45 protein-coding genes and 1 tRNA gene are annotated in these 47,576 nt (G+C 72.9%); 22 read left to right on the forward strand and 24 right to left on the reverse strand.

Going from position 1 to position 47,576, the window contains the following annotated elements:
• Positions 1–974 (forward strand): DUF8094 domain-containing protein (locus C1I92_RS33940; RefSeq protein ID WP_158564210.1); only part of this gene is annotated, 974 nt, incomplete at its 5' end.
• A 12-nt stretch (positions 975–986) separates the two neighbouring features.
• Positions 987–1,068, forward strand: a tRNA-Leu gene (locus C1I92_RS19785).
• 6 nt (positions 1,069–1,074) lie between these two features.
• On the opposite strand, the gene C1I92_RS19790 is transcribed toward C1I92_RS19785, so the two are convergent.
• Complete coding sequence (locus C1I92_RS19790; protein ID WP_111256373.1) at positions 1,075–1,995, reverse strand: S66 peptidase family protein; 921 nt, start codon at positions 1,993–1,995, stop codon at positions 1,075–1,077.
• A 47-nt stretch (positions 1,996–2,042) separates the two neighbouring features.
• Positions 2,043–2,702, reverse strand: coding sequence for a DUF6308 family protein (locus C1I92_RS19795; protein WP_146605208.1), 660 nt, complete (start codon positions 2,700–2,702; stop codon positions 2,043–2,045).
• Between the two features lie 110 nt (positions 2,703–2,812).
• Between C1I92_RS19795 and C1I92_RS19800 the strand changes: the two genes are divergently transcribed.
• The 6 genes from C1I92_RS19800 (at position 2,813) to hrpA (ending at position 12,333) form a co-directional block, all read left to right on the forward strand.
• Positions 2,813–3,877 (forward strand): GTP pyrophosphokinase, encoded by a 1,065-nt coding sequence (locus C1I92_RS19800; RefSeq protein ID WP_111256375.1) that lies wholly within the window; start codon positions 2,813–2,815, stop codon positions 3,875–3,877.
• A gap of 41 nt (positions 3,878–3,918) precedes the next feature.
• Positions 3,919–4,722 (forward strand): NAD(P)H-binding protein, encoded by an 804-nt coding sequence (locus C1I92_RS19805; RefSeq protein WP_111256376.1) that lies wholly within the window; start codon positions 3,919–3,921, stop codon positions 4,720–4,722.
• A 25-nt stretch (positions 4,723–4,747) separates the two neighbouring features.
• Positions 4,748–5,170 carry a hypothetical protein gene (locus tag C1I92_RS19810; protein ID WP_111256377.1) on the forward strand — a complete coding sequence of 141 codons (423 nt, stop codon included), beginning with the start codon at positions 4,748–4,750 and terminating at the stop codon, positions 5,168–5,170.
• A gap of 74 nt (positions 5,171–5,244) precedes the next feature.
• Entirely contained in the window at positions 5,245–5,994 is a 750-nt protein-coding gene (locus C1I92_RS19815) for a beta-phosphoglucomutase family hydrolase (protein WP_111256378.1), read from the forward strand.
• Entirely contained in the window at positions 5,991–8,369 is a 2,379-nt protein-coding gene (locus tag C1I92_RS19820; RefSeq protein ID WP_111256379.1) for a glycoside hydrolase family 65 protein, read from the forward strand. Before C1I92_RS19815 ends, C1I92_RS19820 begins: the two co-directional genes overlap by 4 nt.
• Positions 8,370–8,415: 46 nt before the next feature.
• On the forward strand, positions 8,416–12,333 hold the full coding sequence (gene hrpA / locus C1I92_RS19825) for an ATP-dependent RNA helicase HrpA (RefSeq protein ID WP_111256380.1): 3,918 nt from the start codon (positions 8,416–8,418) through the stop codon (positions 12,331–12,333).
• A 185-nt stretch (positions 12,334–12,518) separates the two neighbouring features.
• Here the strand turns inward: hrpA and C1I92_RS19830 are convergent, their stop codons facing one another.
• The 3 genes from C1I92_RS19830 to C1I92_RS19840 are packed head-to-tail and all read right to left on the reverse strand — an operon-like array spanning position 12,519 to position 15,066.
• Complete coding sequence (locus tag C1I92_RS19830; RefSeq protein ID WP_111256381.1) at positions 12,519–13,283, reverse strand: energy-coupling factor ABC transporter ATP-binding protein; 765 nt, start codon at positions 13,281–13,283, stop codon at positions 12,519–12,521.
• Positions 13,280–14,032 (reverse strand): cobalt ECF transporter T component CbiQ, encoded by a 753-nt coding sequence (cbiQ, locus tag C1I92_RS19835; protein ID WP_111256382.1) that lies wholly within the window; start codon positions 14,030–14,032, stop codon positions 13,280–13,282. Before cbiQ ends, C1I92_RS19830 begins: the two co-directional genes overlap by 4 nt.
• Positions 14,029–15,066 carry an energy-coupling factor ABC transporter permease gene (locus tag C1I92_RS19840; RefSeq protein WP_111256383.1) on the reverse strand — a complete coding sequence of 346 codons (1,038 nt, stop codon included), beginning with the start codon at positions 15,064–15,066 and terminating at the stop codon, positions 14,029–14,031. Before C1I92_RS19840 ends, cbiQ begins: the two co-directional genes overlap by 4 nt.
• A gap of 301 nt (positions 15,067–15,367) precedes the next feature.
• Between C1I92_RS19840 and metE the strand changes: the two genes are divergently transcribed.
• Entirely contained in the window at positions 15,368–17,641 is a 2,274-nt protein-coding gene (gene metE / locus C1I92_RS19845) for a 5-methyltetrahydropteroyltriglutamate--homocysteine S-methyltransferase (protein ID WP_111256384.1), read from the forward strand.
• An 18-nt stretch (positions 17,642–17,659) separates the two neighbouring features.
• Here the strand turns inward: metE and C1I92_RS19850 are convergent, their stop codons facing one another.
• The 8 genes from C1I92_RS19850 to C1I92_RS19885 form a co-directional block, all read right to left on the reverse strand.
• Positions 17,660–19,198, reverse strand: coding sequence for a molybdopterin-dependent oxidoreductase (locus tag C1I92_RS19850; protein ID WP_111256385.1), 1,539 nt, complete (start codon positions 19,196–19,198; stop codon positions 17,660–17,662).
• A 68-nt stretch (positions 19,199–19,266) separates the two neighbouring features.
• On the reverse strand, positions 19,267–19,872 hold the full coding sequence (rdgB, locus tag C1I92_RS19855; protein WP_199521403.1) for an RdgB/HAM1 family non-canonical purine NTP pyrophosphatase: 606 nt from the start codon (positions 19,870–19,872) through the stop codon (positions 19,267–19,269).
• The gene (gene rph / locus C1I92_RS19860) at positions 19,869–20,594 is read right to left on the reverse strand and encodes a ribonuclease PH (protein WP_111256386.1); all 726 of its coding nucleotides are present in this window, start codon (positions 20,592–20,594) and stop codon (positions 19,869–19,871) included. Before rph ends, rdgB begins: the two co-directional genes overlap by 4 nt.
• Positions 20,595–20,640: 46 nt before the next feature.
• Entirely contained in the window at positions 20,641–21,636 is a 996-nt protein-coding gene (dhaK, locus tag C1I92_RS19865) for a dihydroxyacetone kinase subunit DhaK (RefSeq protein ID WP_111256387.1), read from the reverse strand.
• Positions 21,633–22,301: a dihydroxyacetone kinase subunit DhaL gene (gene dhaL, locus C1I92_RS19870; RefSeq protein ID WP_111256388.1), complete on the reverse strand. Its 669-nt coding sequence runs from the start codon at positions 22,299–22,301 to the stop codon at positions 21,633–21,635. Before dhaL ends, dhaK begins: the two co-directional genes overlap by 4 nt.
• Positions 22,302–23,084, reverse strand: coding sequence for an HAD-IA family hydrolase (locus C1I92_RS19875; protein WP_199521404.1), 783 nt, complete (start codon positions 23,082–23,084; stop codon positions 22,302–22,304). It abuts the gene before it with no gap.
• Positions 23,081–23,941, reverse strand: coding sequence for a class II fructose-bisphosphate aldolase (locus tag C1I92_RS19880; RefSeq protein ID WP_111256389.1), 861 nt, complete (start codon positions 23,939–23,941; stop codon positions 23,081–23,083). Before C1I92_RS19880 ends, C1I92_RS19875 begins: the two co-directional genes overlap by 4 nt.
• Before the next feature lie 88 nt (positions 23,942–24,029).
• The gene (locus tag C1I92_RS19885) at positions 24,030–25,802 is read right to left on the reverse strand and encodes a GAF domain-containing protein (protein ID WP_158564211.1); all 1,773 of its coding nucleotides are present in this window, start codon (positions 25,800–25,802) and stop codon (positions 24,030–24,032) included.
• A 125-nt stretch (positions 25,803–25,927) separates the two neighbouring features.
• Here C1I92_RS19885 and C1I92_RS19890 point away from each other — a divergent pair, with 125 nt between their 5' ends.
• Complete coding sequence (locus C1I92_RS19890; RefSeq protein WP_111256391.1) at positions 25,928–26,674, forward strand: class E sortase; 747 nt, start codon at positions 25,928–25,930, stop codon at positions 26,672–26,674.
• 7 nt (positions 26,675–26,681) lie between these two features.
• On the opposite strand, the gene C1I92_RS19895 is transcribed toward C1I92_RS19890, so the two are convergent.
• From C1I92_RS19895 to C1I92_RS19945, 11 genes are all read right to left on the reverse strand, one after another.
• On the reverse strand, positions 26,682–27,470 hold the full coding sequence (locus tag C1I92_RS19895) for a PIG-L deacetylase family protein (protein WP_111256392.1): 789 nt from the start codon (positions 27,468–27,470) through the stop codon (positions 26,682–26,684).
• Entirely contained in the window at positions 27,470–28,222 is a 753-nt protein-coding gene (locus C1I92_RS19900; protein ID WP_111256393.1) for an MBL fold metallo-hydrolase, read from the reverse strand. The genes C1I92_RS19895 and C1I92_RS19900 overlap by 1 nt, the downstream gene beginning before the upstream one ends.
• Positions 28,219–29,052 (reverse strand): glutamate racemase, encoded by an 834-nt coding sequence (murI, locus tag C1I92_RS19905; RefSeq protein WP_111256394.1) that lies wholly within the window; start codon positions 29,050–29,052, stop codon positions 28,219–28,221. Before murI ends, C1I92_RS19900 begins: the two co-directional genes overlap by 4 nt.
• Positions 29,053–29,128: 76 nt before the next feature.
• The gene (locus C1I92_RS19910; protein ID WP_111256395.1) at positions 29,129–29,707 is read right to left on the reverse strand and encodes a dihydrofolate reductase family protein; all 579 of its coding nucleotides are present in this window, start codon (positions 29,705–29,707) and stop codon (positions 29,129–29,131) included.
• A gap of 14 nt (positions 29,708–29,721) precedes the next feature.
• The gene (locus C1I92_RS19915; RefSeq protein ID WP_111256396.1) at positions 29,722–30,669 is read right to left on the reverse strand and encodes a PLP-dependent cysteine synthase family protein; all 948 of its coding nucleotides are present in this window, start codon (positions 30,667–30,669) and stop codon (positions 29,722–29,724) included.
• Positions 30,670–30,674: 5 nt separating this feature from the next.
• Positions 30,675–30,953, reverse strand: a complete 279-nt coding sequence (locus tag C1I92_RS19920) for a MoaD/ThiS family protein (RefSeq protein ID WP_111256397.1) — start codon at positions 30,951–30,953, stop codon at positions 30,675–30,677.
• A 63-nt stretch (positions 30,954–31,016) separates the two neighbouring features.
• Complete coding sequence (locus tag C1I92_RS19925) at positions 31,017–31,430, reverse strand: M67 family metallopeptidase (RefSeq protein WP_111256398.1); 414 nt, start codon at positions 31,428–31,430, stop codon at positions 31,017–31,019.
• A 72-nt stretch (positions 31,431–31,502) separates the two neighbouring features.
• On the reverse strand, positions 31,503–31,946 hold the full coding sequence (locus C1I92_RS19930) for an SRPBCC domain-containing protein (protein ID WP_111256412.1): 444 nt from the start codon (positions 31,944–31,946) through the stop codon (positions 31,503–31,505).
• Positions 31,947–31,948: 2 nt separating this feature from the next.
• Complete coding sequence (locus C1I92_RS19935) at positions 31,949–32,284, reverse strand: ArsR/SmtB family transcription factor (protein ID WP_111256399.1); 336 nt, start codon at positions 32,282–32,284, stop codon at positions 31,949–31,951.
• 100 nt (positions 32,285–32,384) lie between these two features.
• Complete coding sequence (locus C1I92_RS19940) at positions 32,385–33,401, reverse strand: IS30 family transposase (RefSeq protein ID WP_158564212.1); 1,017 nt, start codon at positions 33,399–33,401, stop codon at positions 32,385–32,387.
• Positions 33,402–33,500: 99 nt separating this feature from the next.
• The gene (locus tag C1I92_RS19945; RefSeq protein ID WP_111256401.1) at positions 33,501–34,853 is read right to left on the reverse strand and encodes an aspartate aminotransferase family protein; all 1,353 of its coding nucleotides are present in this window, start codon (positions 34,851–34,853) and stop codon (positions 33,501–33,503) included.
• Positions 34,854–35,037: 184 nt separating this feature from the next.
• Here C1I92_RS19945 and C1I92_RS19950 point away from each other — a divergent pair, with 184 nt between their 5' ends.
• From C1I92_RS19950 to C1I92_RS20010, 12 genes are all read left to right on the forward strand, one after another.
• Positions 35,038–36,084 carry a Gfo/Idh/MocA family protein gene (locus tag C1I92_RS19950; RefSeq protein WP_111256402.1) on the forward strand — a complete coding sequence of 349 codons (1,047 nt, stop codon included), beginning with the start codon at positions 35,038–35,040 and terminating at the stop codon, positions 36,082–36,084.
• The gene (locus C1I92_RS19955) at positions 36,081–37,100 is read left to right on the forward strand and encodes a Gfo/Idh/MocA family protein (RefSeq protein ID WP_111256403.1); all 1,020 of its coding nucleotides are present in this window, start codon (positions 36,081–36,083) and stop codon (positions 37,098–37,100) included. The genes C1I92_RS19950 and C1I92_RS19955 overlap by 4 nt, the downstream gene beginning before the upstream one ends.
• Positions 37,097–37,984, forward strand: coding sequence for a fumarylacetoacetate hydrolase family protein (locus C1I92_RS19965; protein WP_199521405.1), 888 nt, complete (start codon positions 37,097–37,099; stop codon positions 37,982–37,984). The genes C1I92_RS19955 and C1I92_RS19965 overlap by 4 nt, the downstream gene beginning before the upstream one ends.
• 9 nt (positions 37,985–37,993) lie before the next feature.
• On the forward strand, positions 37,994–39,646 hold the full coding sequence (locus C1I92_RS19970; RefSeq protein ID WP_111256404.1) for an ABC transporter substrate-binding protein: 1,653 nt from the start codon (positions 37,994–37,996) through the stop codon (positions 39,644–39,646).
• Positions 39,647–39,681: 35 nt separating this feature from the next.
• Positions 39,682–40,641, forward strand: coding sequence for an ABC transporter permease (locus C1I92_RS19975; RefSeq protein ID WP_111256405.1), 960 nt, complete (start codon positions 39,682–39,684; stop codon positions 40,639–40,641).
• Positions 40,638–41,588, forward strand: a complete 951-nt coding sequence (gene opp4C, locus C1I92_RS19980) for an oligopeptide ABC transporter permease (RefSeq protein ID WP_199521406.1) — start codon at positions 40,638–40,640, stop codon at positions 41,586–41,588. Before C1I92_RS19975 ends, opp4C begins: the two co-directional genes overlap by 4 nt.
• Complete coding sequence (locus C1I92_RS19985; RefSeq protein ID WP_111256406.1) at positions 41,588–42,595, forward strand: ABC transporter ATP-binding protein; 1,008 nt, start codon at positions 41,588–41,590, stop codon at positions 42,593–42,595. The genes opp4C and C1I92_RS19985 overlap by 1 nt, the downstream gene beginning before the upstream one ends.
• A 98-nt stretch (positions 42,596–42,693) precedes the next feature.
• Entirely contained in the window at positions 42,694–43,662 is a 969-nt protein-coding gene (locus C1I92_RS19990; protein ID WP_111256415.1) for an ABC transporter ATP-binding protein, read from the forward strand.
• Complete coding sequence (locus C1I92_RS19995; protein ID WP_146605211.1) at positions 43,659–45,260, forward strand: N-acyl-D-amino-acid deacylase family protein; 1,602 nt, start codon at positions 43,659–43,661, stop codon at positions 45,258–45,260. The genes C1I92_RS19990 and C1I92_RS19995 overlap by 4 nt, the downstream gene beginning before the upstream one ends.
• Positions 45,257–46,117, forward strand: a complete 861-nt coding sequence (locus C1I92_RS20000) for an IclR family transcriptional regulator (protein WP_111256408.1) — start codon at positions 45,257–45,259, stop codon at positions 46,115–46,117. The genes C1I92_RS19995 and C1I92_RS20000 overlap by 4 nt, the downstream gene beginning before the upstream one ends.
• Positions 46,118–46,125: 8 nt before the next feature.
• Positions 46,126–46,962: an amidohydrolase family protein gene (locus C1I92_RS20005; RefSeq protein WP_111256409.1), complete on the forward strand. Its 837-nt coding sequence runs from the start codon at positions 46,126–46,128 to the stop codon at positions 46,960–46,962.
• Positions 46,959–47,576: alcohol dehydrogenase catalytic domain-containing protein (locus C1I92_RS20010; RefSeq protein ID WP_158564213.1), on the forward strand; the 618-nt coding region annotated here is incomplete at its 3' end. The genes C1I92_RS20005 and C1I92_RS20010, both read left to right, overlap by 4 nt.

The following is a 47,576-nucleotide window of genomic DNA, read 5'->3' on the forward strand; positions in this document are numbered from 1 at the left end:
CCCCGGCGCCGCCGCCGAAGCCGAAGCCGACCGCGCGGATCGCCGTCGCGCTCGGGCTGGCCGGGCTGGTGACCGCGTGCGCGCAGCTGCCCGCCGAGATCGACCAGGCGGCCCGCGGCGCGCTGATCCCCGCGATCACATCGGACCGCGCCGAGGGGTTCTTCGAGCAGTACAACGAGGCCGTGACCGGCGCGGGCGCGACGCCGCTGGCCGACGTCGAAGGCGGCGCGCTGCTGGCGACGTCGCAGTTCGCGGTCGAGGAGGAGCAGGCCACCGGCGTCGCGCCCGAGCAGCCGCCGGTCGCCGTGACCCCGTCGGTCGTGCTGTCCCCGCAGGTCGGCGAGTACCCGATGTGGGCGGTCGTGACCGGCCAGTCGTCCGCCGGCGGCGCGCCGTCGTGGTTCCTGCTCAGCCGCGAGAACGCCGCGTCGCCGTGGCTGGCGACGCTCGCCGTCCACCCCGCCGAGGGCACGGCCGTCACCGCCCCGCTCACCGCCGACGGCGCCGCCGTCGTCGCCGACGATGCCGCCGTCCGCCGCGGCGACGAGGTGCTGGAGGCGCTGCGGCTCTACGGCGAGACCGGCGAGGAGCCCGAAGGCGTCGACCTCGCCTACGCCGACGGGCTCACGAACCTGCCCGACCACGGCCTGCAGCTCGACACCGCGCCGCCGGAGTTCGGCACCGCGACCCGCAGCTGCGCCATCGAGTCCCCCGACGATGTGCACTGGCTGCAGACGGAGTACGGGGCCGTCGCGCTGGCGTCGATCAGCTGCACCCAGTCGGTGACGGTGAACCCCGGCTACTCGGTGGTGATCGAGGAGGCCGGGCTGGGCACGATCCCCGGCGGGTCGCAGATCTCGCAGGCGGAGATCTCCCAGAACGCCACCTTCATCCTCTCCGTCGACACCGACGGCTCTGCGACGGTGGTCGGGCAGCGCATGCAGCCCATCGGCATGACCTGGTCGGTCCCCTAGGATGACCGGTGCGCGGGAGTGGCGGAATCGGCAGACGCGCCAGATTTAGGATCTGGTGTCTTCGGACGTGGGGGTTCAAGTCCCCCCTCCCGCACCCGCGTCACTCGTTGGAGATCGTGAGGCTGCGCGCGTCCGCGTCCAGGACCGCATGCGTGCCGATCGGCACGGCGACGGGGTTCTTGCCGTGGCCGATGGGCAGCCCGCCCAGGATCGGCACGCCCAGCAGGCCGAGCCGGTCGCGGAGCACGTCGATCTCTGTGCATTCGACGTCGGTCGTGGGGTCCGTCGCGGCGCCGCAGCCGGTGTACTGGCCGACGGCCACGCCGACGACGTCGGCGAGGATGCCGGTCTTGATGAGCATGGTGAGCTGACGGTCGATGTGGCCAAGCCGGAGGTTGACGGCCTCGAGGAGCAGGATCGCTCCGTCGAAGCTCGGCAGCGCCCAGCCGGCGCCGGTCGCGATCGAGTCCTGGTTGCCGCCGATGAGCACGCCCTCAGCCCTGCCGTGCGTCGTGAGGGCGTGGGTGTGCTCGTCGGTCGTCGCGTGGACAGTGATCGGCTCGGTGCTGGTCACGGCCTGGACGAACGAGGCGGCGGCCCGATCGCCGAAGCGGCCGGCGTCCCAGGCGGCGCCGTGGATGCCGGCCAGGCCACAGCGTTGCAGCAGCGCGAGGTGCAGGATCGTCACCTCACTGAATCCGATCAGCAGCTTCGGGTGGCGGCGCGCGGCCTCGAAGTCCAGACCGTCGGCGATGCGGTAGGCGCCCTTGCCGCCGCGCGTCGCGATCACCGCCGCGACGCGCGGATCGCGCAGGGCGTCGTTGAGGTCGGCCAGGCGATCCTCGTCGCTGCCGGCGAGGTAGTCGATCGTGTCGTGGACGTCGTGGACGTGCGCGCCGTACTCGACCCGCAGGCCCAGCTGTTCGAGGGCCACCGCGCTGCGGGCCAGGCCGCCCACCGGCACCGGGCTGGCCGGGGACACGAAACGGACGCGGTCACCCGGGCGGAGCTTCGGCGCCATGGTCACGCCGCGAGTCTGTCGCATCGCCGCCGGGCTCCGGGCGCGCCCTACGCGGTCTTGACGTGCATCCAGAGCACGACGTCGAGGATGCGAAGGGGCGGGTCGTGCAGGTCGGACTCGCGGATGGCGGACTCCTGCGTCACTTCCTTGAGCCGGCGCTGGACGTCGCCGTCGGTGATGAGGTGCTGGTAGACCAGCCAGTCGACCCGGCGATCCTGGCCGACGCCGAGGAGGTTGCGGGTGACGAGGGAGTCGCGGACGGGGAACAGGCGCGGCCGCTTGCGCGCGCACAGCTTCGACGCGGCGACCCACTTGTTGCCGCCGAGTGCGTTCTTCAGCTGCAGGTGCAGGTTCTCGGCGGCGTCGAAGACGGCGTCGTCGGCGTCGGCGAGGTCGGTCTCGACCGGCACCATGCGTAACGCCTTGAGGACGTCGTTGCGGTGCGTTCCGCCCTGCAGCAGCTGCCGCCCGGCCCGCGGGCCGACGGCGATGCCCAGCAGCGACGTCGCGTAGAGGTCGGCGGCGGTGATGCTGTCGTACTCGACCGGGCCGACGGCGAGGAAGCTGCGGCCGGCGTAGTTGGAGTCGCGGTCGTAGAAGAGGCGGAGGTTCTCGACGGCGGCGGGGTCCTCGAGGGCGGCCAACGTGGCCGACCTGGCCCGGTCGAGCTGAGCGGAGGACGGCCGACGGGCGCGTGTCGGGGTCACGACGATCATCGTGACAGGCTCCCCGGACATAGCCAAGCCCAATGATCATCAATCGGACTGAAGTACCCTCGCAGGCGCACCCGCCGCCGTGACGAGAGACGTGAGGGCCGATGGCCGAGCCGACCGCCGACGACTGGGGCGCCAGGTACGGCGCGCGGCGCGGGATGTACGAGCAGTACGCCGGCCGTCTCCAGATCCTCCTGAGGGACGTGCTGACGTCGGCGGGCATCGACGTGGTGCAGATCGAGGCGCGGGCCAAGACCGTCGAGAGCTTCGTCGAGAAGATCGGCCGCAAGGGCCACGACGACGACCCGCTCGCCACCATGACCGACCTCGTCGGCCTGCGGGTGATCACCTACTACGTGGAGGACGTCGAGCGGGTCGGCCAGCTGATCGCCCGCGAGTTCGAGGTCGACGAGGAGAACTCCGCGGACAAGGCGACCGACCTCGCCTCGAACGAGTTCGGCTACCGCTCCGCCCACCACGTCGTCCGGCTGGGACCGTCGCGCCGGGAGCTGGCGGAGTGGGCGCCGTTCGCGTCGCTCGCGGCGGAGATCCAGGTGCGGACGGCGCTGCAGCACGCCTGGGCGGCGGTGAGCCACAAGGTCGCGTACAAGGCGGCGGCGCTGCCCGAGCCGATCCAGCGCCGGCTGAACCGGCTCAGCGCCCTGTTCGAGCTGGCCGACGAGCAGTTCTCGTCGCTGCGGGACGCGAGCGCGGCGACCGACAGCGACTACCGCCAGAAGGTGGACCGCGGCACCCTGGACATCCCGGTGGACACCTCGTCCATCGGCGCCTATCTCGACGGTCGCCGGGGCGACGAGCTGGCGACGCTGTTCCAGCGGCACGGCTTCGACCGCACCGTCCACAAGGACGTGCGCAGGCGCCGGCGGGCCCGTTCCGCCCTGGTGTCGGCGCTGCAGGGCGTCGGCCTCGGGACGCTCGCCGACCTCGACGCGTTCGTGTCCGACGCCGAGCGCATGGACGCCGCGGTCGGCCTGGTGCGGAGGGTCTACGAGACCGACGGGCACCGGCCGCGGGGACCACTGGACGACCTGCTGACGATGACCGTGACGGCGGCGCTGGACTTCGGCGACGAACCGGGCCGGCCCTACCTCACCGAGCAGTGGTCCGACACGCTGAAACGGGTCCGGCAGGGCGAGTCCACACCCTAGCAATGTGCGTACGACGTACGCGTACGGTGTACGCTGTCTCTATGACCATCCTCGTCACCGGTGCGACCGGCAGCGTCGGCCGCCTCGTCGTCGACCACCTGCTCGCCCGCGGCGCCATCGGCGTGCGCGCCCTCGTCCGCAACCCCGCCAAGGCCTCCCTCCCCGACGGTGTCGAGGTCCTGACCGGCTACGTCGCCGAGCCCACGACCCTCGACGGCGTGTTCGACGGCGTCGACCGCCTCTACCTGACCTCGTACACCGAGACCGCCGCCGAGGTGCTGGCCCGCGCGAACAAGGCCGGCGTCCAGCACGTCGTCAGCCTGTCCGGCGAGCCGGACAGCTGGTGGGGCTCGATCGTCGCCGACGTCGAGGCGGCCGGCATCCCGTGGACGCACCTGTGGCCGGGCGAGTTCATGGAGAACAGCACGATCTGGGCCGACCAGATCCGCACCACCGGCCAGGTGCGCGACGGCTACGCGCGGTCCGCGAACGCCGCGATCGCGATGGACGACGTCGCCGCAGTCGCCGCCGTCGCGCTCACCGAGGACGGCCACGTCGGCCGGGCGTACGAGCTCACCGGACCGGAGACGCTGACCCGGGCCGAGAAGGTGGCCCGCATCGGCGCGGCCCTCGGCCGCGACGTCCCCTACGTCGAGCTGAGCCGCGAGGACGCGATCGCGCAGCTCACGCCCGTGATGGGCGAGTACGCCGAGTGGTACGTCGACGGCGAGGCGGACCAGGTCGATGCGCGGCAGCAGCCCACGACGACGGTCGCCGACGTGCTGGGCCGGCCGGCCGAGACGTTCGCCGACTGGGCCGTTCGGAACGTGACCCTGTTCCGCTGACCCACTGCAGCATTAGAGTCGAAATGTGAGGGTCGTCGTTCTGCTCATCGCGCTCGCCGTGGTGCTCGTCCTGACGGTGACGCTCCTCTCGACGCGGCCGCCGGCGGCCGGTACCGGGCGGCTGTCCCGGTACCGCCGCCGCGCCCGTCAGGCGCCGACGTTCCGGCTGGAGCGGGTCAGCCAGCACCGCTACGTCCTGCACAACGACGGCGGACTGCCCGCCTACGACGTCCAGCTCGACACCCGCGACCTCACCGTCACCGAGGGCGAGACGTCGCTGCGCGAGTTCCGCCCGCGCCACGCCGAGCAGTACCTGCTGATCCAGCCGATGCACGGTCGCGTCACCGATCTGGTGGTCCGCTGGCGCATCCGGCCGGGCTCCGACGACGTGCAGGTCACGCCGCTGCCACTGGACATCGAGGCGGCGCCGGAGGGCCAGGACGCGTGAGCGTCCGGAGCGCCCGGCGCGCCAGATGGCACGCTCGGCGCACGACACACAGGATGATGACTTAAGGTCGTCCAATGCTTGGCCTGCCCGACCACATCAAGGCGTGCCTGTTCGACCTCGACGGGGTGCTCACGCCGACGGCGGAAGTGCACAAATCCGCCTGGACCGCGACGTTCGACGCCTTTCTGCGCGAGCGCGCGGAGCGCACCGGCGAGCCGTTCGTCGCCTTCGACCCGGTCGCCGACTACAACGTCTACGTCGACGGCAAGCAGCGCGCCGACGGCGTCCGTTCCTTCCTCGCCTCCCGCGGCATCACGCTGCCGGAGGGGACGCCGGACGACCCGGGCAGCGCCGAGACCGTCAACGGCCTCGGCAACCGCAAGAACGTCGTGCTGCTGGAGCGGCTGCGCGACGTCGGCGTGGCGCCGTATCCGGGCTCGGTGACGTACCTGCGCGCGGCCGCGGCGGCCGGGCTGCGCCGGGCCGTCGTCTCGGCCAGCGCGAACTGCCGCGAGGTGGTGGCGGCGGCCGGCATCGAGGACCTGCTGGAGGTCCGCGTCGACGGCGTCACCGCCCGGGAGGAGGGGCTGCGCGGCAAGCCGCAGCCGGACTCCTTCCTCGCCGCGGCGAAGCGGCTGGGTGTGGAGCCGGGCGAGGCCGCGGTGTTCGAGGACGCGCTCGCCGGGGTCCAGGCCGGCCGCGCCGGGAAGTTCGGGTTCGTCGTCGGCGTCGACCGCGTCGGCCAGGCCGACGCGCTGCGCGAGCGCGGCGCCGACGTCGTCGTCACCGACCTGGCCGAGCTGCTGGACGAGGAGCGCCGGTGATCCAGGAGAGCGGGTTCCCGGGCGAGCCCTGGCGCATCCGGGAGGCGACCCTCGACCTCGACCTGCTGGCGCAGTCGGAGTCGGTCCTCGCGCTGTCCAACGGCCACATCGGCCTGCGCGCCAACCTCGACGAGGGCGAGCCGCACGGGCTGCCCGGCAGCTACCTCAACTCCTTCTACGAGCTGCGCCCGCTGCCTTACGCGGAGGCCGGCTACGGCTACCCGGAGCAGGGCCAGACCGTCGTCAACGTCACCAACGGCAAGCTGATCCGGCTGCTGGTCGACGACGAGCCGTTCGACGTCCGCTACGGCGACCTGCGCGCGCATGAGCGGGTGCTGGACATGCGGGCCGGGACGCTGGACCGCACCGTCGAGTGGGTGTCGCCGGCCGGCCAGGCGGTGCGCGTCCGCTCGACCCGGCTGGTGTCGTTCATCCAGCGCGCCGTCGCGGCGATCTGCTACGAGGTGGAGCCGATCGACGAGGAGGCGCGCGTCGTCATCCAGTCCGGCCTCGTCGCGAACGAGGAGCTGCCGGTCACCAAGAAGGACCCGCGCGTCGCCGCCGTCCTGGAAGAGCCGCTGGAGTCCGAGCAGCACCTCGCCAACGGCGCCGGCGGCCTGCTGATCCACCGGACGAAGGCCAGCGGGCTGCGGATGGCCGCGGCGATGACGCACGTCGTCGAGGGGCCGGACCGGACCGTCGTCAGCACCGAGGCGTTCCCCGACTGGGCCCGCACCACGATCGCCTGCGTGCTCAAGCCGGGCGAGAAGCTGCGCGTGGTCAAGCTGCTCGCGTACGGCTTCTCCAGCGTGCGGTCGATCCCGGCGCTGCGCGACCAGGTCGGCGCGGCACTCGCGTCGGCCCGGCTGACCGGGTGGGAAGGGCTCTGCAAGGGCCAGCGCGAGTACCTCGACGCGTACTGGGACGCCGCCGACGTGCGCGTCGACGGCGACCCCGAGGTGCAGCAGGCGGTCCGGTTCGGCCTGTTCCACGTCCTGCAGGCCGGCGCCCGCAACGAGATGCGGCCGATCCCGGCGAAGGGACTGACCGGCCCCGGATACGACGGCCACGTCTTCTGGGACACCGAGATGTTCGTGCTGCCGGCGCTGATCTACACCCAGCCCGACGCGGCCGCACAGGTGCTGCGCTGGCGGCACGCGACGCTCGACCTCGCCCGGGAGCGGGCCCGCACGCTGGGCCTCAAGGGCGCGGCGTTCCCGTGGCGGACGATCCGCGGCCACGAGACGTCGGGCTACTGGCCGGCCGGCACCGCCGGGTTCCACATCGGCGCCGGCATCGCCGACGCGACGATGCGCTACATCCAGGCCACCGGCGACGACGCGTTCGAGCGCGAGGTCGGTGTCGAGCTGCTGGTCGAGACGGCCCGGCTGTGGCGCTCGCTCGGCCACCACGACCGGCACGGCGGGTTCCACATCGACGGCGTGACCGGCCCGGACGAGTACTCCGCCGTCGCCAACGACAACGTCTACACGAACCTCATGGCGCAGCGGAACCTCGTCGGCGCCGCCGAGGCCGTGCTCCGTCACCCCGACGTCGCCGCCGACCTGGACGTCGACGACGAGGAGACCGCGTCCTGGCGCGACGCCGCCGCGGCGATGACCATCCCGTACGACGACGAGCTCGGCGTGCACCAGCAGTCGGAGGGGTTCACCCGGTTCCAGGAGTGGGACTTCGAGGGGACGGCGCCGGAGGACTACCCGCTGCTGCTCACCCACCCGTACTTCGACCTCTACCGGCGCCAGGTGATCAAGCAGGCCGACCTCGTGCTGGCGATGCACTGGCGCGGCGACGCGTTCACGCCGGAGCAGAAGGTGCGCAACTTCCGCTACTACGAGGCCCGCACCGTCCGCGATTCGTCGCTGTCGTCGTGCACGCAGGCCGTGATGGCCGCGGAGACCGGGCACCTGGAGCTCGCGCACGACTACCTCGGCGAGGCGGCGCTGACCGACCTGCACGACAGCCACTCCAACACCAGCGACGGCGTGCACCTGGCCTCGCTGGCCGGCGCCTGGCTCAGCCTGGTCGCGGGCTTCGGCGGCATGCGCGACCACGACGGCGTGCTGTCGTTCGCGCCGCGGCTGCCCAGCCGGATCGGCCGGCTGGACTTCTCGCTGCTGTGGCGCGGGCTGCGGCTGCGGGTCAGCGTCCTTCCGCACGAGGTCACCTACTACCTGCGCGAGGGCGACCACGAGGAAGGCTCGCAGCTGGAGCTGCTCCACCACGGCGAGCCGGTCACGGTCCGCACCAACGCGCCGGTCACGGTCGCGATCCCGGCGGCGCCGCCGCGCGGGCCCGACGCGGAGCAGCCGGCCGGCCGGGCGCCGGCCCGCCGCGGCGCCTACGGCCCGGGCTGATAACCAGGTGAGCCGGGAGGGGCGGGGGTCGTAGGCTTGACGACGTATGCCCACCCCTCCCCTCACCGATTCGCCGGCCGACCTGCGCGCCCGCCTGCCCGAGCTGATGCTGCGGGACGAGCGGCGGCTGGCCCGCCGGCTCGACGGCGTGCGCAAGGCCCGGACGGACGACGCGCTGGCCGAGATCGCGCGCGAGGTCGCCGCGGCCGAGCGGCGGGTCGAACGCCGTAGGGCGGCCGTCCCCGAGGTCCGCTACCCGCAGGAGCTGCCGATCAGCCGGCGGCGCGACGAGATCGCCGCCGCCATCCGCGACCATCAGGTCGTCATCGTCGCCGGTGAGACCGGGTCGGGGAAGACGACGCAGCTGCCGAAGATCTGCCTGGAGCTGGGCCGCGGCATCCGTGGCACGATCGGGCACACCCAGCCGCGCCGGCTGGCCGCGCGCACGGTCGCCGAGCGGGTCGCCGAGGAGCTGCACACCGAGCTCGGCGCCGCCGTCGGCTACCAGGTGCGGTTCACCGCGAAGGCCGGCGACGACACGCTGGTGAAGCTGATGACCGACGGCATCCTGCTGGCCGAGATCGGCCAGGACCGCATGCTGCGCCGCTACGACACGCTGATCATCGACGAGGCGCACGAGCGCAGCCTGAACATCGACTTCATCCTCGGCTACCTCAAGCAGCTGCTGCCCAGGCGCCCGGACCTGAAGGTGATCATCACCTCGGCGACGATCGACCCGGAACGGTTCGCCCGGCACTTCGGCGATGCCCCGATCATCGAGGTCAGCGGCCGGACGTATCCGGTCGAGATCCGCTACCGCCCGCTCGAGCCGGAGACCGACGACGCCGGCGGCGAGCCGCGCGACCAGATCCAGGCCATCGTCGAGGCCTGCGACGAGCTGGCGCTGGAGCCGCCCGGCGACGTGCTGGTGTTCCTGTCCGGCGAGCGGGAGATCCGCGACACCGCCGACGCGCTGCGCAAGCGGTACGCGTCGGCGCCCCAGGGCACGCTGGAGGTGCTGCCGCTCTACGCCCGGCTGTCCGCAGCCGAGCAGCACCGGGTCTTCCAGCCGCACACCGGCCGGCGGATCGTGCTGGCCACGAACGTCGCCGAGACCTCGCTGACGGTGCCCGGCATCCGCTACGTCGTCGACCCCGGCACCGCGCGCATCTCCCGCTACAGCAACCGGACGAAGGTGCAGCGGCTGCCGATCGAGCCGGTGTCGCAGGCGTCGGCGCGGCAGCGGGCCGGTCGTTGCGGCCGGCTCTCCGACGGCGTGTGCATCCGGCTCTACTCGGAGGAGGACTTCGAGGCGCGGCCCACGTTCACCGAGCCGGAGATCCTGCGCACCAACCTCGCGTCGGTCATCCTGCAGATGACGGCGCTGGGCCTGGGCGAGGTCGCGGCGTTCCCGTTCCTCGACCCGCCGGACCGGCGCAGCATCGCCGACGGCGTCAGCCTGCTGGTCGAGCTGGGCGCGCTGGACCCGCTGGCCAAGGACGACAAGAACAAGCTGACCGACGTCGGGCGGTCGCTGTCGCAGCTGCCGATCGACCCGCGGCTGGCCCGGATGCTGATCGAGGCCGGCCGCAACGGCACCGTCCGCGAACTGCTCGTCCTCACCGCCGCGCTGACGATCCAGGACCCGCGCGAGCGCCCCGCCGACCAGCGCGAGGTCGCCGACGCGTTCCACGCCCGGTTCGCCGACCAGACGTCGGACTTCCTGTCCTTCCTCAACCTCTGGCGGTACGTGAAGGAGCAGCAGCAGGAGCTGTCGTCCAGCGCGTTCCGCCGGCTGTGCCGCACCGAGCACCTCAACTACCTGCGCATCCGCGAGTGGCAGGACCTGGAGTCGCAACTGCGCCAGCTGGTGAAGCCCCTGGGTCTCACGCTCAATCAGGCCAAGGGATCAGAGGACAACATCCACCAGGCGCTGCTCGCCGGGCTGCTCTCGCACCTCGGGGTCAAGGACGAGGCGGGCAACGAGTACCAGGGCGCGCGCGGCGCGAAGTTCGCCGTCTTCCCCGGGTCGGCGCTGTTCAAGAAGCCGCCGCGCTGGGTGATGTCGGCCGAGCTGGTCGAGACGTCGCGGCTGTGGGCCCGCGTCAACGCCCGCATCGACCCGGCGTGGGCCGAGCCGCTGGCCGAGCACCTGGTGAAGCGGACGTACAGCGAACCGCACTGGGAGCGCAAGGCCGGCGCCGTCCTGGGCTACGAGAAGGTCATGCTCTACGGCGTGGTCATCGTGCCGCGGCGCAAGGTGCAGTACTCCCGCGTCGACCCGGAGCTGAGCCGCGAGCTGTTCATCCGGCACGCACTGGTCGAGGGCGACTGGACGACGCAGCACAGGTTCTTCCACGAGAACCGCGAGCTGCTCGAGGACGTCGAGGAGCTGGAGCACCGGGCCCGGCGCCGCGACATCGTCGTCGACGACGAGACGCTGTTCGCCTTCTACGACGAGCGCATCCCGGCCGACGTCGTCTCCGGCCGGCACTTCGACAGCTGGTGGAAGAAGGCCCGGCACGACCGCCCGGACCTGCTCACGTTCGACACCGACCTGCTGACCACCGACGCCGCCGGCGCCGTCACGCAGGCCGACTACCCCGACGCCTGGCCCGGCGACCTCGGCCTGCGACTCACGTACCAGTTCGAGCCGGGATCCAGCGCCGACGGCGTCACGGTGCACGTCCCGATCGAGGTGCTCAACCAGGTCGAGCCCGACGGGTTCGACTGGCAGGTGCCGGGGCTGCGGCCGGAGCTGGTGACGGCGCTGATCAAGGCGCTGCCCAAGCCGCTGCGGCGCTCGTTCGTGCCGGCGCCGGACACCGCACGCGAGGCGCTGGCGCAGCTGCCGCCGTCGCCGTCGGGGCAGCCGTTCACCGCCGCGCTGGCCCGGGTGCTGCACCGGCTGCGGGCGGTGCCGGTGACGGCCGACGACTTCGACCTGAGCAAGGTGCCCGACCACCTGCGCATGACGTTCCGGGTGCTGGACGAGAAGGGCAGGCCGGCCGGCGAGGGCAAGGACCTCGACGCGCTGAAGGTGCGGCTCAAGCAGCAACTGCGCCAGACGATGGCGGCCGCGGCCAGCAGCATCGAGCGAACCGGGCTGACGGAATGGCCGGGCGGCGAGGTGCCGCGGACGTTCGAGCAGCGCCGCGCCGGTCACGTCGTCACCGGCTACCCGGCGCTGGTCGACGACGGCGCCACGGTCGCGCTGCGGGTGCTGCCGACGCCGGCGGACCAGGCCCGCGCGATGTGGACCGGCAACCGCCGGCTGCTGCTCCTCAGCGTCCCGTCGCCGACGGCGTTCGTGCAGCGTCACCTGGCCAACCGGTCCAAGCTGGTGCTCAGCCAGAACCCCGACGGCTCGGTCGCCGCGCTGCTCGACGACGTCGCCGCCGCGTCCGTCGACTGGCTGGTGGCCGAGGCGGGCGGGCCGGCCTGGGACGAGGCGGCGTTCGCCGCGCTGCGCGAGCGGGTCCGCGCCGACCTCATCGAGACCGTCTTCGAGGTCGTCGCCGACGTCGAGAAGGTGCTGGAGGTGGCGCACCGGGTCGCGGCGACGCTGAAGAGCACCACCAGCCTGGCGCTGGCCGCGTCGCTCGTCGACGCCCGCGACCACCTGGCCCGGCTGATGGCGCCCGGCTTCGTCACGTCCACCGGCCGCCGCCGGCTGCCGGACCTGCTGCGCTACCTGCGGGCGATCGAGCGGCGGCTGGAGAAGCTGCCGACCAGCCCGCAGCGCGACCACCAGAACATGGGCACCGTCCGCCGGGTCACCGAGGAGTACGAGGCCGCGCTGGCCGCCCTCCCGCCCGGCCACGGCCCCACGCCCGAGCACGACGCCGTCGCCCGGCTCATCGAGGAGCTGCGGGTCAGCCTGTTCGCCCAAGAGCTCGGCACCGCCCAGCCGGTCTCGGAGAAACGCCTGCTCAAGGCCATCGACGCCCTCTACGACACCTGAATGATCACGTTGAGTGGGTGTGCTCCCGCTCTACCACCCATGCATGCCTGGGGAAGCGTGAGAACGCCGCAAGACACAGGCAATCGCTTTCCGCGGCGTCGCCCGGCGCCCGGTCCAGGCGAGTTCACGGTTCGCTAGGCATGCTTGCCTCGCAGAGCAGGAGCACACCAACTCAACGTGATCATTTAGGGTCGGCCAGGAGCCACCGACCGCGGGTCGAACCCGTACGGCAGCTCCAACCGGTGCGCCGCCAGCAAGTCCGCGTCCCCCAGCACGTCCGCCGTCGCCCCATCAGCAACCACCGCCCCACCCGACAGCACCACCGAACGCGGGCACAGCTGCAGCGCGAACGGCAGATCGTGGGTGACCACGAGCTGCGTCACGTCGAGCGAGTCGAGGACGTCGTGCAGCTCGCGCCGGCTGGCTGGGTCGAGGTTGCTGGTGGGCTCGTCCAGCACGAGGATCTCCGGCCGCATCGCCAGCACCGTCGCGACGGCGACCCGGCGGCGCTGGCCGAACGAGAGGTGGTGCGGCGGCCGGTCGGCGACGTCGCCCATGCCGACGAGGTCCAGCGCCTCGGACACCCGCGCGTCCAGCTCGGCGCCGCGCAGGCCCAGGTTGGCCGGGCCGAACGCGACGTCGTCGCGGACCGTCGGCATGAACAGCTGGTCGTCGGGGTCCTGGAAGACGATGCCGACGCGACGGCGGATCTCCCGCAGCGTGTCGCGATCGCCCGGCCGGACCTCCAGGCCGCCGACGCGGACCGTGCCCACGCCGCCGGAGAGGATGCCGTTGAGGTGCAGCACCAGCGTCGTCTTGCCGGCGCCGTTCGGCCCGAGCAGCGCGACCCGCTCGCCCCGTCCGATCGTGAGGTCGACGCCGAACAGCGCCTGGTGGCCGTCGGGGTAGGCGAAGGCCAGCCCGGCGACCTCCAGCGAGACCTCGATCATGAGAGCACCGCCACCACGCCGGCCGCCAGCGGCAGCGTGGCGCCGCGCAGCCAGTCCGCGCGGCCGGCTCCCGCGGTCGCCGTCAGCGGCATCGAGCCCGCGTAGCCACGCGACAGCATCGCCAGGTGCACCCGCTCACCCCGTTCGTAGGACCGGACGAACAGCGCGCCGGCGCCCTGCGCGACCACCCGCGCGTGCCCGAGGTGCCGGGCCTGAAAGCCGCGCGACTCGCGGGCGATCCGCATCCGCCGCATGTCACCGGCGACGACGTCGGCGTAGCGGATCATGAACGACGCGATCTCCACGAGCCGGTCCGGCACCCGCAGCCGCTGCAGCCCGGCCAGCAGCCCCCGCACGTCCGTCGTCGCCGCCAGCAGGATCGACGCGACGACGCCCAGCGTGCCCTTGGCGAGGATGTTCCAGCCGGTCAGCAGGCCGGGCTCGCTCAGCGACAGCCCGAGCACGTCGACCCGCGGACCCTGCGACACGACCGGCATCAGCAGCGCGAACACGACGAACGGGAGCTCGACCACCATCCGGGCGACGACCACGCGGGCCGGGACGCGGGCGATCGCCGCGACACCCGCCAGCAGCAGCGCGTAGGCGCCGAACGCCCAGTAGTGCTCGCGCGGCGTCGCGACGACGACCAGCACGAACGCCAGCAGCGCCAGCACCTTGACGTGCGCCGGCAGCCGGTGGACGGCGGAGTCGCCGGGCCGGTACAGCGCGTGCCCGTGGCCGCCGCTCACCGGACGGCGGCCTCCTCCCGGTCCGCGGCGGGCCGGCGGCCGACCAGCCGGAACAGCAGCACGCCGGCGACCACGACGACCGCGACGCCGAGGATGCCGGCGACGCCGACCGGGATGCCGCCGACCTCGCCGTAGTCGGCCAGCGCGAAATCGCCGAACGCGTGGTCACGGGCGGTGGCGAGGAAGCCCTCGCCCTCGGCGACGTACTCCAGGCCGTCGGGGTTGCTGCTGGCGAAGAAGCTGACGATGCCGGCCAGCGCGAGCGCGACCAGCCCGCCGCCGACGAGCAGCGGCCTCGTGCTCGCACGCGGCGCGGCGGCCGCCGCCGGCGTGGGCTCGGGGGCCGGCACCAGGCTGCCGTCGGGCCGGCGCAGCTGCAGCGGCGCGCGCAGGCCGCGGGCCGCGTACACGAGGTCCGGCCGGACGGCGACGACGGCGCTCACCGTCAGGCCGGTGATGACCGCCTCGCCGATGCCGATCAGCGTGTGCCAGCCGAGCATGCTCGCCGTCAGCGCGCCGAGCGACAGCGACGCCTCGCCGCCGATCGCGAACAGCAGCACGAAGACCAGCGCCGCGACCGGGACGGACACGAGCGCACCGATCGCCGACGCCGGCACCACCGACGCCGGTCGCTTGGGCAGCACGGCGAGCACGGCCCGCGTCACGACCCAGCCGACGACCACCGTCGTGATGCCGATCAAAGAGATGTTGGTGCCGAGCGCGGTCAGCCCGCCGTCGGCGAACAGCAGCCCTTGGACCAGCAGCACCACCGACAGGCACAGCACCGCCGTCCACGGGCCGACCAGCACGGCCGCCAGCGCCCCGCCCATCAGGTGGCCGCTGGTGCCGACGCCGACCGGGAAGTTCAGCATCTGCACGGCGAACACGAACGCCGCGGTGAGGCCGGCCAGCGGCGCGGTGCGCTCGTCCAGCTCGTCCTGCGCCTTGCGCAGCGCCAACGCGACACCGGCGGCGGCGACGGCGCCCGTCGCGACCGAGGTGGGTGCGTTCAGGAACCCGTCGGGGACATGCATGCGAAGTCCTCCTCGTGCGCGCCGGCGTGCCTCACAGGCGATGATGCGACACAGTCGCAGGTAGCGCAAGCTCGCGGAACGTCATTCATCTCCCACATGATGAGACGTCACGGTCCGTATGACGGGACGTCACCTTGCGGTCCCCGTGCGTCCTCCTAGGATCGCAAGCACTGGTGGTTCGGCCGGCGGGCGCCTGATGGGTGCGATCCGGCCGACGCAAGAGGCCCCCGGCGCGGTTGACGTCGATCGGGTGGCCGGCCCCCGGCGAACGCCTGTCCGCGCTCCCGAGGAGACACCTTCCATGACCCGTTCCATCCCGCCCATCGGCGCGACCGTGCCCGGCTACCCGCGCATCGGCCCGAACCGCGAGCTCAAGCGCGCCCTGGAGTCGTTCTGGTCCGGCGAGTCCGGCCGCGACGACCTGGAGGCGGCCGCCCGCGCCGAACGCGAACGGAGCTGGCGCCGGCTGGCAGCGCTGGGCCTGGACTCCGTCCCGTCGAACACGTTCTCGCTCTACGACCAGGTGCTCGACGCCGCCGTGCTGACCGGCGCGGTGCCGCCGCGGTTCGCGTCGCTCGGGCTGGACGGCCCGGGCACGTACTTCGCGATGGCCCGCGGCACGACCGGCGCCGCGCCGCTGGAGCTGACCAAGTGGTTCGACACGAACTACCACTACCTCGTGCCGGAGATCGCGCCCACGACGCGCTTCCACCTCGACCCGGCCAAGCCGGTGGGCGAGGTCCGCGAGGGGCTGGCGCTGGGCGTCCAGACCCGGCCGGTGCTGCTCGGCCCGGCCAGCTTCCTGCTGCTGTCCAAGGCCGCCGACGGCGCGCCGGCCGGGTTCGCGCCGCTGGACCGGCTCGACGACCTGCTCGCGGTGTACGCGCTGCTGCTGACGACGCTGGCCGCCGAGGGCGTCGCATGGGTCCAGCTGGACGAGCCGGCCTACGTCGCGGACCGGACGGCGGACGAGCTGGCCGCGCTGGGCCGGGCGTACGCGCGGCTGGGCGGGCTGACGGAGCGGCCGGCGCTGCTCGTGTCGGCGTCGTTCGGCTCGCTCGGTGACGCGCTGCCGGTGCTGGCGTCGTCGCCGGTGGAGGCGATCGGGCTGGACCTGGTCGCGGGGTCGCTGCCGGACGCCGACGTGCCGGGCCTGTCGGGCAAGACCGTCGTCGCCGGTGTGGTCGACGGCCGCAACGTCTGGCGCACGGATCTCGACGCGGCGCTGGCCACGCTGCGCGCCGTCGAGCCGCTGGCCGCCGCCGTCGCCGTCAGCACCTCGTGCTCGCTGCTGCACGTCCCCTACGACCTGGACGCGGAGACCGGGCTGGACCCGCAGCTGCGCTCGTGGCTGGCCTTCGCCGACCAGAAGGTGGCCGAGGTGGTGACGCTCGCGGCCGCGCTGCGCGACGGGCGACGCTCACCGGCGTTCGACGAGGCCGCCGCCGCGCTGGCCGACCGCGCCGCCGCCCCGCGCGTCGTCGACGACGCCGTCCGGACCCGGCTGGGCGGACTCACCGCCGCCGACACCCGCCGCGCGCCGTACGCCGAGCGGGCCGCCGCGCAGCGCGACCGGCTTGCGCTGCCGCCGTTGCCGACCACGACGATCGGCTCGTTCCCGCAGACCGGCGACGTCCGGCGGGCGCGGGCGGCGTTCCGGGCCGGCCGGCTCGACGCCGCCGAGTACACCGCGCGGATGCGGGCGGAGATCGAGCGGGTCATCCGGCTGCAGGAGAAGCTCGGCCTGGACGTGCTGGTGCACGGTGAGCCGGAGCGCAACGACATGGTGCAGTACTTCGCCGAGCAGCTCGCCGGGTTCGCCACGACCGAGCACGGCTGGGTGCAGTCCTACGGCTCGCGCTGCGTCCGTCCGCCCATCCTCTACGGCGACGTGTCGCGGCCGGCGCCGATCACCGTCGAGTGGGCGACGTACGCGCAGTCGCTCACCGACCGGCCGGTGAAGGGCATGCTGACCGGACCGGTCACGATCCTCGCCTGGTCCTTCGTCCGCGACGACCAGCCGCTCGCCGACACCGCGCGGCAGGTCGCGCTGGCCCTGCGCGACGAGGTCGGCGACCTGGAGGCGGCCGGCGTCGGGATCGTGCAGGTGGACGAGCCGGCGCTGCGCGAGCTGCTGCCGCTGCGCGCCGCCGACCGGCCCGCCTATCTCGCGTGGTCGGTCGACGCGTTCCGGCTCGCGACGGCCGGCGCGGACGATGCGACGCAGGTGCACACGCATCTCTGCTACTCCGAGTTCGGCGACGTCGTGGCCGCGATCGACGGCCTGGACGCGGACGTCACCAGCATCGAGGCGGCGCGGTCGCGGATGGAGATCGTGCCGGACGTCGCGGCGTCCGGCTTCGCCCGCGGCATCGGCCCCGGCGTGTACGACATCCATTCACCCCGGGTCCCCGGCGCCGACGAGATCGAGGAGTTGCTGCGCCGCGCCCTGGCGGCCATCCCCGGCGACCGGCTCTGGGCGAACCCGGACTGCGGGCTGAAGACGCGGACGTACGAGCAGGTCGAGCCGGCGCTGACGGCGCTGGTCGCGGCCGCCGCCCGGGTCCGGTCCTGAGCGGGGGCGGACCGCCGATCAGCCGTCGACGGTGACGTCGATGGTGTGCCAGCCGGAGGCGCCGTCGGGGGCGGGCGGCGCCTGCTCGGACGTCTGCACCTCGCCGTCGGCGGTGGTGGCGCGGACCTGCAGGCGGTGCTCCCCCGGCTGCGCGTCCCACTCCCAGACCCATTGCCGCCACGTGTCGGTGGACGGGACGGCGGCCAGCCGGGCGGCGTTCCAGTCGCCCTCGTCGACGCGGACCTCGACGGCCTCGATGCCGCGGTGCTGCGCCCACGCGATCCCAGCGACGGCGACGGTGCCGGCGCCGACGTGGGCGCGGCTGCTGGGCACGTCGATCCGCGACGCGACCTTGACCGGCCCCCGCTCGGCCCAGCCGCGCGTCGTCCAGTACGCCTCGAAGTCGTCGAACCGGGACACCTCCAGCTCGACCACCCACTTCGTCGCGCTGACGTAGCCGTACAGGCCGGGCACGATCATCCGCACCGGGAAGCCGTGGGCCAGCGGGAGCGGCGCGCCGTTCATGCCGACCGCGAGCAGCGCGTCGCGCCCGTCGGTGAGCACGTCGAGCGGGGTGCCGGCGGTCCAGCCGTCCTGCGAGTGGGACTGGACGGCGTCGGCGTCGGCGTGCGGCCGCGCGAGCGCGAGCACGTCGGCGATCGGCACGCCGGTCCACAGCGCGTTGCCGATGAGGTGGCCGCCGACCTCGTTGGAGACGCAGTTCAGCGTCAGCCAGCGGTCCACCAGGCCCATGCCGACGAGGTCGTCGTAGCTCAGCTCGACCTCGTTCTCGACCATGCCGCGCACCCGCAGCGTCCAGTCCTCGGCCCGGATCAGCGGCTCGGACAGCGCGGTGTCGATGCGGTAGAAGTCCCCGTTCGGCGTGCGCCACGGGTTCGCGCCGTCGACGACGAGGTCGGCGCCGTCGGGCGGGGTGGCCCGGGGCAGGTCGAGGCTGGTCGCGAGGTCGTCCCGCGACGTCTCGACGCCGGCGCGGCGGGCGCCGAGCAGTTGGCCGAGCCCGGCGCCGGCGACGGCCAGGCCGGCGGTGATCCCGGCCGCCCGCAGGAACGCCCGCCGTGTGGGCGCGGGCGTCGTGACCGGTGACGGCGCCGGCGCCGCTCGGCCCACCAGCCAGCTCAGCGCGGGCAGCGCGACCAGCCCGGCCGCGACGGTCGGAATGAGGTCGGCCATGGTCGTGTCGGGCCGGCTGTTGACCGCCAGCCCGGCGACCACCAGCAGGACGGTCGCGGCCAGCAGGCCGGCGCCCCGGCGGCGGGCGGCGAGCAGGCCGATCAGCGCGCCGAGCACCGTCAGCACCACACCCATGCCGACCAGCAGCGCGGTCTTGTCGTTGGTGCCGAAGACGTCGATGGCGAAGTCCTTCAGCCAGCCCGGTGTGAGGTCGATGAACTCCTCCCCGACGGCGGACACCGGCGTCTCGGCCCGGCCCAGCGCGCCGGCCACCACCTCGGCGGCGGCCAGCCCGAGGCCGAGCGCCAGCACGCCGGCCAGGGCCGGCGGCCACCACGCACGGCCGGTATCGGAGTCGCTCACCCTCCGATCATCCTCCCGGCCGGCCGTTCCGCCCACCGCCGAGCAAGATCGTCAGCGTTTGTTCAGAATCACAGGGCGGCGAGGTGGCTGGCGATGGCCCGGAAGGCCCTGCCGCGGTGCGAGATCGCGTCCTTCTCCTCCGGCGTCAGCTCGGCGGTCGTCCGCGTCTCGGCGGCCGGCACGAAGATCGGGTCGTAGCCGAACCCGTTGCTCCCCCGCGGCGCCCGCACGACCACGCCGTCGACGCGGCCCTCCGCGGTCCACGCGGTGCCGTCGGGCAGCGCCAGCGCGGCCACGCAGACGAACGCCGCCTGCCGGTGCTCGTCCGGGACGCTGGCCAGCTGCGCGAGCACCAGCCGCAGGTTGGCGCCGTCGTCGCCGTGGACGCCGGCCCAGCGGGCGGAGAACACGCCGGGCATGTGGCCGAGCGCGGCCACCGTCAGCCCGGAGTCGTCGGCCAGCGCCGGCAGCCCGGTCGCGGCCGCGACGGCGTGCGCCTTGAGCAGCGCGTTCTCCTCGAACGTCAGCCCCGTCTCCTCGACGTCGTCGACACCGGGGAACTCGGTGACGGCGACCAGGTCGACCGGTGTGCCGGCCGCGGCGAGGATGCGGGCGATCTCCGGGACCTTGTGCGCGTTGCGGGTGGCGAGGACGACCTTGGGCACCGAGCTCATCCCACCAGCGCCGCGTTCTGCAGGTCGGTCAGCTCCTTGCAGCCGGCGCCGGCGAGCGCGAGCAGCGAGTCCAGCTCCTGCCGGTCGAACGGCGCACCCTCGGCCGTGCCCTGCACCTCGATGAACCGGCCGTCGCCGGTCATGACGACGTTCATGTCCGTCTCGGCGCGCACGTCCTCCTCGTAGCAGAGGTCCAGCAGCGGCACGCCGTCGACGACGCCGACCGAGATGGCCGAGACGGAGTCGGTCAGCACCTTCTCCGTCGTCAGCAGCTTCTCCGAGCGCATCCACTCGACGGCGTCGCGCAGTGCGACGTACGCGCCGGTGATCGCCGCGGTGCGGGTGCCGCCGTCGGCCTGGAGCACGTCGCAGTCGATGACCAGCGTGTTCTCGCCCAGCGCCTTGGTGTCGATGATGCCGCGCAGCGAGCGGCCGATGAGCCGGGAGATCTCGTGCGTGCGCCCGCCGATGCGGCCCTTCACCGACTCGCGGTCGCTGCGGGTGTTGGTCGAGCGCGGCAGCATCGCGTACTCCGCCGTCACCCAGCCCAGGCCCGAGCCCTTGCGCCAGCGCGGCACGCCCTCGGTGACCGACGCGGCGCACAGCACGCGGGTCTTGCCGAACTCGACGAGCACCGAGCCCTCGGCGTGGTCGAGCCAGCCCCGGGTGAGCCGGACGGTGCGGAGCTGGTCGGCGCTGCGGCCGTCGATACGGGTGGTCATGGCGCCCAAGCTATCGGCTCCGCTCCGTCCGGGGACACCGGGCCGCTCAGAACGTCCGGATCGCGATCTCGGCCGGCGCCGCGAACAGCGACACCAGCTCGTCGTCCAGCTTCACCAGCGTGAGCGAGACGCCGGCCATGTCCAGCGACGTGCAGTACTCGCCGACGTAGTTGCGCCCGACGGTGATTCCGCGGTCCGCGAGCTGCTGGTGCGCCCGTCCGTACAGGATGTACAGCTCGCTGATCGGCGTCCCGCCCAGCCCGTTGATCATCAGTGCGACGTTGTCGCCGCGCTCGTACGGCAGGTCGGTGACGACGGCCTCCAGCAGCTCGTCGACGATCGCGTTCGCGTCGGCCAGCTTCTCCCGCCGCCGGCCCGGCTCGCCGTGGATGCCGACGCCCATCTCCATCTCGTCCTCGCCCAGCTCGAACAGCGGCGAGCCCTTCGCCGGCGGCGTGCACGACGTCAGCGCCATGCCCATCGTCCGGGTGACGGAGTTGACCTTGTCGCCGATCCGCACCAGCTCGTCGAGGTCAGCGCCCTGTTCCGACGCCGCGCCGACCGCCTTGATGACGAAGAAGTTGCCGGCCACGCCGCGCCGCCCGACGGTGTACGTCGAGTCCTTCACCGCGACGTCGTCGTCGACGACCACCGTCCTGATCGTGACGCCCTCGGCCTCGGCCAGCTCACGGCCCATGTCGAAGGCCATCCGGTCGCCGGTGTAGTTGTTGATCAGGTGCAGGACGCCCTTCGGCGTGTTCAGCAACTTGCTGGTCTCGAGCACGTAGTCCATCGGCGGCGCGGAGAACACGTCGCCCGGACAGGCCGCGTCGAGCATGCCCTTGCCGACGACCATGACGTGCGCCGGCTCGTGGCCGGACCCGGAGCCCTGGACGATCGAGACCTTGTCGTCGCGTGGCGCGTCGGCGCGCATGATGAGGTTGTAGTCGGGCACGTAACGCAGCGTGTCCGGGTTGGCCAGTGCGATGCCCTGCAGCATCTCCGGCACGAACCGCTTCGGGTCGTTGACGAACTTCTTCACGGCGCCTCCTCGGAACTGGTGTGCGGGGTGGCGTGGTCCGCCCATCCCCCGGCGACTCGTTCGGCCATGACGGCGACGGCGACGGCGCCCGCGTCGAGCGTGCCGATGCTGCGTTCCCCCGTGTACGCAGCTCGGCCGCGCTTCGCGATCAGCTCGCGGGTGGCCTCGGCCCGCTCGCGTGCCGTCATCGCGGCCGCGTCCAGCGCCCGTTGCCCGTCCGCGCCGGCGGCGAGCTCGGCCGCCAGCCGGTCCACGGCGGGGACCAGCGCGTCGAGCAGCGTCTTGTCTCCGACGTCGGACTGGCCGCGGGCCTTGATCCCCTCGATCGCCGCGCGCAGCATCGCGACGGCGTCGTCGGCGGTGACGGCGGTCCGGTCGCCGGCGACGGACCCGGCGCGCAGGAATGCCGTCCCCCAGATCGGGCCGGACGTACCGCCGATCCGCCCGGTGATGGTCAGCGCGATCTTCTTCAGGAACGTGCCGACGTCGGAGCGGTCGATGTCGTCCCAGCCGGCCAGCACGATCTCGAAGCCGCGCGCCATCGAGTAGCCGAAGTCGCCGTCGCCGACGACCGCGTCGAGGTCGCCGAAGTACGTCTCGTTGTCGACGGCGGTCCGGGCGATCGTGTGGACGACGTACTCGACGGCAGCGAAGCTCTCGTCCATCTAGGCCTCCTTCAGCAGCGCGGCGACGTCGTCGAGCGTGATCCAGCCGCCCGGCCGCGCCGCGGAGCGGTTGGCGAGCACGGTGGTGCGCTCGCCGTCCGGGTCGCCGAGGCTGCTGACCACCAACGCCGCCTCGGCGAAGTCCTCGTGCTCGGTGTAGCCGTTGACGGTGACCAGGCAGGTCACCCCGGCGCCGGCGGCCGCGAGCAGCCCGTTGCGGCTGTCCTCCACGACGACGACGGCGTCCGGGGCGGCGTCGAGCCGCTCCAGCGCGAGCCGGTAGATGTCCGGCGCCGGCTTCTTGGCCGGGACGATGTCACCGGCCAGGACGGTGAAGTCGCGCGCCCGTCCGGCGCCCACCACGTGCTCGAGCACGGCCCACACGGACGGCTCCGCGGAGGTCGAGGCGACGGCGAGCGCCCAGCCCGCCCGGTGCGCCTCGTCGACGAGCCGGGCGACGCCGGGGCGGCCGGGCAACCGGCCGCCGGCCACCATCGCCGTGTAGAGCTCGGTCTTGCGCCGGTGCCAGCGTGCCAGGACCTCCCGCTGCCCGGCGGCGTCGGTCGGCAGCCCGTTGGCGGCGACGAACTCCTGCGTCAGCAGGCTGGCCATCCGCTCCTTGCCGCCACCGATCAGCAGCTTCACGGCGTACTCGTCCTCGCTCCACCGCACTGGCAGCCCGAATTCGGCGAACGTCTGGTTGAACGCGGGCAGGTGGCCGTCGCGCTCGGTGTCGGCGAGCACCCCGTCGCAGTCGAAGACCAGCGCCGGCACGCCCGTCACCACGCCTTCCCGGCGCTGCCGAACGTCCTCATGAACCCGGCCGCGAGGCGTATCACGTCGGCGCGGACGGCCTGGAAGAGCGATGGCGGGTCCCAGCTGTCGCGCGCATCGGCGGCGGTGAGGAACTCCAGGTTGGACCGCATGAACGTCACCTTCAGCGCGGTCGAGATGTTGACCTTCGCGCAGCCGCGGGCGATGAGGTCGGCGAACTGGGCGTCGGTCATGCCGGTGCCCCCGTGAAGGGCGATCGGGATCGGCTCGGCCGCGACGATGTCACTGACTCGCTGCGCGTCCAGCTTCGGCTCGGCCTTGTACCGGCCGTGCGCATTGCCGATGGCCGGCGCGAACACGTCGACACCGGTCGTGCGGATGAACGTCAGCGCCGTCTCCAACGACTGCCGCTCCGACTCCTCGTCCGACCCGACGCCGTCCTCGACGCCCGTGATCGACTCGATCTCGCCCTCGACGTGCGCGCCCAGCGCGTGCGCCTCCTTCACGACCTCGACGGTCTGCCGCTGGTTCTCCTCGACCGGCAGGCTGGACGCGTCGAAGAGGACGCTGTTCCAGCCCTTGCGCAGGCAGTCGGTGATGACCTCGCGCTCCGGGCAGTGGTCCAGGTGCAGCGCGACCGGCACCTCGATGCCCGCCGTCAGCTCCCGCCACATCGCGTAGAGCAGGTCCAGCCCGATCGATCGCACCGTCTTCACCGACGTCTGGACGATCACCGGCGCGCGCACCTCGACGGCGGCCGCGAGCACGGCCTCCAGGCTGAGGTCGTTGACGATGTTGATGGCCGCGACGCCGTAGCGCTCGGCGAAGGCCCGGTCCAGGATCTCCCGCGTCGGCACGACCGGCACCGGCCCACCCCCTTCCGTCGCCTCGACGCTACGGCGCGGCCGGCGGCGTGCGCCTCGGGGAAGCCCCCCGTCTGTGTGCGGGGTTTCCCTACCTCGAGGCGCGGGCGGCGACCTCGGTGCGGCTGCTGGCGCCGGTCTTGCGCAGGACCGCGCCGACGTGCTTCTCGACGGTCTTGACCGAGATGCCCAGCCGCTCGGCGATCTGCTTGTCGCGCAGGCCGCGTTCGAGCAGGCCACGGACCTCACGCTCGCGGCCGGTGAGCGCGGCGACGTCCATCCTGGGGGCGGCCGGGCGGGGCAGCGCGTCGCGGACGCTGGCCGACAGCGTGATGCCGCCGTGCGCGGCCGCGAGCACCGCGCGGGCCAGCTCGGGGCCGTCGGCGTCGGGGCCGACGCAGCCGCGGGCGCCGACCCGCAGCGCCTGCCCGACCAGCGGGTCGCCGGAGCGGGCGCCGTGCAGGACGATGGCCGCGCCGGGGTCCTCGGCGACCAGTTGCCGGGTGCACTCGACGCCGTCGTGGCCGCCCAGGTAGGCGTCGACCAGCACGACGTCCGGGCGGAGCAGCCGGTACGCGTCGAGCAGCGCAGTCGCGCTGTCGATCTCGGCGACCACCTGAACCCCCGGTTCGGCGGCCGCGAGCAGCCGGGCCAGTCCGGCCCGTGCCACCGGCTGGTCGTCGACGACGAGCAGGCGCAGCCGGCTGCTCGCCGGGTCGCCGGCCTCAGCCCGCTGGTAGGGCAGGCTCGCGCGGATCTGCGTCCCCCACCCGGGCGTCGACTCGACCTCGACGCCGCCGCCGTAGGTCCGAGCCCGGGCGACGATGCCCCGCAGGCCGAACCCGTTGTCCAGGTCGCTGCCGCGGTCGAAGCCGCTGCCGTCGTCCTGCACCATCAGCACCAGCTCGTCCGGCCCGTAGACGACACCCACGCGGGCCGACGAGGCGGCCGCGTGCTGGACGATGTTCGTCAACGCCTCCTGGACGATGCGGAACGCCTGGTGCGCCAGGTCCGGAGTCAGCGGTGCCGGCCGGCCCGCGACGACCAGCCGGGCGTCGAGGTTGCCGGTGGCCCGGGCCCACGCGATCTCGACGCCGATCGCCTCCTCCAGCGAGTGGCCCTCCAGCAGCGACGGCGCCAACCCCAGCACCGTCCGCCGCGACTCGGCCAGCGCGCCCCGGGCCGCCTCGCGCGCGGCCGCCAGCTGCGTGCCGTCCGTCCCAGCTCCCTCCAGGTGGACGAGGACGGCGGCCAGCCCCTGCGCGACGCTGTCGTGCACCTCCCTGACCAGGCGTTCCCGCTCGGCGGCGGTGGCCTCGGCGCGGGCGCGCTCGGCCAGCTGCTCGTGCATGCGCGCGTTGACGATCGCGATCGCGGCATGCTTGGCGAACAGCTCCAGCAACCGCGCGTCATCGTCGGTGAAGGTGCGCCCGGGGTCGCGGCTGAACACGATGCAGGCGCCGATGACGCTCCCGCGCCAGGCGATCGGCACCCCGATCACGCCGTGCAGCGTGGCCCGGTCGGCCGGCGAGACATGCCCGCCGGGAACGTCGGCGTACTCCTCGAACATCAGCGGCGCACGAGCGGCCACGACCGCGCCGGTCATACCCTCGGACAGTGGGAAGCTGCGGCCGGACTGGCAGGCGATGCCGAAGTCGGCCTCCTTCCGGTAGACCCCCACTGTCTCGTCGACGCTGCAGATCGACCCGGCGTCGGCGCCGAGCAACTCGACGGAGCGGCGCAGGATGCGATCCAGCAGCGGCCGCAGTGTGAACTTGCCGGCCAGATCCTCGACCACCGACGCCAGCGCGTCGGCGCGCGCCTCGGCCGTGCTGCGGTCGCTGTCGTGCCGGCGTCGGCCCACGGCCCCTCCACGGCGGTGTGGGAAGGTCTCGCTTGGCATCGTACTCGCGGCGCCCGCCGCGGCCGCCGCGGTGACCAACCCGAATCGCGTGCGTACCGGCGGTGTGACGGGCTACCTTCGGGGACGTGCAGCGCAGGGCCGCGCCGAAGCATCGCCGGGCCTCCCCGTCGACGGGGCCGGGCGGCCGACGGCTGCTCGCGGCCGCCGGGATCGCCGGCGAGCTGTTGCTGACCGCCGGCGCGCTGGTGCTGCTGTTCGTCGCCTACACGTTCTGGGGCACCGGGCTGCAGACGGCGGCCGCGCAGGACGACCTGCGCGACCAGTTCGAGCAGCACCTGCTCGACCGCGCGGACGAGGCGCCCAGCGCCGCCGAGGAGGGCGCTGACGCGGAGCCGGCGCCGCTGGAGCTCGGCGACGCCTACGGGATCCTGCGCATCCCGCGCTTCGGCGACGACTGGGAGCGCATCGTCGTCGAGGGCACCGACCCCGACGACCTCAAGGACGGGCCCGGCCACTACGTGGACAGCGCCGATCCCGGCGGCCTCGGCAACATCGCCGTCGCCGCGCATCGTTCCGGCCACGGCGAGCCGTTCGCCGAGTTCGCCGAGCTCCGCGAGGGCGACGTCGTCGAGATCGAGACGGTCGACGGGGTGTTCCGGTACGAACTGGACGACGCGCCGGACGGGAACAGCGACGGCAACGTCATCGAGGCGACCGAGCTGTGGGTGGTCGACCCGGTCCCGGGCGAGCCGGGCGGGACCGAGCCCACCGAGGCCCGGCTGACGCTGACGACGTGCTGGCCGCGGTGGGGATCGGAGAAGCGGATGTACGCGACCGGCGTCCTCGTCGCCGAGGCGCCGCGGGATCAGTAGAGCGGGCTCAGTAGAGCATCAGCGGGTACACCTCGAAGGCCGCGCCGTACTCGACGCCCAGCCGCGGCCCGGTCGCCCGGCCGAACATGCCGAGCATGTCGCGCGGCTCGGGGTGGCCGGGCAGCGCGCCGAGGTAGCCGGCGTGCGCCTCGAGCGACCGGACGCCGAGCTCGAACGTGTCGGTGACGTCGACGCCGTGCTGCGCCTCGACCGACCCGGCCGCCCAGATGGCCCGCACCTTGTTCCACGGCTCCAGGCCCTCGTCGAGCAGCTCGGTGAAGACCCACCGGTTTCCGGCGTCGCGGGCGCCGTCGAGCACGGCCCGCCCGACCGCGATGTGGTCGGCCTGGTTCAGCATGCCGCCGCCGAAGCTCTCGTGGAAGTTGCCGGTGATGACGATGTCCGGACGGTGCCGGCGCACGGCCCGCGCGATGTCGCGGCGCAGCGGCAGCCCGTACTCGACGACGCCGTCGGGATAGCCGAGGAACTCGACCTCGTCGACGCCGACGACGGCCGCGGCGTCGCGCTCCTCCTTCTCGCGCAGCGGGCCGGTCTGCTCCGGTGGCATGGAGTCGATGCCGGCCTGGCCGCTGGTCACCATGCAGTACACGATGCGCTTGCCCTGCCCGGTCCACCGCGCGATGGCCGCGGCGGCGCCGTACTCGACGTCGTCGGGGTGCGCCGCGATGACCAGCGCGCTCTCCCAGTCCTCCGGCAGCGGTTCCAGCGGCGTCGTCGGCAGCTGGAACGGCAGCTCCAGCTCCGCCTGCTCGGGTGCGCCCTCGTGCTCCGTCATCAGACCTCCCAGTGACCCCCCGGCACGGCGATCTCCACCGGACCGTCGTAGACCGCGCTCGCGTGCTCGGCCGCACGCTGCGGATCGCCCCATGGTGGCACGTGCGTGACGACCAGTCGACGAGCCGCGGCGGCGGCCGCGTGCTGGCCGGCCTCGCGCCCGGTCAGGTGGATGCCGGGCGGGTTGTTCGCGCCGTCGTCGTAGGCGGCCTCGCAGAGGAACAGGTCGGCGTCGCGGGCCAGCTCGACCAGCGCCGGCGTCGCCGCGGTGTCGCCGGAGTAGACGATCGAGCGGCCCTCGTGCTCGACCCGGATCCCGTACGCGGGGACGGGGTGCTCGACCGGCGCGACCTTCACCGTCAGCGGCCCGACGGCGAACTCGCCGGCCGGGTGCTCGTGGAAGTCGAACTCGCCGGACAGCCCGGGGTCGGGCTCCTTGCCGTACGCCGCGGCCATCCGATCGGCCGTCTCGACCGGCCCGTACACCGGGATCCGCCGCTCCGACGGCACCCCGTAGCGCAGCGCGACGTAGAGCCCGCACAGGTCCATGCAGTGGTCCGGGTGCAGGTGACTGAGCACGACGGCGTCCAGCTGGGCCAGCCCGGCGACGCCGACCAGCCGCTGCAGCGGGCCGAGCGCGCCGTTGCCGAGATCGAGCACCAGCCGCACGCCGCCGGCCTCGATCAGGTAGCCGGACGCGGGCGAGTCCGGCCCGGGCATCGAGCCGGAGCAGCCGAGGACGGTGAGCCTCAAGACCCGACCGCCAGGTTGCGGCCGACGACCGGCAGCTCCGACGTCTCCTCGACCGACGCGATCTCCGGGCCGAGGAAGCGGCGGCCCAGCTCGCGGAACGGCCGGGCGTCGCCGGTGGAGCGGAACTGGTGCCGCGGCGCCGGCAGCTCGTCCGACCGCATCAGCCGATGGTCGACGAGCGTGCGGTAGACGTCCTTCGCGGTCTCCTCGGCGCTGCTGACCAGCGTGACCGCCTCGCCCATGACGTACGAGACGACGCCGGTGAGCAGCGGGTAGTGGGTGCAGCCGAGGACGAGCGTGTCGACGCCGGCCTCGCGGACCGGCTCCAGGTACTCGCGGGCGACGGACTCCAGCTCCGGCCCGTGGGTGACGCCGGCCTCGACGAACTCGACGAACCGCGGGCAGGCCTGGGTGGCGATGGTGAGGTGCGGCGCGGCGGCGAAGGAGTCCTCGTAGGACCGTGACGTCACGGTGGCGCGGGTGGCGATGACGCCGATCCGGCCGTTGCGGGTCGCGGCGACGGCCCGGCGCACGGCCGGCTGGATGACCTCGACGACGGGGATGTCGTAGCGTTCGCGGGCGTCGCGCAGCACCGCGCTGCTGGCCGAGTTGCACGCGATGACCAGCATCTTCACGCCCTCGGCGACGAGCGTGTCCATGACGTCGAGGGCGAACTCGCGCACCTGGGCGATCGGTCGCGGTCCGTACGGGCCGCGGGCGGTGTCGCCGACGTACAGGACCGGCTCGTGCGGGAGTTGGTCGAGGACGGCGCGGGCGACCGTCAGACCGCCTACTCCGCTGTCGAAGATCCCGATCGGTGCGTCGTTCATCGTCGCAAGAGCGTACGCCGCTACGGCCGGTCCGACGGCTGGACGTGGCGAACGCCACGCCGCCCGCTGCCGTCGGCTACCGGACCCGGCGGTAGTCCAGCACGACGTGGCCGCTGCCGAACGTCCGCACGTCGGTCAGCTCGAACGCGGCCGGCTCGAACTGCGTCGTGAACATCGGCACGCCGGCCCCGGCGACGACCGGGTACTTCTTGACGACCATGCGGTCGATCTCCGGCAGCAGCGCCCCGGCCAGCGCGGCGCCGCCGGCGAAGTAGACGTCCAGCGGCGAGTCCTCGGCCTTGAGCGCCCTGACCGCGGCGACCGGGTCGCCGCCGACGATCGTGACGGCCGGGTCCGGCGACTCGGGCAGCGTGGACGAGACGACGTACTGCCGCAGGTGCGCGTACGGGCTGGTGATGCCGACGTCGAGCGCCGGCTGGTAGGTGCGCCGGCCCATGACGACGGTGTCGAACCGCGAGTTCGGCACGTCGTCGACGCGGCCCAGCTGGCGGGCGTGGCTGGGCAGCGCGTCGCCGTACTCGGCTAACATCCAGGCCGTGTACTCGTCGGGCATCGGGAAGAAGTCGATCTCGTCGTGCGGCCCCGCGATGAACCCGTCGATGGACTGGGCGATGTAGTAGACCAGCTCGCGCATCAGTGCACCGTACGTCAGGCCCAGAGCTGGCCGTCGAGCCGGTCCTCCGCGTCGTCGACAGTGCCCTCGTAGGCGCCGGTCGACAGGTACTTCCAACCGCCGTCGGCGACGATGAACGCGATGTCCGCGCGCTTCTGCGCCTGGACCGCCTTCTTCGCCAGGCCGAGCGCCGCGTGCAGGACGGCGCCGGTGGAGATGCCGGCGAAGATGCCCTCCTGCTCCAGCAGCTGCCGGGTCCGCTGCACGGCGTCGCGCGGGCCGACCGAGAACCGCGACGTCAGCACCGACTCGTCGTACAGCTCCGGCACGAACCCCTCGTCGAGGTTGCGCAGGCCGTAGACCAGCTCGCCGTACCGCGGCTCGGCGGCCACGATCTGCACGTCGGGCAGCTTCTCGCGCAGGTACCGGCCGACGCCCATCAGCGTCCCCGTCGTGCCCAGGCCCGCGACGAAGTGGGTGATCTCGGGCAGGTCGGCCAGCAGCTCCGGGCCGGTGGTCTCGTAGTGCGCGAGCGCGTTGCCGGGGTTGCCGTACTGGTAGAGCATGACCCAGTCGGGGTTGGCCTTCGCGAGCTCCTTCGCGACCCGGACCGCCTCATTGGAGCCGCCGGCCGCGGGCGACGGGATGATCTCGGCACCCCACATCCGCAGCAGCTGGCGCCGTTCCTCCGACGTGTTCTCCGGCATGACGCAGACCATGCGGTAGCCCTTGAGCTTGGCCGCCATCGCCAGCGAGATGCCGGTGTTGCCCGACGTCGGCTCCAGCAGCGTCGCGCCCGGCGTGAGCCGGCCGTCGGCCTCGGCGGCCTCGATCATCCGCAGCGCCGGGCGGTCCTTCACCGAGCCGGTCGGGTTGCGGTCCTCCAGCTTCGCCCACAGCCTGACCTCGGGCGACGGCGACAGCCTCGGCAGCCCGACCAACGGCGTGCGGCCGAGGGAGTCGAGCAGCGAGTCGTAGCGCATGCGGGTCAGCGGGCGCCGCCGGCGACGGCCGGCAGCACGGTGACGCTGTCGCCGTCGGACAGCGTGGTCTTCTCCGCGCCGAGGAACCGGACGTCCTCGTCGTTGACGTACACGTTGACGAACCGGCGCAGCGAGCCGTTCTCGGTCAGCCGGTCGCGCAGCCCCGGGTGCCGGCTCTCGAGGTCGTCGATGAGGGCGGCCAGGGTGTCACCGGCGCCCTCGACGGTCTTCGCGCCACCGGTGTACTGGCGCAGGATCGTGGGGATGCGGACCTCGACGGCCATCGGACGGCTCCTGGAACTCGTTGTCTGGTGTTCTCTGATGGGCAACGGCGGTACTGGGGCCCATCATTCCCCATCGATGACCTGGACTTCCTCCTCGGTCACCTCGCCGTCCACGATCCGGAACGAGCGGAACTCGTAGGCGTCCTCGTCGCGGGTGGAGACCAGCACGTAGTGCGCGCCCGGCTCGTTGGCGAGGGAGACGTCGGTGCGCGACGGGTACGCCTCGGTCGCCGTGTGCGAGTGGTAGACGACGACCGGCTCCTCGTCGTTCTCGTCCATCTCCTTGTAGAGCCGGAGCAGGTCCATCGAGTCGAACTCGTAGAACGTGGGCGACCGGGCGGCGTTGAGCATCGGGATGAACCGTTCCGGCCGGTCGCTGCCCTCGGGCCCGGCGATCACGCCGCAGGCCTCGTCCGGGTGGTCCTTGCGGGCGTGCGCCACGATGGCGTCGACAAGCTCACGGCGGATGCTCAGCACGGTTGAAGGATACGAAGGCCGCGCCGGTGACCGCCCGTCCGGGCGGCACCGGCCGGGCGGCACCGGCCGTCGTCAGCGCCCGCCGAGGTGACGGCCGAGGGCGTCCAGCCAGTCGCCGGTGCCCTGCTCGCGCCACTCGGGCTGTTCCTGGTCGTCGAGGAAGGTGCCCTGCTCGGTGAGCACCAGGCGGGTTCCGTCGCCGTCGCGGACGAACCGCACGGTGGTCAGCGACACCGTCGACAGGACGTCGTCGCCGAACAGGGCCGTCGTGTAGACGATGCGCTCGCCGGGGACGATGTCGTGGTACTCGCTCCTGGCGACGACGTCGACCCCGTCGCCGCCGTGCACGGCCTCGGAGCCGCCGACCCGGAAGTCCAGCGAGTAGCGGCCGTCCTCGGCCGCGAACCACTTCGCCTTCGTGTCGCGGTCGGACCAGGCCGCAAAGACCGCGGCGGGCGCGGCGGCGTAGGTCCGTTCCAGCGTGAACGTGCTGTGCTTCACCGAGCGGTCGGTCATGATCACTGCTCCTTCGTCTGGTCGTCGAGGACGGCGTCGAGGCGGTCCAGGCGGCGTTCCCAGGTGGTGCGCTGACGCCGCAGCCACGCCTCGGCGTTGCGGAGACCGGCCGGATCGATCTGGCAGGTGCGGACCCGCCCGGCCTTCTCCGTGCGCACCAGCTCGCTGTCCTGCAGTACCCGCAGGTGCTGGACCGTCGCGGCGACGGTCACCCCCAGCTGGGCCGCCAGCTCGCTCACGGTGGCCGGGCCCCGGGTGAGGCGCTCGATCACCGTCCGCCGGTTCGCGTCCGCGAGCGCGTGGAACACCCGGTCCGCCTCCGCCTCATGCTTAAGCATGCACTTAACTTTACGACCGAGGCTCGAAAAGTCAAGCAGAGACTTAAGTTTCCGCGCTGGCTCCCATGATCATCAACCTTCTGGGTCGCCCTGGGCAGGCTCAAGTGGTGGTTGCAACGAGCAGCTGGTTGAGCCGCTGGGCTGGAGTCTGCCAGTTCAGGGTGTGGCGGGGGCGGGTGTTGAGTTGGTCGGCGACGGTGTCGAGGTCGGCCTGGGTGAGGGTGGTGAAGTCGGTGCTGCCTTTGGGGAAGTAGTCGCGCAGCAGCCGGTTGGTGTTCTCGTTGCTGCCGCGTTGCCAGGGGCTGTGCGGGTCGCAGAAGTAGACCTCGATGCCGGTGGCCAGGGTGAACGTGGCGTGGTCGGCCATCTCGCTGCCTTGGTCCCAGGTCAGCGTGCGGCGCAGCGACGCCGGCAGGGCGCGCATCGCCTCGGCCAGTTGGGCGGCGACGAACTCGCTGATCTTCCCGTCCGGGAGTGCGACCAACCGGACGTAGCGGCTGGACCGCTCCACCAGGGTCGCGACCACGGAGTGGTTGCGGGCACCGACGAGCAGGTCGCCTTCCCAGTGCCCGGGCACCGCCCGGTCCGCGGCCTCGGCCGGGCGGGCGCTGATGTGCAGGTCCACCCAGGGGCGCGCCGAGCGCAACGCCCCGGCCGCGCTCGTGCGGGCCTGGCGGCGGACCCGCCCGGTGCGTAACGCCTTCTGGTGGGACAGCTCCGCGCGCAGGTTGCCCCGCGCCTGCAGGTACACCGCCTGGTAGATCGTCTCGTGCGACACCTGCATCCCCGCATCACCGGCATACTCCACCGCCAGCCACGCCGAGATCTGTTCCGGCGACCACCGCTGCTGCAGCTTGTCGATCACCGCCCGGCGCAGCGGGCTGTCCTGAACCAGTTTCCCCCGCCTGGGCCGGGCCCGGAACAACCGCGCCGTCTCATCGGCGGCCACCGCCCGATACGGCTGACCCAGCCACTCGAAACTCAACTTCGCGATCTCCCGCGAGATCGTCGACACCGCCCGCCCCAACCGCGCCGCGATCGAGGCCACCGACTCCTCCCGCGCCCGACCCACCGCAATCTCTTCCCGCTCCACCAACGACAACCTCGCCGCCACCACGCCACCTCCACCCCACATCCTGCGGCGTTGCAACCACCGATTGAGTCTGCCTATCACGCCCCGAAAGGTTGATGATCATGGAACGGCGCGTTGGCCGGGTCAGTGGGCGGTGCCGTCGGCCTTCATGCCGGCGAGGACGTCGCGGGCGGCCTCGAGCGTGCGGTCCACGTCCTCGTCGGTGTGGGAGCCGGACACGTGGTTGCGCTTGAGCGACATCGGGATCATCAGGAAGCCCTTGTCGGTCATCCGCCGGTGGAACGCGGCGTAGGCCTGGTCGTCGTTGCGCATGAGGTCGCGGTAGCCGCGGATCGGGCCGGCGGCGAAGTAGAGCGAGAACACGCCGCCGAACCCGGCGACGGTCGCCTCGATGCCCAGTTCGGTGACGATCGAGGTCAGACCGTCGCGGATGCGGGCGCCCAGGGCGTGCGTCCGGGTGTAGAACTCCGGGTGGGCGCGCAGGTGGTCGATGGTGGCGATCGCGGCCGTCGCGCCGAGGGTGTAGCCGTTGAAGGTGCCGGCCAGCAGCACGTCGCCCTTCTGCCCGTCGAACCGCTCCATCAGCGAGCGCGGCCCGGCCAGCCCGCCGATCGGGTAGCCGTTGGCCATGCCCTTGCCGAACGTGGTGAGGTCCGGCATGACGCCGACGACCTCCTGGTAGCCGCCGAGGGAGTGCCGGAAGCCGGTGATGACCTCGTCGAAGATGAGCACGGCGCCCTCGTCGTGGGTCAGCTCGCGCAGCCCCTCGACGAACTCCTGGGCGGGCACCAGCGCGCCGACGTTGTGCGGGATCGGCTCCATGATCACCGCGGCGATCCGCTCCGGATACTGCTCGAACAGCGCGCGCACCGAGTCCAGGTCGTTGAACTCGGCGACCAGGGTCGCGTCCAGGACGTGGTCGAGGATGCCGGCGGAGAGCGGGTCGCGGCCGTAGGCCAGCTCGGGGCGGGAGATGACGTTGCGGGCGACGGCGTCGTGCCAGCCGTGGAAGCCGCCCTGGAACTTCACCAGCAGCGACCGGCCGGTCGCCGCGCGGGCCAGCCGGACCGCCTGCGCGGTCGCCTCCGATCCGCTCATCGTGGCGATCATCATCTCCGCCGACGGGATCGCCTCGGTCACCCGCTTGGCCAGCTCGACCTCGAGCTCCGTGACGCCGAGGCCGAACAGGTCGACGGTGCCGACGGCGGCCCGCACGGGATCGTCGACGATCGGCGAGTTGTGGCCGAGCAGGATCGCGCCGAACGCGGCGTGGTAGTCGAGGTACCGGTTGCCGTCGAGGTCGACGACGTAGGCGCCGTCGCCGCCGCCGAACGCGTACGGGTGGCCCACGTACCGCGTCGCGGAGTTCACGCCGCCGGGCAGCAACTCCGCCGCGGCTTGGTGCAGTGCCCAGCCGCGGGTGGCGGTGCTGCGTGGGTCGTGGTCGGAGGCTGCCGTGCCGATCCCCGGGGACATCGGACTCCTGTTCCCGCGTCGCCCGGCACCATGGCCGGCCATACGCCGCTCGGTGATGTTCGTTGCCGGAAGCGTAGGTTGCTTCTTCAAGCATGGCAAGACGTTCCATTTCGCGTGGCGTTACGTGATCGTCACGGCGCAGGGCCTTGACAGGGCATCGCTCGCGACCCAAAGATGACTCGGCATGGCACGCCATTCCGTGATTGAGGACACGCCGCCGCCGGGCGTGCTGATCGTCGGCGCCGGCTTCATCGCCGACCACCACGGCGCCGCGCTGCGGGCCACCCCGCGAGCCCGGCTGGCCGGCATCGTCGACGTCGACGCGGGCCGTGCGAGCGCCGCCGCGACGGCCGCCGGCGGGGTCGCGTGGAGCACCGACCTGGGCGAGGCGCTGGCCCGGCCGGACGTCGACGCGGTCATCGTCTGCACGCCGAACATGACGCACGAGCCGATCGCGCTCCAGGTCGCCGCGGCCGGAAAGCACCTGCTGATGGAGAAGCCGCTGACCATCACCGTGCCGTCCGCCCGCGCCGTCGTCGAGGCCTTCGACGCGGCCGGGACGGTCGTGATGGCGGCGCACACGCACCGCTTCTACGACTACGGGCGGGCCGTCGACGACGCGATCGCCGGCGGCGCCATCGGCCGGCCGGTGTTCGCCCGGCTGGCGATGCTCGGCGGCTGGATCTGGCCGGACTGGCGGGCCTGGGTGCTGGACCCGGCCAAGTCCGGCGGGCACGCGCTGCACAACGGCGTCCACCTGCTCGACCTGGTCAGCTGGTGGCTGCGCGACGAGCCGGTCTCGGTCTACGCGCGCGGCCGCAAGCGCACCGCCGAGGAGCTGCGCATCCACGACTACCTGGAGATGCACGTGGAGTACGCCGGCGGCGCGAGCGCCGTGTGCGAGATGAGCCGCGGTCACCGCCCCTCGACGATCGATCGCCGCGACGTGCTGGTCGCCGGCACCGACGGCGTGCTGCAGCTGCCGGCCGAGGGCTGGGGGTCGCCGCTGGTGACCGAGTCCGGCGCGAGCCTGCTGCCGCCGCAGGCGGCCAACGGGTTCGCCGTCCAGCTGGACGCTTGGCTGGACGCGATCGCCGACCCGGCGGCCGAGCGGGCGATGACGCCGGCCGACGCGGTCCGCGCGGTCGCGCTGGGCGTCGCCACCGAGCTGTCCATCGAGCGGGCCGAGCCGGTCACGCTCGACGAGGTCATGGGAGGTGTGCTGGCATGAGCGACACCCTTGGCGTGCTGCTGCTCGGCTTCGCCGGCCTCGGCCCGGACCAGGACCACCAGCAGGACATGTACCTCCCGGCGTTCAGCACGCACGACGGCTTCGAGGTGGTCGCTGTGGCCGGCGACGACGCCGCCGGCCGGACGACGGCCGAACGGCTGGCCGGCAAGCTCGGCCTGCCCGCGCCGGCCGCCGACCTCGCCACGGCGCTCGCGGACCCCGCGGTGGACGTCGTCAGCGTCTGCGTCTCGCCCGAGCGCCGGGCCGACGCCGTCATCGCGGCGCTGCGCGCGGGCAAGCACGTGCTGGCGGACAAGCCGCTGGCGCTGACGGCGGCGGACGCGGCCCGGGTCGCGGCCGTCGCCGCCGAGACCGGCCTGGTCTGTCTGCCGGCCCACCACCAGCGGTTCCACCCGATGATCGGCGCCGCCCGCGGCGCCGTCGCCGCCGGGAAGGTCGGGCTGCCGTGGAACGTGCAGGCCGACTTCCTCGTCGCCGGCGGCACCCCGTCGCCGGCCGGCGAGCTGGCCAACTTCGCCGTCTACCCGATCGACGTGGTGCTCGCGCTCACCGGGCAGCGGGTCCGCCGGGTGTTCGCCCGGCTCTCGACGCACTGGAGCGACGGCGGCGCGGACGACCACGCGCTGCTCTTCCTCGACCACGACAACGGCCTGACCAGCACCATCAGCGTCGGCCGGACCCGTGAACTGGCCGACACCCCGCCGGCCGGCCTCGCCCTGCACCGCTACCGCGTCAGCGGCTCGCACGGCGTCCTCGACATCGACGCCTCGCGCCCGGCTGTCGTCCTACGCCGGGCCGAGGCGTCGAGCCATACCTGGCACGGCGCCGGGACGGTGGACCGGCTGCTCGACGAGCTGCGCGCGGCGATCGCCGCGGGCCGTCCCAGCGCCCCGTCCGCCGCCGACGCCGTCCACATCGCCGAGATCGTCGACGCGGCCCGCACGTCGGCCGCGTCCGGCACACCTGTCGAGCTCTCCCAGGAAGGCAGTCGATGAAGCTGGTCAGCTACACCCGCGACGGCGCGACCCGGCACGGGTACGTCGCCGACGAGGCCGCCGGCACCGTCGCCGAGCTCGGCGACGGCGACCTCGCCGCGCTGGTCGCGGCCGGCGCCGGCACCGACCCCGGCTGGCGGCCGCCGGAGCCCGTCGGGACCCACCGGCTGGCCGAGCTGACCGTCCGCGCCCCGATCGCGCGCCCCACGAAGGTGCTGGCGGCGGCCGCGAACTACCAGGAGCACGTCGCCGAGGGCGGCGGGAAGCCGCTGGACAAGGGCGCCCTGGCGCCGCGGCTGTTCCTCAAGCCCGGCACGTCCATCGCCGACCCGGGCGCCGACATCGCCCTGCCGGCGTTCAGCACCCAGGTCGACTGGGAGGCCGAGCTGGTCGTCGTCGTGGGCCGCGGCGGCCGGGACATCCCGGTGGAGCGGGCCCTCGAGCACGTGGCCGGCTACGCCACCGGCAACGACGTGTCGGCCCGATCGGTCGACTACGGGTACCGGCGCGACACCTCGGCGGCGGTCGACTACTTCGACTGGCTGGCCGGCAAGTGGCCGGACGGGTTCGCACCGTACGGCCCCTACCTCGTCACGGCCGACGAGGTGCCCGACCCACAGGACCTCGGCATCGAGCTCGAGGTCAACGGCACGCTCCGGCAGAAGGGGAGCACCGCCGCCATGATCTTCACCGTCGCCGAGCTGGTCGCGTTCGCGTCCAGGCTGATGACCCTCGAGCCCACCGACATCATCATGACCGGGACGCCGGCCGGAGTCGGCGCGGCGTCGGGGACCTATCTCGCCGCGGGCGACGAGATGACCGTCCGCGTCACCGGCCTCGGTGACCTCACCAACCGCGTCGTCCACCCCAACCAGATCCCCTGAGAGGTAGCTGTGAGACGTTCCAGAGCGCAACGCGCAGCCCTGATCTCCGCCGGCCTGTCCCTCGTCCTCGCCCTCGCGGCCTGTTCCGATCCCAGCCAGGACGACGACACCGGCACCAGCGACGAGGGCACGAGCGACGGTGGCGCCGCCGAGGACACGGCGCTGAACGCGTACCTCTACCAGGCGCCGAACTCCAACTGGAGCCCGATGGCGCCGGCACACGGCCCGGACGTCATCGTCATGAACCTCATCTACGACTCCCTGCTCGGCGTGAACCCGGACTACCAGCTGTACCCGCGGCTGGCGACCGGCCTGCCGGAGGTCTCCGAGGACGGCCTCACCATCACCTACACGCTGCAGGAGGGCCTCACCTGGAGCGACGGCGAGCCGTTCACCGCCGAGGACGTCGTCTTCACCTACAACATGGTGGCCAACCCGGCCACCGGCAGCCCGTCGGCGGGCAAGTTCGCCGACGTCGAGGGCGCCGCCGAGGTGACGGCCGGCACCGCGGACACCGTCAGCGGGTTCACCGCGCCGGACGAGCACACCTTCCAGATCACGCTGACCAAGCCGAACCTCGGCATCGTCGGCCTGACCGGCAACATCTTCATCATCCCGCAGCACGTGCTGGCCGACGTGCCGGTCGACGAGATGGACACGACGGACTTCTTCACCAAGAGCCCGAACGTCGGCCTCGGCCCGTACGTGTTCGAGGAGTACCAGACCGACCAGTACGTCCACCTCGTGAAGAACCCGAACTTCCGGGAGGGCGAGGTCGACATCGACGAGATCTACCTGCGCCCGGTGACCTCCGACGTCGCCACCGCCCAGCTGGGCACCGGCGAGATGGACCTGGTGCAGATCTCGCCGGCCGACCTCTCCACGGTCGAGGCGCTCGACGGCATCGAGGTCGCCTCCGCCCCCGGCGCGGGCTTCATCCGGACCTCGGTCAACGAGCTGAAGCCGTACCTGAAGGACGTCCGGCTCCGGCAGGCGATGCTGTACGCGATCGACCGGCAGCAGCTGATCGACGAGGCGCTCGGCGGCCACGCCCAGCCCGTCAACGCCAGCTTCATGAAGGACGCGCTCCCGGACGACCTGGAGACCTACGAGTACAACCCGGACAAGGCCCGCGAGCTGCTCGCGGAGATGAACTGGGACCCGAACCAGGTGATCCAGTTGACCTGGATCCCGGGCCAGCGCGACCGCGACACCGCGGCGACCGTCATCGAGGCGCAGCTCAACGAGGTCGGCATCAAGCTGGAGCTGAACCAGGTGCAGCCGGGCGAGTTGACGGACATGATGAACGCTCAGTCCTACGACATGACGCTCTACGGTGGCGGCAACTACGCGACCGAGCCGTTCGCCGTCTACCCGATCGACAGCTGCAACACGCACTACCCGAACGGCGCCAACCTGTCGTTCTGGTGCAACGAGGAGTTCGACCGGCTGGTCCAGGAGGCCAACCAGACGGTGGACGAGGCCGCCCGCTACGACCTCTACCGGCAGGCCGCCGTGATCGAGAACGCCGAGGTGCCGATGATCTGGCTGTACAACCCTGACACCATCTGGGCGCACACCGACCGGATCCAGGGCTTCGAGCCGATGGGCGACCAGACGAACCCGTTCTGGAACGTGCAGGAGTGGTCCCTCGACGGTTAGGACCCGGGCTCGGCGCCCGGATGAGGAGGTGAACGGTGGCGGCGTTCGTCGTCAGACGGATCTTGGTGAACATCGTGGTGTTCATCCTGATCGGGATCGGCGTGTTCCTGCTGGTCCGCGCCGCGCCGGGCGATCCGGTGCGGATGATGATCCGGCCGGAGGACCTGCAGGAGGGCAGTGAGGGGTTCATCCAGGCCCGGCGTGCCGAGCTGGGCCTGGACGACCCGGTCCTCGTGCAGTACGGGCGGTGGTTCCTCGACGCCGTCACCGGCGACCTGGGCTCGTCGTTCATCAGCCGGGAGCCGGTGAGCGGTCTGCTGCTGGAGCGGCTCGGCCCGACCGTCCTGCTGATGTCGACGGCGCTGGGGATCGCGCTGCTGATCGCGATCCCGCTGGGCACGATCGCGGCGGTGCGGCGCAACACCGGCGTGGACTACGCCGCCGCGGCGCTGAGCCTCGGCGTCATCTCGGTGCCGTCGTTCTTCCTCGGCATCGTCGCGATCTACCTCTTCTCGCTCCAGCTGGGCTGGCTGCCGTCGTCGGGGATGTCCACCCCCGGCGGCGGTGGCGGCGCGGACATCCTGGAGCACCTGATCATGCCGGCGGCGATCCTCGGCCTGGCCGCCGCCGGGCCGCTGACGCGGTACGTGCGCGGCAGCCTCATCGACGAGTTGTCCGCCGACTACGTGCGCACGGCCGAGGCCAAGGGCGGCTCACCGGTGCGGGTCGTCGGCCGGCACGCGCTGCGCAACTCGCTGATCCCGTTGATCACCATCGTGATGATCAACATCCCGCAGATGCTGGCCGGCGCGGTGGTGCTGGAGCAGGTGTTCGCCTGGCCGGGCATGGGCCAGCTGGCCGTGCGGGCGGTGAACACGCAGGACTATCCGGTGATCGTCGGGTTCGCGCTCTACGTGGCGGCGCTGGTGCTGATCTGCAACCTGCTCGCCGACCTCGCCTACGCCGTCGTCGACCCGAGAGTGAAGGTCACATGAGCGACCTGCGACCGTCCCTCGACACGCCCGACGTCGCCGCCGCCGAAGTGGCGGTGGCCGTCGACGCCGCCGGTGGCGGGCCGCGGTCCGGCCGCCGCTCGCCGCGGGCGATGGCCGCGCGCCGGTTCCGCCGCAACCGGGTGGCGGTCGGTGGCGCGATCTTCCTGGTGCTGATCCTCGTCGTGGCGGTCTTCGCGCCGCTGATCGCGAACCACTCGCCGTACGCCGTCGACCTCGGCGCGATCCGGCAGCCGCCGTCGGGCGACCACTGGCTGGGCACCGACGCGTCCGGCCGTGACGTGTTCGCCCGGCTGGTCTACGCCGCCCGGGTGTCGCTGCTGGTCGGCGTGGCCGCGGCGCTGCTGGCGGTGGTGGTCGGCACGCTCGTCGGCGCGGTCGCGGGGCTGTTCGGCGGCTGGATCGACACCCTGCTGATGCGCACCGCGGACATGATGCTGTCGTTCCCGAACATCGTCGTCGTGATCGTGCTGGCCGGCCTGCTCGGCCCCAGCATCCCGATCCTCGTCATCGCGATCGCCGCCGCCGAGTGGCCGACGGCGGCCCGGCTGGTCCGCGGCGTCACGCTGGCCGTGCGCGAACGCGAGTACCTGCACGCCGCCCGGGTCGCGGGCGCGTCCCGCGGCTGGCTGCTGCGCAAGCACATCGTGCCGGCCGCGATGGGGCAGATCGTCGTCGTCGGGACCATCTCGGTGGCCGGCGCGATCCTCTCCGAGGCGGTGCTGTCCTTCCTCGGCCTGGGCGTCCAGCCGCCGCAGGCCAGCTGGGGCAACATGCTCAACGACGCGCAGAGCCTGACGGTGATCCAGTCGATGCCGTGGCTGTGGCTGCCGCCCGGCCTGGCCATCGCCGCGACGGTACTGTCGGTCAACTTCGTCGGCGACGGCCTGCGCGACGCCGTCGACCCGCGGCAGTCGGGGAGGTCGTGATGACGCAATCCGAACCGTTGCTGGAGGTCGACGACCTGGCGGTGGAGTTCCGCACCGACGAGGGGGTCGTCAAGGCCGTCGACGGCGCGTCGTTCACCGTCGACCGGGGCGAGATCGTCGGTGTCGTCGGCGAGTCCGGCTCGGGCAAGAGCGTCACCGCGATGTCGATCCTCGGCCTGGTGAAGTCGGGCCGGCGAGCCGGCGGGACGATCCGGTTCCGCGGCCGCGACCTGGGCGCGCTGCCGGCCAAGGAGCTGCGCTCGATCCGCGGCGGCGAGATCGCGATGATCTTCCAGGACCCGATGACGGCGCTCAACCCGGTCGTGACGATCGGCCGGCAGATCGTCGAGGCGCTGCGGCTGCACGACAAGAAGCTGGCCAAGGGCGCCGCCCGCGACCGCGCGATCGAGTTGCTCGCCCTCGTCGGCATGCCCGACGCGGCGGCCCGGTTCCGGCAGTACCCGCACGAGTTCTCCGGCGGCATGCGGCAACGCGCGATGATCGCGATGGCGATCGCCAACGGCCCCAGCCTGCTGATCGCCGACGAGCCGACCACCGCGCTCGACGTCACCATCCAGGCGCAGGTGCTCGACCTGCTCAAGGTCGCGCAGCAGGAGACGCAGGCGGCGACGCTGCTGATCACGCACGACCTCGGCGTCGTCGCCGAGCTGGCCGACCGGGTCGTCGTCATGTACGCCGGCCGCGTGGTCGAGCAGGGCGACGTCATCACCGTCTTCACCGAGCCGCGGCATCCGTACACCGTCGGGCTGCTGGAGAGCCTGCCCCGGCTGGACCGCGACGTCGACGAGCTGCACCCGATCCCGGGCAGTCCGCCGAGCCTGCTGGCGCCGCCGCCGGGCTGCCCGTTCCACCCGCGCTGCCCGCTGGCCCGGGACCGCTGCCGCACCGAGCGGCCGCCGCTGCGCGCCGTCGGCGCCGCACACCACAGCGCCTGCCACTTCGCCGAGGAGCTCGCGGCCGTCGTTCCCACGGAGGTGACCCGGTGACATCCCACCCCGCCGAACCCCCGTTGAGCGTCCAGACGGCGGCCGCCGAGCGGCTGGAGCACCTGGGCGAGGAGGTGCTGCGGGTCGAGGACCTGGCCATGCACTTCCCCGTCCGCGGCGGGCTGTTCCGCCGCCCGGTCGGCGCCGTCCAGGCCGTCGACGGCGTCTCGTTCGGCATCGACCAGGGCGAGACGCTGAGCCTGGTGGGGGAGTCCGGCTGCGGCAAGTCGACCACCGGGCGCATGGTGGTGCGGCTGCTGGAGCCGACCTCGGGGCGGATCCTCTACCGCGGGCACGACCTCGCGACGATGAGCGAGGACGAGCTGCGGCCCTGGCGGAGCAAGACGCAGATCGTCTTCCAGGACCCGTACGCCTCGCTGTCGCCACGGATGACCGTGCACGACATCGTCGCCGAGCCGCTGCGGGTGCAGGGGAAGTACCGGCAGGGCGGCGCCGAGCGGGTGGCCGAGCTGCTCGACCTCGTCGGCCTGCAGCCCGAGCACGCCAACCGGTACGCGCACGAGTTCTCCGGCGGCCAGCGCCAGCGCATCGGCATCGCCCGGGCGCTCTCGCTCGACCCGGAGCTGCTGGTGCTGGACGAGCCCGTGTCCGCGCTGGACGTGTCGATCCAGGCGCAGGTGGTGAACAAGCTGCGCGAGCTGCAGCAGCGGCTGGGGCTGGCGTACCTGTTCATCTCGCACGACCTGTCGATCGTGCGGCACGTGTCGCACCGCATCGCGGTCATGTACCTCGGCGGGATCGTCGAGACCGGCACCCGCGACGAGATCTTCCGCGCGCCGCAGCACCCGTACACGCAGGCGCTGCTGTCGGCGGTGCCGGTGCCGGACCCGCGGCTGCGCGGCGCCCGGGAGCGGATCACGCTGAAGGGCGACGTGCCGAACCCGGCGAACCCGCCGTCGGGCTGCCGGTTCCGCACCCGCTGCTGGAAGGCGCAGCCGAAGTGCGCGGAGGAGGCGCCCGCGCTGGAGGACCGGCTCGGCGCCGGCCACCCCAGCGCCTGCCACTTCCCGGAGCTGCTGCCGGTGCTGCCTGGGGCCGCCTCGTGATCGATCTCCTGATCAGCGGCGGGACGGTGGTCGACGGCACCGGCGCGGACGGGGTCCGGGCCGACGTGCTCGTGGCCGGCGGGACGGTGGTCGCGGTGGGCCCGCCGGGTCCGGCCGAGGCCGCCCGGACGATCGACGCCACCGGGAAGGTCGTCTGCCCCGGCTTCGTCGACCTGCACACGCACTCCGACCTCACGCTGTTGTCCGCGCCGCAGGGACGCAGCGCCGTCCACCAGGGCATCACGACGACGGTGGTCGGCAACTGCGGGCTGGGCGTCGCGCCGCTGGCGCCCGGCGCCGACGTCGCCGGCGTGCGGGCCGCCGTCAGCTACCTCGACCTCGACCCGTCGATCGAGTGGGCCTGGCGGACCTACGGCGAGTACCTGGACGCCGTCGCCGCCGCACGGCCCAGCCTCAACGTCGCCGGGCTGGTCGGGCACCTGCCGCTGCACGCCGGCGTCGTCGGGTTCGACGACCGCCTGCCCACCGCCGCCCAGCTCGACGCGATGACATCGCTGCTGTCCGACGCGCTGTCCGCGGGTGCGGCCGGGCTCTCGACCGGGCTGATGTACGCGCCGCTGACGTTCGCCCGGCGCGACGAGCTGGACGCGCTGGCCCGCGTCGTCGCCGATCACGACGCGGTGTTCGCCTGGCACCTGCGCGACTACGCCGACGACGTGCTGCCGGCCGTCCGCGAGGCGTTGGAGGTCGCGGCGGCCACCGGCGTGCGCACCCAGCTGTCGCACCTCACGGTCGTCGGCCGGCGCAACTGGGGCAACGCCGCCAAGGCGCTGGAGCTGGTCGACGCCGCCCGCGCCGACGGCCTCGACGTCGCGATCGACATGTACCCGTACCTCGCCGGTAACGCGCCGCTGTCGCAGCGGCTGCCCGCGTGGGCGCAGGCCGGCGGCGAGTCGGTGATGCGGTCCCGGCTGACCGATCCCGAAGCGGTCACGCGGATCCGCGAGCACTGGGCCGGGCAGCCGCTGGGCTGGGACGAGATCACCGTCAACTCCGCGCCGGGCGCACCTGAGGTGGTCGGGCGCCGGATCACCGAGCTGGCCGCCGAGCGCGGCGCCGACGCGGACACCGTCGCGCTGGAGCTGCTGGCCCGGCTCGGCAACGCCGTCTCGATGGTCGCCGGCGGCCGCGACGCGGGCGACCTGCGCGCCGTCCTCTCCCACCCCGCGACGGTCATCGGCTCCGACGGGCAGGCACTGGACCTCGACGGGCCGACGGGCGAGGGCAGCCCGCACCCGCGCGCCTACGGCAGCTACCCGCGGCTGCTGTCCGACCACGTCGCCGACGGCACGCTGACGCTGCCGGAGGCGATCCGCAAGGCCACGTCGGGTGCGGCGCGACGGGCCGGGATCACCGATCGTGGCACCATCACCGCAGGGCAGGCCGCCGACATCGTGGTGCTCGACGTCGGCAGGCTCGCCGACCGCGCCACGTTCGCCGACCCCCGGCGCTACCCCGACGGCGTCGACGCGGTGATCGTCAACGGTGAGCCGACGATCACCGAGGGGCGGCACACCGGCGCACGGGCCGGCCAGGTACTCAGAGCACGGAACAACAGCAAGGGGCAATCATCGTGAGACCCGTCGCCAGAACCACCCGCCGCACCTCCGTCGACGACGATCGGCCGGCGTCGGCGAACTACCACGCCAACGCGCTGGCCCGCGGCCTCGCGCTGCTGGAGCTGCTGTCCACCGGCCCGGACCCGTTCACGCTGGTCGACATCAGCGAGTCCACCGGGCTGCCGAAGAGCACGCTGGTGCGGCTGCTCGCGGTGCTGGCCGAGATGGAGTACATCGTCCGCGTCGACGAGCGGCCGTCGTACCGGCTCGGGCACAAGGTGCTGCGGCTGTCCAACGCGTACATGTCGTCGCTGGACCTGTCCGTCGTCGCCGACCGGTACCTCGCGCCGCTGGCCGACCGCACCGGGCAGACGGCGAACCTCGGCATGCTCGACCGCGACCAGGTCATCCACGTCGGCGTGCACGAGCCGGACCGGCCGATCCGGTTCCGCGCCAGCCCCGGCGTCCGCGACCACTCCTACTGCACCGGGCTGGGCAAGCTGCTGCTGTCGCGGCTGCCCGCCGACCGGCTGGCCGACCACGTCCCCGCCGGCCCGTTCGAGCGGTTCACCGACGCCACCATCACGACGATGGACGAGCTGACCCGCGAGCTGCGGCTGATCGAGCGGCGGGGCTACGCCTTCGACGACAACGAGCGCAGCGTCGGGCTGCGCTGCGTCGCGGTCCCGGTCGAGGTCGACGGCGAGTGCCTGGCCGCCGTCAGCGTCTCCGGCCCGTCCGGTGAGTTCGGCCCGGACCGTCAGCAGTTCTACCTGGAGCGGCTGTCGGAGACCGCGGCCGAGCTGGCCGGCGACCCGGACACCGCCGCCGCCATGCGCATCGTGCACAGCTCGCTGCGTCCCGCCCACCCCTAGGAGGCCGTGTGTTCGACGTCCACAGCCACTGTCATCAGCCGGAGCACTGGGGCCCGGAGTGGCGCGACCACTGGGCGCCGGTCTACCACCAGGAGGAGGCGCACGCGTTCACGCCCGAGGAGTACGACCGGGCGATGAAGGAGGGCGGCGTCTCCGTCGCCTGCGTGTTCGGCCTGCGGGCGACGGCGGCCGGTGTCGCGACGCCGAACGAGTACGTCGAGTGGTTCTGCGCGTCGACCAGCACCGAGACGATCGGGTTCATGGCGCTGGACCCCACCGACCCCGATGTCCTGGAGCAGTTGGCGGACGGTGTCGCGCGCGGGCTGCGGGGGATCAAGCTGTACCCCGTCCTGGCGCTGTTCGACGCGCGTGACTCGCGTTTCGATCCCTTCTATCGCGCTGCCGCCGAGGCCGGGCTGGTCATCCTGTGGCACATGGGCGCGACGCCGAGCCCGGCCGGCTCGCTCATGGTCAGCCAGCCGCTGGTCGTCGACGAAGTGGCCCGCCGGCATCCGGACCTCACCATGGTGATGGCGCACATGGGGCACCCGTGGCAGCGCGAGGCGATGGTGGTCTGCCGGAAGAACCGGCGCGTCTTCACCGACGTCTCCGCCTCGTGGGCGCGGCCGTTCGACGGGTATCACGCGCTGGTCCGGGCCCAGGAGTGGGGTGTGGTCGACAAGCTGCTGTTCGGGTCGGACTTCCCGATCTGGACGCCGGCGCAGGCGGTGGCCGGGCTGCGGGAGATCGCCGCGATCCGGCCGCCGACCATGCCGTACGTGCTGCCGTCGACGATCGAGTGGCTGCTGGACGGGGATCCGCGCGAGGCGCTGGGGCTGCTGTGAGTGCTGTCCCGACGCGTGCCGCGGTGCTGTGGCGGCTGGGTGCGTCGCCGCCGTACGCGGGTGGCTCAGCGCTGACGGTCGAGTCGCTTGTCCTCGCCGGGCCGGAGGCCGGTGAGCTGCTGGTGCGGATCGAGGCGGCCGGGCTGTGCCACTCCGACCTCTCCGTCATCAACGGCAGCCGGCCGCGGCCGACGCCGATGGTGCTCGGGCACGAGGCCGCCGGCGTCGTGGAGGCGGTCGGCCCCGGCGTCATCGACGTCGCGCCCGGCGACCACGTCGTCATGACGTTCGTGCCGTCGTGCGGGCACTGCTTCGAGTGCGCCGCCGGCCGCCCGGCCATGTGCACCGTCGGGGCTGTGGCCAACGGAGCGGGGCGGCTCGTGGCCGGTGGGACCCGGTTCTCCCGCGACGGTGTCGACTTCGCGCACCACCTGGGTGTGTCGGCGTTCGCCGAGCGGACCGTCGTCTCGCGAGGCTCCGTCGTCGTCGTGCCGGCGTCGGTGCCGTTCGACGTGGCGGCGATGCTCGGCTGCGCGGTGCTGACCGGCTTCGGCGCCGTCGTGACGACGGCCGGCGTGCGGCCGGGGGAGTCGGTCGTCGTGTTCGGGTTGGGT

It is taken from the genome of Jiangella anatolica (assembly GCF_003236295.1).
GTDB classification, from domain to species: domain Bacteria; phylum Actinomycetota; class Actinomycetes; order Jiangellales; family Jiangellaceae; genus Jiangella; species Jiangella anatolica.

What these genes read in the sequence shown, in the direction of transcription:
- hrpA (WP_111256380.1), top strand. Translation starts at nt 8,416, where the DNA reads ATGCCCACCCCTCCCCTCACCGATTCGCCGGCCGACCTGCGCGCCCGC.
- C1I92_RS19990 (WP_111256415.1), top strand. Translation starts at nt 42,694, where the DNA reads ATGCACTTCCCCGTCCGCGGCGGGCTGTTCCGCCGCCCGGTCGGCGCC.
- C1I92_RS19935 (WP_111256399.1), bottom strand. Translation starts at nt 32,284, where the DNA reads ATGCTTAAGCATGAGGCGGAGGCGGACCGGGTGTTCCACGCGCTCGCG.
- C1I92_RS19910 (WP_111256395.1), bottom strand. Translation starts at nt 29,707, where the DNA reads ATGCGCGAGCTGGTCTACTACATCGCCCAGTCCATCGACGGGTTCATC.
- C1I92_RS19985 (WP_111256406.1), top strand. Translation starts at nt 41,588, where the DNA reads ATGACGCAATCCGAACCGTTGCTGGAGGTCGACGACCTGGCGGTGGAG.
- C1I92_RS19895 (WP_111256392.1), bottom strand. Translation starts at nt 27,470, where the DNA reads ATGACGGAGCACGAGGGCGCACCCGAGCAGGCGGAGCTGGAGCTGCCG.
- dhaL (WP_111256388.1), bottom strand. Translation starts at nt 22,301, where the DNA reads ATGGACGAGAGCTTCGCTGCCGTCGAGTACGTCGTCCACACGATCGCC.
- C1I92_RS19945 (WP_111256401.1), bottom strand. Translation starts at nt 34,853, where the DNA reads ATGTCCCCGGGGATCGGCACGGCAGCCTCCGACCACGACCCACGCAGC.
- C1I92_RS19840 (WP_111256383.1), bottom strand. Translation starts at nt 15,066, where the DNA reads ATGCATGTCCCCGACGGGTTCCTGAACGCACCCACCTCGGTCGCGACG.
- C1I92_RS19815 (WP_111256378.1), top strand. Translation starts at nt 5,245, where the DNA reads ATGCTTGGCCTGCCCGACCACATCAAGGCGTGCCTGTTCGACCTCGAC.
- C1I92_RS19830 (WP_111256381.1), bottom strand. Translation starts at nt 13,283, where the DNA reads ATGATCGAGGTCTCGCTGGAGGTCGCCGGGCTGGCCTTCGCCTACCCC.
- C1I92_RS19950 (WP_111256402.1), top strand. Translation starts at nt 35,038, where the DNA reads ATGGCACGCCATTCCGTGATTGAGGACACGCCGCCGCCGGGCGTGCTG.
- rph (WP_111256386.1), bottom strand. Translation starts at nt 20,594, where the DNA reads ATGACCACCCGTATCGACGGCCGCAGCGCCGACCAGCTCCGCACCGTC.
- C1I92_RS19955 (WP_111256403.1), top strand. Translation starts at nt 36,081, where the DNA reads ATGAGCGACACCCTTGGCGTGCTGCTGCTCGGCTTCGCCGGCCTCGGC.
- rdgB (WP_199521403.1), bottom strand. Translation starts at nt 19,872, where the DNA reads ATGAGCTCGGTGCCCAAGGTCGTCCTCGCCACCCGCAACGCGCACAAG.
- opp4C (WP_199521406.1), top strand. Translation starts at nt 40,638, where the DNA reads ATGAGCGACCTGCGACCGTCCCTCGACACGCCCGACGTCGCCGCCGCC.
- C1I92_RS19965 (WP_199521405.1), top strand. Translation starts at nt 37,097, where the DNA reads ATGAAGCTGGTCAGCTACACCCGCGACGGCGCGACCCGGCACGGGTAC.
- C1I92_RS19805 (WP_111256376.1), top strand. Translation starts at nt 3,919, where the DNA reads ATGACCATCCTCGTCACCGGTGCGACCGGCAGCGTCGGCCGCCTCGTC.
- C1I92_RS19920 (WP_111256397.1), bottom strand. Translation starts at nt 30,953, where the DNA reads ATGGCCGTCGAGGTCCGCATCCCCACGATCCTGCGCCAGTACACCGGT.
- metE (WP_111256384.1), top strand. Translation starts at nt 15,368, where the DNA reads ATGACCCGTTCCATCCCGCCCATCGGCGCGACCGTGCCCGGCTACCCG.
- C1I92_RS19790 (WP_111256373.1), bottom strand. Translation starts at nt 1,995, where the DNA reads ATGGCGCCGAAGCTCCGCCCGGGTGACCGCGTCCGTTTCGTGTCCCCG.
- murI (WP_111256394.1), bottom strand. Translation starts at nt 29,052, where the DNA reads ATGAACGACGCACCGATCGGGATCTTCGACAGCGGAGTAGGCGGTCTG.
- C1I92_RS19915 (WP_111256396.1), bottom strand. Translation starts at nt 30,669, where the DNA reads ATGCGCTACGACTCGCTGCTCGACTCCCTCGGCCGCACGCCGTTGGTC.
- C1I92_RS19930 (WP_111256412.1), bottom strand. Translation starts at nt 31,946, where the DNA reads ATGACCGACCGCTCGGTGAAGCACAGCACGTTCACGCTGGAACGGACC.
- C1I92_RS19800 (WP_111256375.1), top strand. Translation starts at nt 2,813, where the DNA reads ATGGCCGAGCCGACCGCCGACGACTGGGGCGCCAGGTACGGCGCGCGG.